Below are 47,111 nucleotides of genomic sequence, written 5' to 3' on the forward strand. Positions count from 1 at the left end.
GCACTAGAATCGTGTCCGTCACAACACAGTAGAGTGGCGCATCGGCCACTTTGAATGCCGCGCGGTTCCGTTCGGGACACGTTGCCGCAGGGGTGAGTCATTTCATTGCCCAAACGCGGCGAATACACAGCCGAACGCCCGCGATAGTCTCAGGGTTCACGCAAGCTTTATCAACGACTAGGCTGCGTTTAACGCGCTGTAACGAACTACCTTCCCATGATGGGGCGGACGGGCTATACGGCCTGTCTCGTGCAGGGGCTGCTCCGGCGCGATCCTTGCTACCAGTGGCTTTGGCGCCGTCCGGCGTCGCTGTTTCCCGGGGACCGATGGCTCAGTTCGACCCACGTCGCCAGCCGATGCGTATTGCGCCCCACGCCCTGACGGCGGTGGCCGCAATCTCGGTGGCGCTGCTTGCCGGTCGCGTATACCAACCCGCGAAAGCGGAAGAGGCTGCGCCCCTCACCCAGAATGAGATTTCGGTCCTCGCCGACCAGGCGTTTGCGGCCGCCGGCATGCCTGCCGGTCTGACCACGCCCGAGGCCATCCCCGTCCAGATCCGCCGCGGTGAAACCTTCGAACAGGCTGTGCGCCGCACAGGCATTGCGCCGGAAGAAGCGTCAGCCGTCGCCGCCACGCTGTCGAACGCCATGGATGTGAACGCCATGCGCGCGGGCCAGCGTTTCGAAACCGCCATTTCCCAGCCGCGCGGCGGCCGAGGCGAGGCCCGTTTGATCGGCCTGACCATGCGCACGGGTCCGGCGACCCAGCTGACCGTGTCGCGCAGCTTCGACGGCGCCCTGCGCCTACGGGCGCTGGAGGAGAAGGTCACCCACGAGACGGTGGTTCTGACGGGCAAGGTCGAAGGCTCGCTGTCGCGCACGGCCCGCCGCGAAGGGGCTCCCGCCGATGTGGCGCGGGCCGCCGGTCGTCTGTTCTCGCACCGGTTCGACATGGACCGCGACATCCGCTCCAATGACGAATTCACCTATGTCTTCGGTCGCACCATTACCGAGAACGGCCGCACTATCGGCACAGACGGCCTGCTGTACGCTGAACTGAAGGGCGTGGCCTTCTATCGCTTCCAGCCTGACGACGCCCGAGAGGCCCAGTATTTCGACGCCACCGGCAAGAACACGCGTTCGGCCTTCATGCGCACGCCGCTTGAGCGAGGCTTCCGCGTTTCGTCGTCGTTCGGGTTCCGCCGGCACCCGATCGCGGGCTATCGCAAGATGCACCAGGGCATCGATTTTGCGGCCGGCAGCGGTACGCCGGTCGTTGCCCCCGCCGACGGTGTCGTCGTCGAGGCGCGCCGCTGGGGCGGTTACGGCAACTGGCTGCGCATTCGTCATTCCAACGGTCTGGAGACCGGCTACGGCCACCTCTCGCGCTATGCCTCGGGCATGCGCGCCGGACAGCGCGTGCGCCAGGGCCAGGTCGTGGCCTATGTCGGCTCCACCGGCGCCTCGACCGGCCCGCACCTGCACTATGAAATCTGGCGGCGCGGCCAGCGGATCAATCCCGCCGGCGTGCGCACCACCGAAGGCACGATCCTCGCCGGCGCCGATCTGGCGGCTTTCAGGGCTGAGAAGGCCCGCATTGACCGCATCCGGGCCGCCGGTGGCGAACGCCGCCCGGTTGTCCAGCGCGCCGCCGTCGAGGGCCTGCGCCCCGCCCAGGGCTAAAGCGCGGCTTCAGCTTCCCGCATTCGCCGTGGCCATCAGGGCGTCGTCAATCTCGCGCGCGCGTATCGCCGCCGGGCGCTGAAACAGCCGGCCCGCATAGGCCTTGAAGGCGTCACGCTCGGGCAGGCTCTTGAACTGCACCCCCCAGCCGATCTGACTGCCCAGATAGACGTCCAGCGCGCTGAACCGATCGCCCAGCAGCCACGGCCCCGCGCCTGAAACGACGCCCTCAAGCGCATCGACCACCTGTTCGAAACTGCCGTAACCCGCCATTGCCGCCTTGTCGGCCGGGGCCAGCAGGCCCAGAGACCTGGCCGTCACCGCCGCCTCAAGCGGTCCCGCCCCGAAAAACATCCAGCGCAGGTAGGGTCCGCGCGCCGGGTCGTTGAGCGCCGGGGCCAGGCCGGCCTCGGGAAAGGCGTCGGCCAGATAAGCGCAGACCGCCGCACATTCGGTCACCGTCACGCCGCGATGGGTGACGGTGGGCACCTTGCCCATCGGATTGATCGCCAGATATTCGGGGGCCTTCATCGTCGTGCCGTAATCCAGAACCACCGTGCGGTACGGTTGGCCGATCTCCTCCAGCATCCAGCGCGCGATACGGCCGCGCGACATGGGGTTGGTGTAGAAGACGATCTCGTCGGACTGGCTCACTGCGCTCTCCCTCGCGTTCCGGCGCGGACGTTAACCCGAAGACGACATGGAACAAAGGCGAAACATTATACGGGGACTGATCGGCGGAGCCGTGCTGTGGAGCGCGGGGTCCGGCGTCCGGGCCCAGACCGCCTTCAGCTCGCGGCGGATCACAGTCACGACACGCGGACGCGGGGCCGATGTGCTGCTGATCCCTGGACTCGCTTCGACCGCCGAGGTGTGGCGCGGCGTGGCGGACCGGCTGGCCGGAAAGCGGCGGCTGCATCTGGTCTCGGTGCGAGGCTTCGGCGATCTGGCCGCAGGGGCGAACGCCAGCGGCGCGGTCATGGCGGCGGTCGCGGCCGAAGTGCGCCGCTACATCACCGAACAGAGGCTGGAGAGGCCGGCGATCATCGGCCATTCCATGGGCGGCCAGGTCGGCCTGCGTGTCGCGGCGGACGCCGGGGTTCGCATCGGTCGGGTCATGGTGGTGGATTCCTCGCCCTTCTTCGCTGCCCTGATCAGCCCCCGGGCCACGGTCGGCGACGTCGAACCGATCGCCCAGCTGGCCTATCAGGCAATTCAGTTCCTCGGTGACGAGGCGCTGCGTTCGCGGGGCCGACAGATGGGACTGGAGCTGGGCGGGGCGACGGACGCCGTGTTCGGCTCGCTGGGCTGGCAGGGCGGCGACCGCCGCGTTCTGGCCCAGTCGCTGTACGAGGTGATGACGGTGGACCTGCGCCGCCGCCTGCCCGACATCACCGCGCCGGTGACCGTGGTCTACGGCTGGAGCGCCGACCAGGCTTCACCGCGCAGCCGCACCGATCGGCTTTTCCGCGGCGCCTATGCCCGGCTACGCACTCCCGCCGCCTTCGTGCCGATCGAGGGGGCCGAGCATATGGTGATGATCGACCAGCCGACGCGGTTCATGGCGGCGGTGGACCGGTTCCTGGGCTGAGCCTCAGTCCGCGTCGGGCTGGGCGTCAGGATGGGCCGCCATAAAGGCGGGATGGGTCGCCGCGGCCGCATCAATGGCCAGAAGGCGGGGGAAGGCCTCGAGTGGAACATTGAACCGGCGAGCCGAATAGATCTGCGGGATCAGATAACAATCGGCGAGCGTCGGCGCCGCCCCGAAACACCAACCTGACCCGTGGCGCTTCACCAGTGCCTCCAGCGCCTCGAAGCCGGGAACGATCCAGCGCGCGGCCCAGGCGTCGACGGCGGCCTGATCGGCGCTGAAGGTCTCGCGCAGGGCCTTGCCGACCCGCAGATTGTTCAGCGGATGGATGTCGCAACCAATCAGCGCCGCCATGGCGCGGACCTGGGCGCGGGCGACGGGATCGGCAGGCAGCAGCGGCGGGGCCGGATGGACCTCCTCCAGCCATTCCAGGATTGCCGGGCTCTGGGTCAGGACAGCCCCGTCCACCTCCAGTGCGGGCACCATGCCTTGCGGGTTCAGCGCGACGAAGGCGGCGGACCTCTGGGCGCCAGTGCGCAGGTCGACACCCTGCTGGTCATAGTCCAGCCCCTTGAGGGCGAGGGCGATGCGTGTGCGCCAGGCGGCGCCCGAGCGCCAGTAGCCGTGCAGGATCATCGCGGAAGCACCGTGAAGCTCAGGGTTTGGAGCCCGTCGATAGTCGCCTCGATCCGATCACCGGGCTGGAGTGGGCCGACGCCTTCGGGCGTGCCGGTGAAGATCAGATCGCCGGGGCGGACGTCCCACAGTTCTCGCGCCTTGGCGAGGATCTCGCCCGGGTTCCAGACCATTTCGTGGAGCCGGCCGGACTGGCGCGTCTCGCCGTTGACCGACAGCGCGATGGCCGCCGCCGGGTCCGGCAAAGCGCCGAGAGTCAGGGCGCCGCAGGGGGCGGATTGGTCGAACCCCTTGGCCGCGTCCCACGGCCGGCCCTTGTCTTTTGCGGCAGCCTGGAGATCGCGGCGGGTCAGGTCGCAACCTACCGCCCAGCCGGCGATGGCCCCCTCCACCCCGACCGCACAGACCAGTTCAACCTCGTAATGCAGGTTGGCGGTGGCCAAGGGAAACCGGGGATCAGCGCCGTCCGCAACCAGCGCATCGGCCGGTTTGGTGAAGAAAAAGGGCTCCGCGCGACTCTGGCCCATCTCCCGCGCATGGGCCGCATAGTTCTGGCCGACACAGAGAATTCGGCGAACAGGGAACCGCTCGCTTCGACCGTGGATCGGCAGCGAAGGCGTCGGCGCGGGATTGAACAGCCAGTCAGTCATCCGCCCTGTCTATGCCCGGATGCGGCGCTCCGCCACCTCGAGGTCATGCTGCGATGCGGGAACCGTCACCACACAGTGGCGTTCCGGCTCAGGGTTCTCTATCTAACCGTCAAGCTTGCAAAGCGGAGCGCGCACAATGGCCACGACCAAGGCAGCACGGACAGCCGTGAAGAACGACATCAATACGCTGAAGGACGATCTCAAGGTGCTCGGCGCCGAAGAGAAGGCCCGGCTGCGTGAAAAGGCGACGGCGGCGGAAGCCCGCCTGCGCGCCAAGGCGGCGGAGGCCGAGACCCGGTTGCGCGAAGAAACCGACGTCCTGCGCGAGCGGGCCCGGGGCTACTATGACACCGCCCGCGTCCGGGGTCGGGAGTATTACGACGACGCCAGCGAACGCTTCGACGAAGCGCAACGCTATCTGGTGGAGCGAGTGCAAGAGCGTCCGATGCAATCCACCGGCATCGCCCTCGGTGTTGGCGTCGTCCTGGGCCTTCTGCTCGCCGGCCGGCGGCGCTGATGTTCGGCGGAGGCATGGCCAGAGATCTGGTCAAGAAGGCCGTCGCGGCCTCGGTTGCGGCGGGCGCCGCCTTGGTCGCCATACTGGCGCTCGGGGCGACGATCTTCTATGCTCTGCAACTGGTCGTCGTTCCGCTGGCCGCCGCGGCGATCACCTTCCTGCTCTTCGCTGTAGCCGCCCTCGCTGTGGCCCTGATCTTCGTCGCCCGCAGCGAGGCTAAAGAAGAGGAAGATGAAGAGGAGTCCTCGGGCATGGGCCAGCGCGCCTATATGCTGTTCCGGCAGCGACCCATCCTCGGCACCGTCGCAGCCTTGGCGGGCGGCTGGATATTCCTGCGGAACCCGGCGCTCGCCACCATGGTGGCGGCGGCATTTACCGAAAAATCCCACGGCAACCGCCGGCGCCGCTGAGGCGGAACAGCGACGCGTTCGAAAGCACGCCAATCAGGGAAGGCCGTAGTCGATCAGACCACGGCCTTTTCCATTTGACCGGCCTCGTTCGGATCCGGCGCAGTGGCGGTCCGGCGGGTGTCCTGACGGCGCGGCAGTTTCCAGGTCTGGTCGGGCTCGAAACGGTCGCCGGTCCAGGCCATGGCTGTGACGGTGATGTGGTGAGCGTCCCAGTCGATCTGGTTGAAACTGGGCGGTGCGCCCCGTTCACGGTGGGACAGCGTCCCGCAGCCCACCGCGTACGAGCAATGGTCGCCCAAGCTGATCGGCAGGGCGAACGGGACATGGACGTGGCCGGTGGTGATCAGATCAACCCCGGCCTCGGCGAAGATCAGGGCGGCCGCGTCGCCGCGCTTCACCTCTCCGGTCATGGGAGTGCCGATCATCTCGACCAGAGGATGGTGGCAGGCGAGAACGCGCAGTGCCCCGACCGGCGCCTGACGCAGCGCCTCAGCCGCCTTGCGCGTTTGCTCAAGATCGATGACGCCCTTGGACCAATTGGTCCGCGCCTGCCAACCGCGCGCGGTGACGACGCCGCGCACCATCAGGTCAGGGCTCAGGAACTGGTGGTCGTGGGCCGGGTGGCCGGTGGCGTGTTCGAACGCCTTCCACGGGCTGAACACCCGTGCAAACAGGCTCCAGTACGGGACATCATGATTGCCGACGATGACGAAGCGCGGGTCAGGCATACTAGCGATCCAGCGGCCGGCCGCCTCAAATTCGTCAGGCAGGCCCTGCTGGGTGATGTCGCCGGTGATCAGGATCAGGTTGTGCGCCGTGGCATGGGCGTAGTCGATGGCGGCGGCGCAGGCATGCGTGTGCTCACAGCCGAAATGGATGTCCGAAAACTGCAGGATGCGTCCCACTAGACGCTTTCCCCGGGGGTCGGGGGATTGGGAGCCAAGGCCCGGAAGGCCGTTCGGATGAAGCGGACCTTGGCCTCGTGGCGCAGCAGGGCCGGCTCGCCGTCAATCACGGCCGGAATGCGCGACCGGGCGCGGACCGTCGCCTTCTGGATCGCCTTCGTGGTAACAGCCGGATCCTGGCGCCAATCGGTGAAGACCGCGTGAGCGGCCAGCCGAAACGCCTCGAGCGCGTCGGCAGGGTTCATTGCCGCGGCCTCGAGCCCGGTATGCTCGTCCATGGCCTTGGAGATCAGCGGACTGATCAGGACGAGCGCCTCGGCCCGGCGATCAGCGCGGCCATCGAGGGAAAAACGCAACCGTCCGGAGAAGGCGCGCTTGAGCGCTCGGCGGCCATAGGCCCAGGCCAGACCGAACTTGCCCTCGCGAACTGCCTCTCGGGCCGGAGCCCAAAGAGCCGGAGACCCCAGGATGGCGGCGCAGAAGAAGGCCTGACGGAACTCGCCGTCGGTGACCTCGCCCCCCGCAACACGCTGCGGCGCACCCTCCTCCAACGCCAGTTTGAGGGCGATCTTCCAGTCAGCGGTGCCGTAGAGCGCCTTGGGCAGCATGTTCATCGTTCCGCCCGGCAAGGGCGCGATCAGCGGCCCATCGGGCCCGGCGCGCGAGGCGATGGTGCCGGCGGTTCCATCCCCGGCCAATACGAACAGCGCGTCAGGGCAAGCGTCGAGCGCCTCCTGGACCTGGACGTCGAACTGGCCGCCGTCGAGCGCCACGATAGTGGTTTCGCAGGCGTATTCGGCCAGGATGGCGGCCGCCTCGTCCGCCGCATTCGCGCCGACGCCGCCGGACAGCGGATTAACGAGCATGATGACCCGCCCCAGCGCGACGTGCGGGGTCAAGACATGGGGTTCGGCGATCAGGGTCTCGGCCGGCGGCGCGATATCACTCGCCGGTGTTGCGGTATCAGTCATGCCGCCCGAACGTCCCGACCGGAACGATGTTCCGATCGGGAGCGCCCAAGCGTGACTATTGTCTCTTCATCTCGTCGGAAGCGGCGGCTGCCCCGGCCTGCGCGGCGTCACCGGCCTTTTCAGCGGCGGCTCCGGCGGCGGCGGCCGCCTCGTCCGCGACCTTGGGGGCCTCACCCTTTACCGTGGAGACGCCCTTGGTGATCCAGCCGTCCATTATGGCTCCACCTTCGGCAAGCGACTGCTCCTTGATGCCCAGTACGGCCGTCAAAACGCCGAACAGCGCCAGCAGGGTGACAATGATCCCCACCAGCGGATTGCCCGAGCGCCGTTTGGAGCGGGCCCATACCGGACTGTGCTCGCCCTCGTCCGCCATGCGAACCGGTTCAGAAAAACGCATACGAAACCCCCGTCTCAACCCAGAAAATCGAGGCCGCACCCTCCGCGCGACGCCGATCGAAGCCTAATACAGGCTTAACCTCTATCATAGCGCGGGAACCGCCACGCTTATCCAGCGTTCTCACCCGTGGGGCGAACCCGAGGGATGAAGGAAATATCCATGAACAAGGCAATCATCGCGATCGCCGGCGCCGGTCTTCTGGTCAGCGCCTGCGCGACAGACCAATACGGCAACCCCAACCAAACGGTCCGCCAGGGCGCTATCGGCGCCGGACTGGGAGCCGTCGCCGGCGCCATCATCGGCAACAACACCGGCAGCGGCAACGCCGGACGCGGCGCGGCCATCGGCGCCGTCGTCGGCGGCGCGGCTGGCGCAATCCGCGGATCCCAGGAGGACCGGGCCAACCAGCAGCGCTACCGCGACAGCCAGAACCGGTATTACTACTGCTACGACGGCCGTCAGACCGAGTGCTACTGGGAAAATGGCCAGCGTCGCCAGTAGGGCGCTGGTTGACTGAGCGTTCAGGGCGGTTCGTCGCGAGGCGGGCCGCCCTTTTCATGAGGGGTTGAACATGAAGCGGTTGATGGGGTTTGCAGGGCTCGCCGTCGCGGTTGGGCTGTCCGGGTGCGGGGTGACGCGGTTCATGGATCGAACCGCGGTGGTCACGGAGCCGTCCGCCTGCACAGCGAAGCGGTTCGAGGTCTATTTCGCGGACAGCGAGGCGCGGCTGACCGAGGCGGCGCGGCAGGCCATCGGCATGGCCGCGGCCCAGTTGCAAGGCTGCAACATCCGCAAGGTCCAGGTGCTGGGCCTGGCCGACGCACGCGGCGGGGCGACGGCGAACCAGAGCCTGTCCGAACGCCGGGCGGTGGCGGTGGCCGAGGCCCTGACCGCAGCCGGCTGGCCCGCGCCGGTCTTTGAGGTGGAGGCGGCGGGCGAGGCCGGCGCCGCGGACGCCACCGGTGTGCGCGAGCCGATGCGGCGGCGCACCGAGGTGTTGATCGACGCCATCCCGCGCTGAACCTCTGCGGGCGCGACACCGGGCCGCTCCACGCGGGCGGTGACGGAGGGTGGTCCGGACGGCTAGGGTCGCCGCGACCATCTCCGGAGGCCGTGTGAACCTTTTCGTTCGAGTGTTGATCTGGCTGGCCCCGGTTCTGTCGGCGCTGTGCCTGTGGCCCGCCCAGGCCGCGGGCCAGACGAGCCCCGCAGGACCACAGCGCACCGAGCGGATCGAGGCGGAGCTGGTTCCGATGTCAGCGTGGGCCACGCCGGGGTCGACGGCCGTGGTGGCCGTCAAACAAACCATCCAGCCGGACTGGCACACATATTGGCGCAATCCGGGCGATTCGGGCGGAGCCACGACACTGACCTGGACCCTGCCGCAGGGCGTCCGGGCCGGCGACATCGTCTGGCCGGTTCCCGAGCGGCAGCGGATCGCAGGCCTGATGAACTACGGTTATTCCGGCGTCGTCTATCTGCCGGTGCCGGTCGAAATCCCGGCCTCGGCGCGGTCGGGGACCACCCTGACACTCGCGGTCAAGGCGTTGTTCCTCGTGTGCAGCGCCGAGATGTGCGTGCCGGACGAGCTGACCCTGCGACTGGACCTGCCGGTCCGAGAGGGCGCGGCCCCACTGGACCCCCGCCACGGCGCCGCCATTACGGCGGTGCTGGAAAGCGCGCCACGGCCCGCCGGACTTGAGGCGCGGATGGCGCTCGATAACGGCGTGCTGGTTCTCAGCGCCGCCGGCGGACCGCTGGCCGGGCGTGATCCGGGAGCGAGCTATTTCTTCCCCTTCGAAGGCGGAATCATCGACCACCCCGCCGCCCAGACCGGCGTCTGGGGACCGCAGGGGCTGACGCTGCGACTTCTGCCCGGCGGCGAGACGCGGGCGGCGGGCCTGTCTGGTCCCATCGAGGGCGTGCTGGTCACCGCCCACGGCGCCTGGGAAATCAAGGCTGAGCAGGGCGCCGCACCGGCCGGGACCAGCGGATCGGGCGAACTGGCCGCCGCGGCGGACGGCGCCAGCGCGGAACCGGCCGTCGGAGCCGGAGCTGGAACGAGTCTGGCCGTCTTCGCCCAGGCCGTGCTGTTTGCCGTCCTCGGCGGGCTGATCCTCAACCTGATGCCCTGCGTCTTCCCGATCCTGGCGATGAAGGCGGCGTCGCTGGCCGCATCGGCCCATGACGTCCGTCACGCCCGGCGCGATGGTCTGGCCTTTCTGGCGGGCGTAATGACCACGTTCGTGCTGCTGGCCGGAGTCCTGTTGGTGCTGCGCGCGGCGGGCGAGGCGGTGGGTTGGGGCTTCCAGCTCCAGTCGCCGCCGGTGATGGCCGGTCTGGCCCTGCTGATGCTGGCCGTAGCGCTGAACCTGTCGGGCGTCTTCCATGTCGGGGCCGGGCTGCAGGGCGTCGGGTCGGGACCGTTGGCGCGCCTGCCCGGCGGTCTCGGAGCCTTCTTCACCGGGTCGTTGGCGGTGATCGTGGCGGCGCCCTGCACCGCGCCCTTCATGGCCTTCGCCTTGGGGGCGGCGCTGGTCATGCCGTGGCCGATGGCTCTGGTGGTGTTCCTGGGGCTGGGGCTCGGGCTCGCCCTGCCCTTCGTCGCAGTCAGCCTGACGCCCGGTCTGCTGGCGAGATTGCCCCGGCCCGGACCGTGGATGGAGCGTCTGAAGGGACTGCTGGCCTTTCCCATGTATGCGACGGCCCTGTGGCTGGCCTGGGTGTTCGGCCGCCAGACCAGTCCGGAGGCGCTGGGCCTGCTGTTCATCGCGGGCCTGCTGCTGGCGCTCGGCGTCTGGCTGGTCGGCTGCGGCCAGGCCGAGCGCGGCTTCGGGCGGCGGGGTGTGTTTCATCTGACCGCTGGCGTGGCCGCCCTGCTGCTGGCAGGCGCGGCCCTGATTCTGGCGGCGCGGCTTCCGGTCCCCGCAGCCGGCCCGGCGGCGTCCGTGCAGGGCGCGGGGCCAGTGAGTGCGCCGTGGTCTCCGGCGGCTGTCAAGGCGGCGCTGGCCGAGGGACGGCCGGTGCTGGTCAATTTCACCGCCGACTGGTGCGTGACCTGCAAGATCAATGAGCGGACGTCGCTGACCTCGGCGGGTGTGAAGGCTGCCATGGAGCGGACCCACGCTGTCTATCTGGTCGGGGACTGGACCCGGCGCGACGACGCCATAACCGCCGAGTTGCAGCGTCACGGGCGGTCGGGCGTTCCGCTGTACCTGCTGTATTCGCCCGGCTCAGCGGAGCCGCGCATCCTGCCCCAGCTTCTGACCGAGGGAGTGGTAGTCGAGGCGTTGATGAAACCCTCTCCCGTCGGGAGAGGGCTTGAGCGCCCAGGAGCGTAGCGATTGGTTGCGCGAAAGGGCGTGGGTCGGGTTGCGGCAGTCGGCGTAAGCCGTGTCGCTGTCCGGAGCGGCGGCTTGCGCCGAAGGACAGAGCCGACCCACATCCGGCGCTGCGCGCCACCCCTCGGCTGATCGCATGCGATCAGCCTTGAGCGCCTCGCCGGAGGATGACGATGGCAAAAGAGGGCGAACCTTGGCATGAGCGCGCCATGACCGAGATCGCCGTCCTGACACCCGATGCCGCCGACCCCTCCTATGCCGGCCAATGGCCCGGTGTGCTGGAACGGCTGGGCGAGGCCTTGGCGACCGGCGGGCTGACGGCGGTTCCGACGCCGTGGACGGACCACATCGCAAGCGCCGACGGCCTGACAAGGTTTCCGCTGGTGCTGCCGCTGATCGCCTGGGGCTATCACCGCGACCATGACCGCTGGATGCAGGCCTGTGCGACCTGGGGGGCCGCGGGCGTGCGGATGCTGAACCCGCCGTCGGTGCTGGGCTGGAATTCGGACAAGAGCTACCTCGGGCGGCTGGCTGATCAGGGCGTGGCCATCCCCGACACCCTCTGGATCGACGCCCCGACGCAAGGCGACGCGGACGCCGCCTTTGACCGGTTCGGCGTCGAGCAGATCGTAGTCAAGCCGCGCGTCTCGGGCGGGGCTTACAAGACGCTGCGGCTGGCGCGGGGCGAGCGGATGGACGGGGCGCCCGAGGGGCCGGCGATGATCCAGCCCTATCTGCCGACCATAGAGACCGAGGGCGAGACCTCGTTGCTGTTTTTCGGCGGCAAGCTGAGCCACGTCGTCGGGAAGCGGCCTGTCCCGGGCGAGTTCCGGGTCCAGGTCCAGTACGGCGGCGGCTATGTCGCCCTGCCCGAGCCCCCGGCGGGGGCGCTGGCGCTCGCCGAGAAGACGCTGGCGGCGATCGACGAGGACCTGCTCTACGCCCGCATCGACATGGCGCGCGACGCCGCGGGGAACTGGCTGTTGATGGAGGCCGAACTGATCGAGCCGGACTTCTATCTGGCCTCGGCGCCGGAGGGCGGGAAACGGTTCGCGGCGGCGGTCAGGGCGCGGCTCTGATCCCTCTCCCGAGGGGAGAGGGGTTGAGCGCACGAGAGCGCAGCGATCGTCCTTGCGCGAAAGGGTGAGGGCGTCCGGCACCAGGGACGTCAGGCTCCGTAACCCCTCATCCTCCCGCTCGGCTGCGCCGAGCGGGCCCCTCCTTCTCCCGATGGGAGAAGGAAACCTACGTCGCCTCCCCCAACGCTGCCAGCCCCGCCCGGCTCGGGCACAGGTCGCTGATCACGCAGGCGCTGCATTTCGGTTTCCGAGCGGTGCAGGTGTAGCGGCCGTGCAGGATCAGCCAGTGGTGGGCCTTGGGCAACCATTGCCCGGGCACGACGCGGAACAGCTGGGCCTCGACCTTGTCGGGGGTGGCGGCATTGGCCAGACCCAGCCGGTGCGAGACGCGGAAGACGTGGGTGTCGACGGCGATGGCGGCCTCGATGCCCAGTTCGTTCAGCACCACGCTGGCGGTCTTGCGGCCGACGCCGGGCAGGGCCTGCAAGTCGGCGCGGTTCAAAGGCACCTCGCCACCGTGCTGTTCCAGCACGATGCGGCTGAGGGCGATGACGTTCCTCGCCTTGCCGCGATACAGGCCGATCGAGGCGATGTACGGGACCAGCCCCGCCTCCCCCAACGCCAGCATCTTCTCCGGGGTGTCGGCGACGGCGAACAGCTTGTCCGTGGCCTTGTTGACCGCAACGTCGGTGGCCTGGGCCGAAAGGGCGACGGCGACCACCAGCGTATAGGGGCTGGAGAAGTTCAGCTCGGTCTTCGGCTCGGGCATGGTCCGGGCCAGCCGCTCGAAGATCGCCTCGACCCGGTCCTCGTCCGGCGGCCAGCCGAGCACGGGGACCATCGCCCCGGTCATGACGGCGGGGCGTTTCGGCGGGGGTTTGGGACGGGCCCGGGGCGGCTTCATGGCGATCGGTTAGCAGACCCCCGCGCCCGGCGGGAGAGGCGCTAGTCCGTCCAGCGGTCGGGAATGAACAGGGCCCCCGCGCCGATCACCATGCCGGCCAGCCCGACCGCCAGCGGCAGGTCGAACAGGATGGCGCAGCTCAGGATCAGCAGACTGGCGGGTTGGGCGAAACGGGCGGCGAGGCGCTTCATCGAGGATCTCCGGTCAGCTTGGCCGTATTCGATGCCCCGGCGCCGCTGCGGTCAAGCACGTTCGGAAACAGGATGTGTAGAGCGCTCACCCTCAGGGCGGTTGATTTCTGGACAGAACTGTCCATTTATGCGGCCGTCCTCCCCGACATGCCGCCCGAGTTCGTCATGACCCTGTCTCCCGCCAACAAGAAGCGCCTCCCCCTGATCGTCGCCGCCGTCACGGCTTTGGCCCTGATCATCGGCGGCTTCGTCTGGTGGCAGGGCAAGCAGCGCTGGGAGGCCACCGACAACGCCTTCGTCGCCGCCGACACCACGGGAGTCAGCCCCCAGATCGACGGCTATGTCGTCGAGGTGTTGGTGGCCGACAACCAGCGGGTGGCGCCGGGCCAGATCCTGATCCGGCTGGACGACGCCGACGCCCGCGCCGCCCTGGCCCAGGCCGAGGCCAATCTCGCCGCCGTGATCGCCGCCGTCGGCAATGTCGATGCCCGCGCCGCCCAGGAACAGGCCATGATCGCCTCGCGCGCCGCCGGCGTCGCCCAGGCCCATGCCCAGGCCGAACTGGCCGCCCAGCAGGTCGACCGCTATGGCAAACTGGCCGAACAGGGCTGGGTGTCGCAGCAGCGGATCCAGACCGAACAGGCCGGGGCCCGCACCGCCCAGGCCTCGGTCGCCGAGGCGGAAGCCGCCCTGGTCGCCGAGCAGCGCACCGCCGGGGTGCTGGGCTCGAGCCGCAGCCAGAGCCTGGCCGCCGTCGACCTCGCCCGCGCCCAGGTCGAACAGGCCCGTATCGCGCTGGACCGCACGGTCATCCGCGCACCCGTCGGCGGCGTGGTCGGGGCCCGCGGCGTCCGCGTGGGACAATATGTGCGGCCGGGCGGGCAGATTCTGTCGATCGTGCCGCTGGGCGACGCCTATGTGGTCGCCAACTTCAAGGAGACCCAGCTGGACCGTCTGCGTCTCGGCCAGACAGTGGAGATCAGCGCGGACGCCTTCCCCGGCGAGCGGCTGGTCGGCCATATCGACAGCTTCGCCCCCGCCACGGGCTCGGAATTCGCCCTGATCCCGGTCGAGAATGCGACCGGCAATTTCACCCGCATCACCCAGCGCGTGCCCGTGCGCATCCGCGTCGATGCGGCGGGCGCCGCCGCCCTGCGACCCGGCCTGTCGGTCGAGGTCAAGGTCGATCTGAAGAGCCGCGGCGGGCTGAATTTCGCCGAGGCCGCCATCGGTCCGGTGGTCGCCGCCGTCGCGCCAAGGGGCGCCGCGAGGCGGTGAAGCCGGTGGTTTCCGCCCCCGCCCCGGCGCCCGCCGTCAACTGGACCTTTCTGCTGCTCGGCTTCGCCGGGATGGTGATCGGCCAGTTCATGGCCATCCTCGACATCCAGATCGTGGCCTCGTCCCTGCCCCAGATCCAGGCCGGGGTCGGCGCCTCGGCCGACGAGATCAGCTGGATCCAGACCGCCTATCTGATTCCCGAGGTCGTGATGATCCCTTTGTCAGGCTATCTGTCGCGGTTGTGGGGGACGCAGAAGGTCTTCCTCGTCTCCTGCGCCGGCTTCCTGGTCATGAGCGTGGCCACCGGCATGTCGTCGTCGATCGAGGCGATGATCTTCTTCCGGGCGCTGCAGGGTTTCGTCGGCGGGGCCATGATCCCGACCGTCTTCGCCGTCGCCTTCACCGCCTTCCCCCCGGACAAGCGGGTCACGGCCAGTATCGTCATGGGCCTGATCGTCACCCTGGCCCCGACCGTCGGCCCGACCCTGGGCGGACATCTGACGGAATGGCTCAGCTGGCGCTGGCTGTTCTTCATCAACGTCATCCCCGGTATGCTGGTTCTGTTCCTGGTCGGCCGCTATGCCAATTTCGACAAGGGCGACCCGTCGCTGGCGAGGGGGTTCGACTGGTTGGGTCTCGGCCTGATGGCGACCTTCCTGATGAGCCTGCAATTCGTGCTCGAGGAGGGATCCAAGAACGACTGGTTCGCCGACGACATGATCCTGCTGCTGGCGGTCGTCGCCGGCATCACCGGTCCGACCTTCATCTGGCGCTCGCTGACCTATCGCAATCCGATCGTCGAGCTGCGCGCCTTTACCAACCGCAACTTCCTCGTCGGGGTTGTGATGACCTTCACCGTCGGGGCGGCCCTGTTCGGCGGCACCTTCCTGCTGCCGCTGTTCCTCGGCCGGGTGCGTCACTATTCGGCCTCCGAGGTCGGGACGACCATGGTAGTCTCGGGCCTGGCCATGTTCCTGACCGCCCCCTTCGCCGGGCGGCTGGTGCGCAAGGTCGACCTGCGGCTGCTGATGTTCGGCGGCTTCATGCTGTGCGCCTGGGGCATGTGGGATGCGCGGCAGGTGACCGAGGACTGGGGCTTCTGGGAGTTCGCCAGCGTGCAGGCGGTGCGCGGCTGCGGCGTCATGCTGGCCATGATCGCGGCCCAGCAGGTGACCATGTCGACCCTGCCGCCCGAGATGGTCAAGAACGCCTCGGGCCTGGTCAATCTGAGCCGCAACGTCGGCGGCGCCTTCGGCCTGGCCATCCTCAACACCTCCCTGACCCGGAACACCGCCCTGCACATGAGCGAGCTGACCCAGCACATTCCGGTAACCGACGCCCGCCTGCTGGCCATGCTGGCCGGGATGCAGGAGCGGTTCGCGGGCTCGATCGACCCGGCCGGCGCGGCGATGAAGGCGGTCTACGGGATGCTGCACCAACAGGCGACAACCCTGGCCTTCGGGGACGCCTTCGCCATGCTGGCCATCGCCTGCGCCTTCGCCGCCTGCGTCACCCTGCTGTCGCGCCCCGTGAAGACCCCGCCCGGCGCCTCGCCGGTGGAGGCGCACTGATGTCGCGCGCGGCCGGACAGGTCGATGAGACCAAGACCGAGGCCATTCTCGACGCGGCGCTCGCGCTGTTCGGGGAAAAGGGCGCCCTGGCCTCGATGGAGGCCATCGCGCGCCGCGCCGGGGTGTCGCGTCAGACCCTCTACAACCGCTTTCCCAGCAAGCTGGAGATCGGCCGCGCCCTCGCGTCCCGCCGCTCCGACGCCATCAGCGCGCCGCTGCGCGCCGGCGGCGATCCCGAAACCGTGCTGACCGCCCTCGCCGCCGGCCTGCTGGACAAGCTCTGCCGTGTCGAAGCGGGGGCGGCGTTGCGCGGCGTGGCCCTGATGTCGCCCGAGATGCCGGACCTGGCCGACGCCATCTACCAGGCCGGGCCGGCGGAAGGCCTGCGCCGCCTCGCCGCCTGGCTGGCTGAACAGGACCGGCTGGGCCTGTTATCGATTCCCGACCCGATGGCGGCGGCCGAGATGTTTTCGGGCATGGTGCTGGGCCACGGCCATCTGCGCGGTGTGCTGGGCGTGGCCCAGCCCTCGTTCGACCTCGACCAGCGCGCCGCCGAGGCCGCCCGTCGTTTCCTGCGGGCGTTCGCCCGATAGACCCCGGCGCCCCGGTGACGGTTGGCCTCGCGCGCCAATCGGCCTAGACCCCCCGCAATTCGCTGCGGAGTCCCACAATGCTGATCCATCTGTCGTCCTGGCCCGAGATCGACGCCCGGCTGAAAACCACGAAGACCGTGGTCGTGCCGATCGGCTCCAACGAACAGCACGGCCCGACCGGCCTGCTGGGCACCGACTGGATGTGCCCCGAGATCATCGCCCATGCCGCCGAGAAGCAGGACGGGAGCCTGATCGTGGCGCCGACCTTCAACATCGGCATGGCCCAGCATCATCTCGCCTTTGCCGGCACCATCTCGCTGCGGCCCTCGACCTTCATGGCCGCCATCATCGACTGGGTGTCGTCGCTGAGCCGGCACGGGTTCGAGCGGATCTATTTCCTCAACGGCCACGGCGGCAATGTCGCCACCATCGAGGCGACCTTCGCCGAGATGTATGCGGAGTGGAGCTTCGTCGAGGAGTCTCCGCCGTTCGTGCTCAAGCTGAAGAACTGGTGGGACCTGCCGGGGGTCAACAGTCTGTGCAGCCGCATCTTCCCGACCGGCCACGGCATGCACGCCACCCCGTCCGAGATCGCGGTGACCCAGGCGGCCTGGCCGGACCACATCAAGACGGCGCCCTACAGCCCCCGGATCGCCCCGAACGGCCCGATCCGCGACGCTCTGGACTATCGCGCGCGCTTCCCGGACGGGCGGATCGGCTCGGACCCGGCCCAGGCCAGCCCCGAGCATGGCCGGACCATCATCAATGCGGCGGTTCCCGCCCTGTTGAAGGATGTCGCCGACTTCGCCAACGAAGTCTTGCCCGCGACGTGATTGGAGCCCAAGGCATCGGCCATGACCCAGTTCGACAAAGCCATCAAGACCGGCCGCCGCCTGACCCGCGACGGCGCGAGGGCGGCCAGTACGGCCCTGTCGGGGGGCGAGATGATGCAGGCGGCGGGCGACGTCATCAACGCCCGGCTGGAGATCATGGCCGCGGGCATGGTCGATCCGCGCAAGGCTGACCTGCAGGAAATCTCGCTGATGAGCTCGGAGAAGGTGGAGGCGCTGTCGGCTTCGGCCTCGGCCATGGCGAAGACGTTCGGCGACATCGGTGGTCGGGTCGGCTCCGGCGTCATGACCGAGGCGGGTCTGGCGTCCAGGGCCGCGACATCGATCGCCACCGCCGCGACCCCCGCCGCCGCGATGCAGGCGCAGTACAGTTACGCCGTCGGCTGGTGGAGCCGCGCGACGGCGCAGATGCTGACCCTGAACAGCGCCATGCTGAAGGGCCAGGCCGACGCCATGCGCCCGATCCACAAGACCGCCGTCGCCAATGCGAAGCGGCTGAAAAAGTAGTTCTCCCTCCCCGAAGTGGGGAGGGATGTCGGCGCGAAGCGGCGACAGGGTGGGGTGCGTCTGGACAATTCCCACCCGGTCGCTGCGCTTTCTCCCTCCCCACTTCGGGGGAGGGAGAAAGCGAAACCTTATCTGAACGGCGGCTCGTCGAAGGCCCTCAGCTTGCGGGAGTGCAGGCGCGAGCCCTCGGCGCGCAGCAGGTCGATGGCGTGGATGCCGATCTGCAGGTGTTCCGAGATCGATCCTTCATAGAAGCGGTTGGCCTGCCCCGGCAATTTGATCTCGCCATGCAGCGGCTTGTCAGAGACGCACAGCAGGGTCCCGTAGGGCACGCGGAAGCGATAGCCCTGGGCCGCAATCGTCGCGGATTCCATGTCAATGGCCACGGCCCGGCTCTGGTTGAACCTCAGCGCCGATTTGGAATAGCGCAGCTCCCAATTGCGGTCGTCCGTGGTCACCACCGTGCCGGTGCGCAGGCGCCGTTTGACCTCCTCGCCCGGCGCGCCGGAAACGATCTTGGCGGCGTCATAGAGGGCGCGCTGGACCTCGGCGATGCTGGGGATAGGAATGTCCGGCGGCAGGACCGCATCGAGCACATGGTCGTCGCGCAGATAGGCGTGGGCCAGGACATAGTCGCCGATCGTCTGGCTGGGCCGCAGACCGCCGCAATGGCCGATCATCATCCAGACGTGAGGCCGGGTGACGGCGAGGTGGTCGCAGATGGTCTTGGCGTTGGACGGCCCGACACCGATATTGACGAGGGTGATGCCGTTGGAGCCCGGCGCCGTCAGGTGATAGGCCGGCATCTGGTGCTTCTTCCAGGCCGCGTCCATGACCGCCGTCTCCGGGCTGGGCGTGTCACGGGTGATGACGATGCCGCCGGCGCAGACCAGCTTGTCATAGATGCTGTTCGGATCCTGCAGCTGGGCGCAGGCCCAGCGCACGAATTCGTCGACGTAGCGATTGTAATTCGTGAACAAAATATAGGACTGCACATCCTCCACCGGCGTGCCGGTATAGTGCCGCAGCCGGGCCAGCGAGAAATCGGTGCGCAGGCCGTCGAACTGGGCCAGCGGAAAGGCCTTTGTCAGGTCGAACATGCCGTCGGAGATTTCGTCGCCGATATGGGCCAGGTCCGTGGTCGGGAAATGGCGGGCGACCGCGGCGGTCTGGCTGCGGTCGAGCGCCACGTCCGACCCGTCCATCACATAGGGGAAAGGAATCTCCTGCTCAGACGGGCCGACATCGAAGGTGGCGCCGTAGTCGGCTTCCAGCAGGCCCAGCTGTTCCGTCAGATAGGGGCGGAACAGGTCGGGGCGGGTGATGGTGGTCGAATAGACGCCGGGCCGCGACAGGCGGGCGTAGGCGCGAGTGGCGAGGTTCAGGGGCCGTTCGCCGAACCAGCTGACCCTGAGTTCCGGATAGGAGAACAGGCCCTTGGCCCGCGCTACGGGATCGGCGCGTTCGCCGGTCCGCAGGAATGTCCCCACCGCGGTGCGCAGGTTGGAGACGGATTGGCTGTAGAGGTCTTCGAGGCGGTCCAATGCCGCCTGGGTTGTCATTGTTTCTGTCATGACCTCGTCTAGCGGAAGATCGTGACCTTGGCGAGACGGCCACGCTTCAGGTTCAGGACGCCAGCCGCTCCGCCGACCGGAGAACCAGACGGTCGTCCTCGATTGCGAAGAACAGGCGCGCTTCTCCGCCGGTCGGGCAGCATTCGCCGTCCGCGTCGCGCCACAAGGAGGTCAGGGCGGTGATGGTTTCGTCGCCATAGGTGAAGCTGACGCCTTTCCGGACGCCCAGTCCGGGCGGTAGGTGGCGCGTCAGCGTGTCTCGCCAACTCTCATTATCGAGCTTTACCAGCGGGGAGGCGCCGTCCGGCGTCAATCGGTAGAGAGCGTCAGCATTGAAGTTCCCTGTGCCCCGCATGCGCCCGGCTATGGCCAGATGGGCTGTCTGGTCGACCCGGACCAGGCTCGGGGCCTCGTAGAAATAGCCGTCTGCGCCTGAGGCGACGCTTCTCAAATCCCCGGCGCCGTCCTTGATGATGAAGACATAGGCCGCGCCTGAAAGGTCGCTCGACGTCTCCCCCGACTGAATCTGCCAATAGAGGACGCGGCCGGCGACATTGAAGTAACCGCCTTCCGTGGTGGTGCAGCCCTTTACCCCGATATTTACGCAGGCTTCGGCCAGCCTTGCGACAGCGTGGGTCGCGGGCGCCTCCGGAGCCGGGCCGGACTGCGGCGCGCAGCCAGCCCCCAGGACCGCGAGGGCCACGGGCACGAACAACGATCGGGCTGTCAGCATAGCGGGATCCGGCCTCCGCATGGGGGGTTGCGCCAACAGGCCGCCTGTCCAGCACCCTTCTGCCATCAGCCCAGTTCGCGGTGGAGGAAGGCGCTCGCATCGTCCAGCACCGGCGCCTTCTTCCGGAACAGGGGCGAGAAGGTCGAGATCAGGTCGGCGTGGTTCAGACCGGGGTAGAGTTTGAATTCGCAGCGGCCGCCGACCGCCCGCATCCGCGCGCACAGGATGGTGGTGTCCTCGGCATGGACGATGACGTCGGCGGTCCCGTGCCCCAGCCAGAGGGGTGGGGCGTCGGCGCGGGCGAAGGTCACCGGCTGGGTCAGGGTCGGGTCCGGCGCCCGCCCGAAGGCGTTGATCGAGGCCGGGACGTCATAGGGCAGGAAGTCATAGGGGCCGGCCAGACCCACGGCCGCCTTGATCAGGCCGGGCGCGCCGACAGCGGCCATATAGCGCCGGTCCAACGTAATCATCAGGGCCAGGTGGGCTCCCGCCGACTGGCCGATCACCCCCAGCCGCGCCGGGTCGCCGCCATACTCAGCGGCGATCTCGCCGACCTTGGCCGTGGCCAGGGCCGCGTCCTCGATGAAGGCCGGGAAATGCACCTGGGGGACCAGCCGGTAGTCCGGCAGGGCGACGACGAAGCCGCGCGCCGCCAAGGCCTGCGCCGCCCAGGCGTAATGGGTCTTGTCGCCGCTATCCCAGCCCCCGCCGTAGAACAGGACCAGCACCGGCCATGGCTGCTCCCGCTGCGCAGTGGGGACGAAGACGTCGAACGTCTGGCGCGGATCCTCGCCATAGGGGATGTCGCGGGCGGCACGGCGCACCCCGCCGTCACGCGGCCCGAAGGTATTGAGCAGGCCCAGGGGCGAACAGGCTGCGGCGAGCAGTCCGAGCGCGGGGGCGAAAAGGCCTCTTCGGGTCATGCGGTCCTGGAGTGCGAATACGGCGACAGACCCAAGATACGCACGGAACCCGCGTTCGGCTCAACCTATCGTGCTGACGAGATCAAGGCGCCGCAGTTGGCGTCTTTGGCCAGACCCGGATCTACGAAAGGCAGCAGGGCCGCCAGCGGATTGATCAGGGCGCCCAGCGCCGCGCCGATGCCGATCTGCCCCGCGATCGCGCCGGCCTCTACGCCGACTTTCGGGGCGGTCAGGGACCCGACGACAGTGATCGGCGACCAGAGACGGATCAGGCGAGGCTGTTTGGTCTCGCCATCAATCCGCAGGTTCATGGTCTCGGCGCCGAGGTCAATGGTCCCGGTCCCCTTGGCCAGCACCGGGGTCGTGTCGATCACAAAGGTTCGAACCGTTGCAGTCCCACGACGCACCGTGAAGTCGGCGACGGCGCAGCGGATTTCCGAGGAGCCTGTATCGCCCGACAGCAGCTTGCCCAGGCCGGCGGTGACATTGATGCCGAGCAGTTCAGCGAAGGCTGAACGCATCCGCCCCTGCGGCACCACAAGGCTGATCGTGCCGCTGGAATTGGCGGCGAAATCATGCACCGAGGCGCCCGGTCCTTCGAGCTTCGCGCGGCCGAGAGCGGCTCCGGTCACCGTCGGGGCTCCGTCGCGGGCGGGCACGATGGATTCCAGCGGATAGCCCCTGAGCCGGAAGTCCGCCGTGGTGTAGGGCGTGGCCCGGTTGGCGTTGATCCGCGCGGTCCCGTTCAGCGAGCCGCGGTTGAAGTCGAAGGACACCGGGTCGAGCTTGAGGATGCCGTCCTTCAGGTCGGCGCCGAGATGGACCTGACGGATGTCGAGCTCGTTGCGCTTCACCCTCGCCGCCCGGTAGCGCAGCGTGCCGTCCATGACCCGCAGCCGTTCGACATTCAGCGGGGCGGTCGGCAGCAGTTTCGCGCCGGCCCCCGAACTCGCCACCGTGTCCCCGCTCGCCGTGACGGTGGGCCTGGCGCCGAGGACGGTGGCCAGGTCATCGATATCGAGCAGACGCGAGCGCAGATCCGCCTCGACCCGACGGCGGTCGCCGACCTTGTCGACCTTCAGATCGCCGGACAGGTCCGATGTGCCGACCCGACCCGAGAAATCGTTGAAGGTGAACAGGGTGTCATCCCGCTTCAGCGTGCCCCTCAGCCGATAGGGGGGAGTGTTGGGGGTGGTGATCCCGGTCAGAAGATACAGGTCAGCCAGATCGCGGCCCTGCAGGCTGAGCGTCGCGGTGAACTGGCCGAGGTCGAAGGGCCGGGTGATCGAGCCGTCAGCGATCAGGGTCGAGCCGACACCCGACAGTTCGGCCTTGAAGGCGTAGGGCCGGTCGCGCCGAATGTTGATGAAGGGCCCGCCGCGGACTTCCAGCCGCAAGGGGGTTCCATTCATCGTGCCTTGGCCCTCGAGGTGGAAACCGGCGCCCCCGTCCGAGCCTTCCCGCGCGCTGATGGTGGCTTCCAGATTGATGTCGCGCTTCTGGTTGGACAACGACAGCCGCCCGTCGCGGATGATCAACCGGTTGATCGGCGGCAGCTTCAGGGCGTCGTCAGTCTCGGGTTTGTCCGGATCCAGCAACCAACTCTTGCGACCGTCCGCCAGTGAAATGAGCACCACCTCCGGCCGGGTGATCTGCACGATCGGCATCTCGAGCCGGCCCGCAAGCAACGGGCCAAGCCGGACGGAGACCTGGGCGTCCGCGATCTTCAACGTGTCACGCTCCAGCGCCCAGTCCGGACCGCCGATGCGTAGTCCCCGCACCTGCGCCGAGGGCGTCCAACTGAACAGATTCACGTCGAGGTCGCCGTTGAGCTCGATCTCGCGGTCATATTTCGCCGAGGCCCAGTTCCCGATCGGGCCGCGCAGCCAGTTCCACTGGAACAGGGCGAGGAAGAGCACGAACAGCGCCAGAAGCAGGAACGTCCCCCCGGCGGCGATCGCCTCGGGCCGCCCCGGACGGCGCAAGCCGCCATAGACCGGATCGTTGGCGACGACCCAGTCCCGCCGCTCGCGCGCCCAGGCGCCCCGCCCCCGCGCCCAGGCTCCGGCCGGAACCAGGGCCCGGTCGCGCACGACCAGCCAGTTCGGATTGTCTTTCAGAGGGTTGGGCAAGCCGGGACTCCGTCGAACCCCTGACAACGCGCGAAAGTGACCGTCGGCGCCATCGGCCACAACGGGAAGGGCGCGCCCGTGCAGGACGCGCCCCCTGTCGTTCGCCTTTCGGCCGGCGCTACTCGGCCGGGTTCAGATATTTGTCCAGCCAGCCGAACACTTCGGTGTGCCACTGGCGGCTGTTGGCGGGTTTGAGCACCCAGTGGTTCTCATTGGGGAAGACCACCAGACGGCTGTCGATGCCGCGCCGCTGCAGGGCGGTGAAGGTCGACAGGCCCTGGGCCGTCGGGATGCGGTAGTCAAGCTCGCCCTGGACGACCAGCATCGGATCGCGCCAGTTCTGCACATGGTTGGCCGGGTTGAAGGCCTGGTAGCCGCGCGGGTTGTCCCAGGGCGTGCCGCCGTACTCCCACTCGGTGAACCACAACTCCTCGGTGGCGTAGCCCATGCCGAAGGTGTCGAAGACGCCGTCGTGATTGACCAGGCATTTGAACTCGCCGGGCCAGTTGCCGGCGATCCAGTTGATCATATAGCCGCCGTAGGAGGCGCCGAGGGCGCAAGCATTGTCGCCGTCGAGGAAGGGATAGCGTTCCTGGGCGAAGGCCCAGCCCTTCTGCAGGTCTTCCAGCGGCCGGTCGCCCCAGTGCTGGCTGATCGAGTCGGTGAAGGCCTGACCGTAGCCGGTCGAGCCATGGAAATCGATCATCACCACCGCATAGCCGGCGCCGGCATAGGTCGAGGGGTTCCAGCGGTAGGACCAGCTGTTGCCGAACGACCCCTGGGGTCCGCCGTGGATCAGGAAGGCGACCGGATACTGCCGGCCCTCAACATAGCCGGCGGGCTTGATGACATATCCGTGCACCGTCTCGCCGTTCCAGCCGGGGAAGCTGAACTGCTCCGGCTCGCCGAAGGTCTCGGCGTCCAGCGACGGATTCACATCGGTGATCCGGCGCGGCATCTCGCGGCCGCGGAAGGTCTTCACGAACAGCTCACTGGGCCGGGTCAGGGTGTCCTGGGCGAAGACGAAGCCCGAGGGCGTCTGCTGGAAGGCCGAGACGTGACCTTGGCCGGTGATCGGCACGACCGAGCCGCTGGTCACGTCGATGACGAACAGCCGGGTCTGACCGACGTCGCCGGCGATGGTGTAGAGCGTCCGTCCGTCGCGCGACCATTGCAGGGTGTCGGCGGACCGGTCCCAGTTGGCCGCGATCTGGCGGGTCTGGCCGGTCGTCATGTCGCGCAGGAAGATGGCGTATTTATCGGCCTCGAAGCCCGGTCGGGCCATGGCGCGCCAGGCCATCGTGCGGCCGTCGGGCGAGAAGACCGGGCCGGTGTCCCAGGCGTCATTGTCGTCGGTCAGGTTTTCGAAGGTCCCATCGCCGCTCAGGCCGTTGGTGCGCCAGAGGTCGAAATTGGTGCTCCATGGCTCGGACTGGCCGGCCAGCCGGGCCGAGAAGACAATCGACTGACCGTCGGGTGCGAAGGTGTATTCGCTCTCGTCGCCGAAGGGCTTGGAGGGGGTATCGCCGTCGAAGCCGCGGGTGACCCATACCGCCTCGCCCGAACCGTCGGTGTTGACCACGAACAGATGGTTCTGGGTCCCGTCATTCCAGGTGTCCCAGTGACGTACGAACATCCGGTCATAGACTTGGCCCGTCGCAGGATCGTCGGCGACCGCCTTGGCCCGGTCGACCGAACAGGCCAGGTCGGCGCAGTCAGGGAAGACCGCCAGCGACACGGCGACCTTGTCCGCCTGCGGGCTCAGCCGGTAGGCGTTGACGTCGACGGGCAGGTTCGTGACCTGGACCGGCCCTGTGCCGTCGGCCTCGGCGCGCCAGACCTGGCTTGTGCCGGAGCGGCCCGAGAGGAAATACAGCTTGCCGTCCGCGCCCCAGCGGGCGGTGTTCGCGCCGCCCTCGTTGATGGCCAGCCGCTGCGGCTCGCCCGGTGCGTTCAGGTCCATCATGAACAGGGCGCTCGAGCGGCGGTTGGCGTCGACGTCGGTGGCGGTCACCGAATAGACGACCCGGCGTCCGTCCGGGGAGACCTGGGGATCGCCGAGCCGGTTCAGGGCGATCATGTCCTGCCAGCTGAAGGTGTTCAGATCCTGGGCGGCCACTGCGGGAGCTTCGGCTGCCGCCACCGGCGGCGTCTCGGCCAGGGCGGGGACGGCGGCGAGCAGGGCGAGGGCGGCGCAGGCCCCGGTGAGCAGGGAACGGTGACGCATGGACGGATTCCTATCAACGAAGACGCGGATCAGGCCGCTGGCGTAGCACCACGGGAAGGTCGGCGGAAGGCGTTCAGGGTTGCGCGGCCGGACCCGTATGGGCGGCGGTCCAGTCCAGAATCTCCTGCTGCCAGTCGACCCAGTTACGCGGCTTGAGCACCCAGTGGTTCTCATCCGGCACATGGACGAAGCGGCTCTCTATGCCGCGCCGCTGCAGGGCCGAGAAGGTCCCCAGCCCCTGTTCGACCGGGACCCGGAAGTCGCGTGAGCCGTGCAGGACCAGCATGGGCCTGGTCCATTCGCCGACCCAGGTGTTGGGGCTGAACTCGCGGTACAGGTCCGCGCGCTCCCACGAGGGACCGCCGAACTCGGCGATGAAGGTGGCGATGTCCATGGCGTTCATCAGCTGGCCGACGTCGAACACCCCGGCGTGGTTGACCAGGCAGCGCCATGGCCCGTTCCATTTGCCGGCGATCAGATTGACCATATAGCCACCGTAGGAGGCGCCCAGCGCGCAGGCCCGCTCGCCGTCGATGAAGGCGTTGGACGACAGCGCGACCTCCCAGCCCTTCTGCAGATCCTCCAGCGGGCGGTCGCCCCAGTGGTTGTTGATGGAGTCGGTGAACGCCTGCCCATAGCCGGGCGAGCCGTGGAAATTGATCATCACCACCGCATAGCCGGCGCCGGTGTAGATCTGCGGATTCCAGCGATAGCTCCAGCCGTCGGTCCAGGGCGATTTCGGGCCGCCGTGGATCAGATATACGGCCGGATAGCGCCGACCCTCGACATAGCCGGCCGGCTTGAACACCCAGCCCTGCACCGCCTCGCCGTTCCAGCCGGCGAAAGTGAACATCTCGCCTTCGGGCAGGCTGGTTCCGGCCAGGGCGGCGGCGTTGTGGTCGGTCAGGGCGCGCGGCGCCCCGCTCGAGGCATCGACGATCTGCGCCGGGCCGCCGAAGCCTTCGTGCGACAGGACCAGCCGGCCCCCGATCTCGTCGAAGGCCGCGACCGTGCCCTCGTTCGTGACGGCGCGGACGGCGCCGGTGCGGGCGTCGATCTCGAACAGCTTCTGCTGGCCGTTCTCGGCGGCGACGGCGTACAGCACCCGCCCATCCGAGCGCCAGCGCAGGGCGCCGGGGCCGCGGTCCCAGTCGGGGGTCAGGACCCGCGCGTCCGAGCCGTCGACATTGCCGACCATGATCACCGCCTGATCACCGAAGACGTTCTCACGCCGCCCCGCCAGCCAGGCCAGACGCCGTCCGTCGGGCGAGAAGGCGGGGTTCGTATCCGGGGCCGGATTGGCGTCGGTCAGATTGACCGGCGGCCCGCCCTCGATCGAAGCGCTGTAGAGGTCGAGGTCGTTGGTGAAGGCCTCGGTGCGGCCCTGCAGCTGGGTCTGGAAGACGATACGTCGGCCGTCGGGCGAGATGACGAACTCGCCGTCGTCGCCCTGGGGTCGCGAAGGCGTATCGCCGTCCACCCCGACCATCAGGTCGCGCGCCTCGCCCGCCGCCAGTCCCGAGGCGTTCAGCGGCACGGCGAACAGATGGCTGCGGCGGCCGTCGTTCCAGCTGTCCCAGGGGCGCAGCGGCAGGCGGTCATAGGTGCGCACCGTCGAGACCGAGGCGGCCTGCGCCCTGATCCGGTCGCGGGTGCAGGCGAGGTCGGCGCAGTCGACGAATACCGCCAGGGCCACGACCAGCGAGCGGCCGTCGGGTGTCAGACGGAAGGCGGTGACATCGACCGGCAGGGTCGTCACCTGCACCGCCGCCATCCCGTCGCGGTCCATGCGCCAGACCTGGCTGGAGCCGCCGCGCGGCGAGAGGAAATAGATCGACTGGCCGTCAGGGGCCCAGCGCGCGGTGGCTACGCCGCCGTCCGAGGCCGCGAGCCGCCGGGACGTCCCGTCCGGCTCGATCACCCAGGCGGCGCTGACGCCGCGGTTGCCGGACCATTCGGTGGCGCGGACAGTGTAGAGCACCCGGCGACCGTCGGGCGACAGGCGCGGGTCGGCGACCCGCTCCATCATGGCCAGCTGGTCAGGGCTGAGACCGCCCGCGGCGGTCGGGGCGACGACGGGTCCCGCCTCGGCGGGCGGCGTCTGGGCCCAGGCCGCGCCGCCGGTCGCCATCGCCAGCGCCGTCGCGCCGACCAGAACCCCCATCCGCATCTTCATCGGCCGTCCCCCTTGTTGCATGCCCAGACTTAACACGGCGGGCGGCGCCGCCAAGCCGCTTGCCGTGCGCGGCGCAAGCGGCGACAACCGGCGTTGAATGACCGAGACCGTCGCCCTCACGCCGACCCGCGGCGATCAGCACATCTGCGACGTGCTGATCGCCGAGCGCGCGCCGCGTCTGACCCGGTCGCTGTTCTGGCCGGTGATACGGCCGTTCCTCTACAAGCTGCTCAACTATCGCGCCGCCGTGCGCATGGCCGACGCGGTCAGGTCGCTCTCGGGTTCCGGCGCGCTCGACTATATGAGCGACCTGATGGACCTGCGCGTCGCGGTGATGAATCCTGATCGGATCCCCGCCAGCGGCCGCTGCATCATCGTAGCAAACCACCCGACGGGGATCGCCGACGGCATCGCCGTGTTCGACGCCATCCGCGCGCGACGGGCCGACGCCGTCTTCTTCGCCAACGCCGACGCCCTGCGCGTTTCGCCCCGGCTCGGCGAGGCCGTCATCCCGGTCGAGTGGGTGGTGGAGAAGCGCACGCGTGAAAAGACCCGCGCCACCCTGCTGGCGGCGAAGGAGGCGTTCGAGGCCGAGCGTTGCGTGGTCATGTTCCCGGCCGGCCGACTGGCGCGGGTCGCGCGCGACGGCTCGGTCACCGATCCGGAATGGGCCGCGACGGCGGCCTCGCTGGCGCGCAAATACAATGCGCCGGTGGTTCCGGTCCATGTCGCCGGGCCAAAGTCGACCCTGTTCCACCTGTTCGACCGGGTGTCGCCTGAGCTGCGCGACATCACCCTGTTCCACGAGCTGCTGAACAAGAAGCGAAAGGCCTTCCAGCTCAAGGTCGGCAAGCCGGTCCCGCCCTCGCGGCTCGATATCGATTCGGTCAAGGCGACCTACGGGCTGAAGGCCTTCACCGAACGGGTTCTGCCCAGCCAGCCGGACGCCGACTTCGCATGAGCCGGACGTGGACGCTGCCGCAAGCCGAAGCCACGACGCGTCTGGGCGCCGCCATCGCGCCGCGGCTGGCGCCGGGCGAGGCGGTGCTGCTGTACGGCCCGTTGGGGATGGGCAAGTCGACCCTGGCGCGCGGCCTGATCCGGGCCCTCCTGAAAATTTCGACCCGGCCCGACGAGGATGTGCCCTCGCCGACCTTCACCCTGGTGCAGTTCTATGAGAGCGCGCCGCCCGTGGCCCATTTCGACCTCTACCGCCTGACCCGCCCCGAAGAGGCGGCGGAGATCGGGCTGGACGAGGCGCTGGACGAGGGCTGCGCCGTGATTGAATGGCCCGAGCGGCTGGGTGACGATCCGTCGAACTGGCTGGGGCCGGATCGGCTGACCGTGATGCTGACCGAACAGGGCGAAGGCCGGCTGGCGACCGTTTCCGGCGCAGGGGCGTGGGAGACCAAGCTGAAGGATCTGCATGTCTGACCGTGAGCTTCAACGCCTCGACTTCCTGAAGACGGCCGGCCTCGCCGACGCCGTCCGCACGCCTTTGGCCGGAGACGCCTCAACACGACGCTACGAGCGGCTGACCACGACCGACGGCCAGTCGCTGATGCTTATGGATCAGGTCGCCGCCGCCGAGAGCCCGCCGGCTGATCCCTCCTGGTCGCCCGAGCGCCGCAGGACCGAGGGCTGGAATGCGACCGCCCGTCTTTCCGCCGGTCGAATCGAGGCCTTCGCCGCCGTCGCCGACCACATGCGTAGCGTCGGACTTTCCGCACCCGGGATTCCGGCGCTGAACGCCGCAGCGGGTCTGGCGGTGCTTGAAGACTTCGGCGACGCCCTGTTCGCCCGCGTGATCGAAGACGGTCAGGACGAAACGACGCTGTACCTCGCCGCCATCGAGGCCCTGGTGCGGTTGCAGGAGGCGCCGGCGCCCGAAATTCTCAGCGGACCAGCCGGCGACTGGCCGCTGCAGGTCTATGACCGCACCGCCTTGAAGGGCGGCGCCGACCTGTTCATCGAATGGATTCCGCGGCTGAAACCTGAGCTGCGCTTTTCCGAAATGGCGCTGGCCAAATGGGACGACGCCTGGGCCGGGCTGGTCGAGCATGCCGAACGCCAAGCGACCGTCATGGCTCACCGCGACTTTCACGCGGAGAATCTGATCTGGCTGCCTGATCGCGACGGCCCCGCCCGCGTCGGCATGATCGACTTCCAGGACGCGGTCCTCGCCCATCCGAGCTGGGACCTCCACTCCCTGCTTCAGGACGCGCGTCGTGATGTTTCACCCGCACTGGAGGCACTGGCGCTCAACCACTATTTCGCGCTCCGGCCCAGCTTGGACCGGGAAACCTTCATGCGCGACTACGCCGCTCTGGCGACGCTCAACGAGGCCCGAATTCTCGGCATCTTCGCCCGTCTGATCGTTCGCGACGGAAAGGACCGGTATGCCGCCTTCATGCCCCGGATGTGGAACCACCTGACAGCCAATCTCCCCGAAGCGGATCAGCGCCTTTGGGAATGGTTTGACGAATATGTGCCGATGGAGGCCCGGTCGTGACGGCCCCGACCACCGCCATGGTGCTCGCCGCCGGCCTCGGCACCCGGATGCGGCCGCTGACCGACGACCGGCCCAAGGCGCTGGTCGAGGTCGCCGGACAGGCCCTGATCGACCATGTGCTGAACCGATTGGGCGAGTCGGGCGTCACGCGCGCCGTCGTCAATGTCCACTGGTTCGCCGAGCGGCTGGAATCGCATCTCTCGACGCGTGGACGAGGACCGGAAATCGTCATCTCCGACGAGCGCGCCGAACTGCTGGAAACGGGCGGCGGCCTGAAGAAGGCGGCGCCGCTGCTGGGCGCCGGCCCCGTCTTCGTGGCCAATATCGACAGCGTCTGGACCGACAATGGCGCGCCCGGCGACAGCGCCCTGAATCAACTCGCGCGCCTGTGGAATCCGTCAATCATGGATGCGGCGCTTCTTCTCGCGAGACGCGAAGGCGCGATCGGCTTCGAGGGCGGCGGCGATTTCTTCCTCGCCGATGACATGCCCGGACAAGGGGGGCGCCTGACCTTCCGCGGCGACGCAGCCGAAGCGCCGTTCGCCTATATGGGCGTCCACATCTGCCGGCCCGGCTATGTCGCCGACGGTCCCGAAGGCCCCTTCTCCCTGAGCGGATTCTGGCGTCGGTCGGCGGCGGCGGGACGGCTGTACGGTTGCGTGTTGGACGGTGACTGGATGCACGTCGGCGATCCTCAGGCCCGCGACGCGGCCGAGGCGAAACTGGCGGGCGGATGACCGCCCGGTTCGATCCATTCACAGCATCAGGTCCACGCTGGTACGCAATCGAAGCACGGCGGCCCTTTCTCGACGATCTCGCGACCGGAGTGCTGGACTGGCTGGGCGAGCATCCGCCCGAGGCCCTGTCCGACGCCGTCATCCTGCTGCCCAACCGCCGCGCGGCGCGGGCCTTCACCGCCGCCCTGACCAAACAGGCCGGCGGGCGGCCGATCCTGCTGCCCCAGGTTCGACCGCTGGGCGATCTGGAGGAGGATGAGCCGCCGTTCGCGCCGGGTGAACTGGGACTCGACCTGCCGCCGGCCATCGCGCCCCTGACCCGCCGGTTCGAGATGGCGCGGATGATTGTCGAGGATTTCAGCCCCGGCCTGTCGCCGTTGCGGGCGCTGGAGATGGCCGACGCCCTGGGGGGCTTCCTCGATTCCTGCCAGCTGGAAGAGGTCGAGGACATCGCCCGCGTCGCCACCCTGGTGGAGGGCGATCTGGCCGAACACTGGCAGGACTCCGCGAAATTCCTCGGTCTCGCGGTCGAAGCCTGGCCCAAGCGGCTCAAGGCCATGGGACTGGTCGATCCGGCCTGGCGGAGGGCGCGGCTGTTGCGCCTGCTGGCCGACGCCTGGACCGAACGGCCACCGACCCAGGCGGTTATCGCCGCCGGCTCGACCGGCAGCGCCCCCGCCGCCGCCGATGTGCTGGCCGCCGTGGCCGGGGCCCCGCGCGGCTGCGTCGTCCTGCCCGGCCTTGATTTCGATCTCGCTCCCTCGGTCTGGGACCAGCTGGGGGACAATGAACAGCATCCGCAGAACGCCCTGTGGCGACTGCTCGACCGGCACTCGGTCCCGCGCGACGCTGTCCGTCCGTGGTTCCGCCCGACGCAGGATCCGGCGATCGAAGCGCGCGGACGCGCTCGGCAGAGGTTGTTGAACGAAGCCCTGCGTCCGGCCGACTCCACCGACGACTGGCGCACCCTGATCCGGGACCTGCGCGCCACGGCGTTCCGGAGCCAGTCCGCCGATCCGATCGCCGAGGGCCTTGAGGGCCTGTCCGTGGTGACGGTCCGCGCCGAGGAAGACGCCGCCGGCGCCTTGGCTCTGATGATGCGCGAGGCGCTTGAGGCGCCGGGCAAGACCTGCGCCCTCGTCACGCCCGATCTGGCTCTGGGCCGACGCGTCGCCGCCCGGCTGGAGCGCTGGGGGATCAGCGCCGATGTCTCCTCCGGTCAGCCGCTCTTGCGCATGCCCGCCGGCCGGCTGGTCGACCTGTGCGCCCGCTTCATCGCCGAGCCGCTGGACCCGCACACCCTGCTGGGCCTGCTGAAACAGCCGCTTGCCTGTCTCGACCTCGGCGAGACCGGATACGAGGTCGCCGTAAGGGCGCTGGAACAGCACGTCTTGCGCGGCCCGCGCCTGCGGGACTGGACCCGCGCCCGCGCCGTCCTGACCCGGGCCGGTCAACCGCGAGACGACGGCAAGGCTCCGTCAGGGTCGGCCCTCGCTCGGCTGGCGACCGCCGGCGTCCTGCTGGACCGGCTGGAAACCCTGTCCGCCGAGGTTCGCGCGCCTTTCACCCCTGACGTCGCCCTAGACGAGGCCGCCCGGGTCCTGACCCGGCTGATCGAGGCCTTCGCGGGTCAGGACGGGTGGGCCGGGCCTGACGGCGAGGCCGCCGCCGCCCTGCTGTCCGCCCTGATCGAGGGCGGGGGCTCCATGGGGGCGGTCTCGCCCGCGAACCTCGCCCAACTGGTCCACGACCTGCTGAATGAGCAGACGGTGCGCACCGGCGGCGCCAACCAGCCCCGGCTGCGCATCCTCGGCGCGATTGAGGCCCGGCTGGTGCGCGCCGACCGCATGATCCTGGCGGGGCTGGAGGAGGGCGTTTGGCCCAATGCGGCGCCGACCGATCCCTTCCTGTCGCGGCCGATGCGTGCGACCCTGGGCCTGCCGCCGCCCGAACGCAGACTCGGTCAGACGGCGCAGGATTTCGTTCAGGCAGCCTGTTCCGACGAAGTGATTCTGGTCCATTCGGAACGCCGGGGCGGCCAGCCGGTGGTCAAGTCGCGCTGGCTCTGGCGGCTGGAGATGCTGACGCGCGGCGCCGACGCGCCGGAGACGCCCGTGACGCTGTACCGTCCGTCGCCGCTGCTGGAGACCGCCCGAATGCTGGATGTCCCGGTAGCGGGACCACCGCGCTATCAGCGTCGCCCCGCCCCGACGCCGCCGGTCCGACGGCGCCCGCGGGAAATGCCGGTCACCGGCGTCGAACGCTGGGTGCGCGACCCCTATGCGGTCTATGCCCAGCGCATCCTGGGACTGCGCAAGCTGGAACGACCCGGCGCCTCGGCCGAGGCCATGGCGCGCGGCGACGCCGTGCACAAGGCGATTGAACGGGTGGTTCTGACCTGGCCCGAGGCTCTGCCAGAGGATTGCGCCGACCAGATCGAAGGCTTCCTGCGCGAGGCGCTGGACGCCGCCGGTTTCGAGGATCACGCCATGGCCCGCGAGGCGCCGCTGGCGAGAAACTGCGCCCGATGGCTGGCGAATTGGGAAGGCGAGCGGCGGGCGCGCGGCGCGACCCTGCTGATCGAACAATCCGGGCGAATGACCTTCGACGCGCCGTTCGCGCCATTCACTGTGACCGCCCGCGCCGACCGCATCGAACTGGATGCACAGGGCGCCGCCGTCATCGACTTCAAGACCGGGTCGACGCCCAGCGCCAAACAGGTGGCGCAGGGCTTCGCGCCCCAGCTGACGCTGACCGCCGCCATCCTGGCCGACGGCGGCTTCGCGGGCGCGCCGCCGACGCCGGCGTCGGAACTGCTCTACGTCAAGGTCACCGGGCGCAAGGCGCGGGAAAAGGTGGAAGTGGGGGGCGAGGCGATCGATGTCGGCAAGATCACTCGCAACCAGCCCCTGACCGCCGCTGAACTGGCCGACCGGGAGCTGGCGCGCCTGATCGACGGCGTCGCCGCCTTCGACGACGAGGCCAGACCCTATGTCTCCTGGGCGGCCCCGCAGTTCATGGGTAATTTCGGGGGCAACTACGACCACCTCGCCCGGGTCTGGGAATGGCACGTCGTCGGCGGCGAGGATGAAGCCCCCGAATGACACAAGTCCCGTCGATCTTGGCGCCCCTCGACCAGGCCCGCGCCCACCAGATCACCGCCGCTGATCCGCGGCTGTCGGTGTTCGTCACCGCCAACGCCGGCTCGGGCAAGACCACCACCCTCGTGAACCGTGTGGCGCGCCTGCTGCTGGGCAAGGTGCGGCCGGGCGAGATCCTGTGCGTCACCTACACCAAGGCCGCCGCCGCCGAGATGCAGGCCCGGCTGTTTAAAAAGCTCGGCGAATGGGCGGTGATGGATGACGACAAACTGCGCACCGACTTGGCCAAGCTGGACGGTCGTGATTCGGGCGGACTGACGGCCGCCGACCTGTCGGACGCGCGCCGCCTGTTCGCACGCGCGCTGGAGACGCCGGGCGGGCTGAAGATCCAGACCATCCACGCCTTCTGCGAAAAGCTGCTGCGGCGCTTCCCGCTCGAAGCCGGCGTGTCTCCCGCCTTCGAGGTGCTGGAGAATGAGGCGGCGGTCGCCCTGTCGAAACAGGCGCGCGAGGATCTCGCCCTCGCCGCCCTCGCCGATCCTGACGGACGGCTGGGCGCCGCCTACGCCCATTTCGCGGTGGAGCTGGACTGGAAATCCTTCCACGCCCTGCTGGCCATGATCGAGTCGGAGCGTGGCAAGCTGGTTCGCTACGTCGAACGCTGGACAGCCCGGCTCACGCCGGGACCCCACGCCCTGGCCGGCGTCGCGGAAGACGAGACCCCCGACAGTCTCGAAACGGACTTCCTGAACTGGCTCGATCCCGCCGACTGGACCGCCGCCGCCGACGGCTTCGCCGCCGGCTCGGCCAATGATCAGAAGATCGCGACCCAGATGCGGGCGGCGGTCCCGCCGCGCGCGACGATGGCGGCGATGAAGCCCGTCTTCATCGATTCCAAAGGCGAGGCTCGGACAAAATTCGGAACCCGCAATGCACCGCCCGGCGCCGCCGCCTACCTCGAGACCGTCTCGCTGAAATACTGCGCCGTGCTGGACCGGATGCGCGCCGCCAGGGTCGCCGACGACACGGTCAAGGCCTTGACCCTGGCCCACGCCCACGCCGCCCTCTACGAGGCGGCCAAGGAGACGCAGGGCGCGCTGGACTTCTCCGATCTGGTGGTCCGCACCGTCGACCTGCTGACCACCCGCTCCACCTCGGCCTGGGTGTTGTTCAAGCTGGACGGGGGCATCGAGCATGTCCTCGTCGACGAGGCCCAGGACACGGCGCCGGACCAGTGGACCATCTTCAAGGCCCTGACCGAGGAGTTCTTCTCGGGCGCCGGGGCGCCGCGCCGGATCGAGGACCTCCCCCGCATCCCGCGCACCGTCTTCGCCGTCGGCGACGAGAAACAGTCGATCTATTCCTTCCAGGGGGCGCGGCCGGAGCGGCTGCGGCAGGAGGCCCAGACTTATGCGGCCCTCGCCCACGGCGCCGGCGGCCGGTTCGAGGAGGTTCCGCTCGACACCTCTTTCCGCTCCACCGAGGAGGTTCTGGCCTTCGTCGATGCGGCCTTTGAGGGCCCCGAGCGCACCCGCGCCCTGGTCGGGGCGCGCGGCGACATCCCCGCGCACCAGCCGACGCGCGTCGATCAGCACGGCGCCGTCGATCTGTGGCCCCTGTTTCATGACCCCGCTGCGCCCGACCGCGAGGCCTGGAATGCGCCGGTCGACAAGGAAGACTCGCGCAGCGGCCGCAAGCAACTGGCCCAGGCGCTGGCGCGCGACATCCGCCGGCAGGTCGAGGCCGGCACAGCGGTGCACGATCCCCGTCGGCCGGAGGGCGGGCCGACGATGCGACCGGCCCGCTGGGGCGACTTCCTGATCCTGGTGCGCCGTCGCGACGCCCTGTTCGAGGAGATCATCCGCGCCCTCAAGGCCGAGGCCGTGCCCGTCGCCGGGGCGGACCGGCTGAAGTTGAGCAGCCACATCGTCTTCGACGACCTGATCGCCGTCGCCCGTTTCGCCCTCTATCCGCATGACGACCTCAGCCTGGCCGAGATGCTGCGCAGCCCGTTCTGCGATGTGAGCGATTTCGGCGACGGCCACAGCCTGTATCCGCTGGCCGACGCAGAAGTCCGTGAGGGCCGGTCGCTGTGGCGCGAGCTTTGCCGCCGCGCCGACGAACAGCCCCAATGGCGCCACGCCCGTAACTTCGCCCAGGCGGCGCTGGACGCCCGTGATCGCGATCCGTTCGCCTTCTTCTCAGGCCTGCTGAACCGGATTGACGAGACCGGCGTCTCGGGCCGCGCCCGCATCCTCGCCCGGCTGGGCCGCGAGGCCGAGGAGGCGATCGATGAGACCCTGGCCCAGGTGCTTGCCGCCGAAGGCCGGGGCGGGGTCGATCTGGAGACCTGCGTCGCCCGGCTGGAGGCCGCCGACGTCGAGGTCAAACGCGAGATGGAGGGGGCGCGCAACGAGGTCAGGGTCATGACCGTGCACGGGGCCAAGGGGCTGGAGGCCCCGATCGTCGTTCTGCCGGACACCACCTCGCGGGCCAAGCCGCAGGGGCCGACCTTGATGCCCGTCGCCGGAACCGACGACGAGGAGGCCGAGGGCTGGCTGATGTGCCCCGGCTCGGCCAGGGACGACTGCCCGGCCTCAAAGGCGGCCCGGGAGGCGCGCGCGGCGCGGACCGACGCTGAATCCCTGCGCCTGCTCTATGTCGCCCTGACCCGGGCCCGCGACCGGCTGGTGGTCATGGGCCGCGCCGTCAGACGACCCGAGGAGGGGTTCGAGGCGCAGAGCTGGTGGAGCGTCATCGCCGGGACCTTCGAGCGGCTGGCCGAGGACGATCCGCTGAATGTGCGCGACATCGGCGACGGCGTGCTGCGGTTCGGCGTCGATCCCGCGACACTCGGGGCCGCCGCTGCGACGGCTCCGTCGCCCGCCCCGGTCCCGGCCTGGGCCCGGACCCCGCCCACACCTGACGCCTCCGCCCGCTTCGCCGCCCCCTCGCGCATGGACGAGATCCTGCGCATACCGGCCCCCTCGCCGCTGGCGACCACCGCCGGGCCGGGCGCCCCGCTGGGACGGTTCCGGCGCGGAGACCTGATCCACCGGTTGCTGGAACGGTTGCCCGATATTCCCGCCTCCGAACGCCCTGACGCGGCGGTCCGGACGTTGTTCCGTGAACGGGACCTCGACGAGAACCAGCAGGCCGAAATGATCGCCGCCGCCTTCGCTGTGCTGGACGACACGCGTTTCGCGCCGGTGTTCGGGGTCGGCTCGCGGCCCGAAGTGGCCCTGACCGGGTCGATCGGGACCACGCCGGTCTCAGGGCGGATGGACCGGCTGGTCGTCACGCCTGACCGGGTGCTGGTTATCGACTACAAGACCAACCGCCCCGCCCCCGCCCGCATCGAGGACGCTGACCCGGCCTATGTGCTGCAGCTGGCGATCTATGCCGCGATCCTGCGAGACCTCTATCCCGACCGCGCCGTCGAGGCGGCTTTGGTCTGGACCGACGGCCCCCGGTTGATGGCGGTTCCGCAGGCGATGATGGACGCCGCCCTGTCGGTCTGAGCAGATCGTGCGTTGATTTGATCGGCCCCGCGCCCCACATCGGCTGTCGAAGCGCCGGAATCACCTCATGATGGCCGGCCGATCTGGAGAGTTCCCCATGGCCACCGTCAAGGTCACCGACGACAGTTTCGACGCCGACGTGCTCAAGGCGTCCGTCCCCGTTCTGGTCGATTTCTGGGCTGAATGGTGCGGCCCCTGCAAGCAGATCGGGCCCGCACTTGAACAGATCGCCGATGAACTGGCCGGGCAGGTCGTCATCGCCAAGGTCAATATTGACGACAGCCCGATGATCCCCTCGAAACTGGGCGTGAAGGGCATTCCCACCCTGATGCTGTTCAAGGACGGACAGATGGCCTCGATGAAGGTCGGCGCCATGCCCAAGGGCAAGATCGTCGAATGGCTGGCCGAGGCCGGCATCGGTCCGGCCGCGGCCTGAGGTCGCCGCCCGGCCTGATCGGCATCAGTCCGGCCAGGTCCCTCGGCTTGCGCCGAGCACCTCGCCCGCCAGATACAGCGACCCGCAAATGGTGACCCGGCCGGCGCCGAGCCGCAGGGCGCGCGTCAGCGCCTCCTGAACCGAGGTGCAGGGCGTGGCGCCGAGGCCGTGACCCCGCGCCACCGCCGCCAGAGCTTCCGGCTCGGCCGCCGCCCCGTCGAAGGGGACGGTGAAGACCGCTGCGCCTGACTGACTTAGCGACGCGAAGAAGCCGCCGGCGTCCTTGTTGGCCAGCATGCCGACGATCAGGGCCAGCGGGCGCGGCGCCTTCGCCTGACGTTCCGCCAGCGTCGCCGCCAGCGCCGCCCCCGCATGCGGATTGTGCCCGCCGTCCAGCCAGAGTTCAGCGTCCGCCGCTCCGGCGGTTTCGCCATAGGGTCCGGCCGTCAGCCGCTGCATCCGCGCCGGCCAGCGCACCGAGCGCAGTCCTTCGGCGATGGCTGTCTCCGGCAGATCCAGCTCGAGAGCGACGGCGACCGCCAGGCCGGCGTTGTCGACCTGGTGCGGGCCGGTCAGGGCCGGAGCCGGCAGGTCGAGGAACCGCTCCTGGTCCTGGAAAGACAGGCCGCCGCGCTCGGCCCAGGCGTCGAAATCGACTCCCATGACCGTCAGCGGCGCGTGGACGGCGCGGGCCGCCGCCTCGATGGCCGCCATGGCCGCCTCGGGCTGCCGCGCGATCAGGCCCCGCGCGCCGGCTTTCAGAATTCCCGCCTTCTCTACCGCCACGCCGTACAGGCTGTCGCCGAGGAATTCGGCGTGATCGAGATCGACCGGGGCGATGACGCTGAGCAGCGGCCGCTCGATGACGTTGGTGGCGTCCAGCACCCCGCCGAGCCCGACCTCGATGATGGCCAGATCGGCGGGCGTCTCGCTCATGGCCACGAAGGCGGCGGCGGTGGCGCTCTCGAACACCGTCGCCTCGCTGCCCACAGCCTCGATCCGGTCGAGGATGGCGTTCAGCGGCGCGTCCCCGATCAGTTTGCCGGCCAGCCGGATCCGCTCGTTGAACCGCACCAGATGCGGCGACGTATAGGCGTGGACCGTCAGGCCCGCCGCCTCGGCGATGGCGCGGATGAAGGCGACGGTCGAGCCCTTGCCGTTGGTGCCCGCGACATGAACCACGGGCGGGAGCCGGTTTTGCGGATCGCCCAGACCGGCGCACAGGACGCGCATCCGCTCCAGCGACAGATCGATACGCTGGGGATGCCGTTGTCTCAGTCTCTCCGAGATCAGGTCCAAGGCGATCAGGCCGCCCGACGCTTCCCGCCCATCAGCATCGACAGGACCTTGCCCAGCACGACCGGCAGTTCGGCGCGGGCGACGACACGATCGACCATGCCCTTTTCCTGCAGGTATTCGGCACGCTGGAAGCCGGGGGGTAGTTTCTCGCGGATGGTCGCCTCGATCACGCGTGGCCCCGCGAAGCCGATCAGGGCCCCCGGTTCGGCCAGATGCACGTCGCCGAGCATGGCGTAGCTGGCGGTGACCCCGCCGGTGGTCGGGTCCGTCAGCACAACGACAAAGGGCAGCACCGCCGCCTTGAGCTCCTGGATGGCCAGGGTGGTTCGGGCCATCTGCATCAGGCTGAGGGCGCCCTCCTGCATCCGCGCCCCGCCGGCGGCGGTGAAACAGACCAGGGGGACGCCGCGTTCGATGGCCGCCCGGGCCGCCGCAATGAACGCCTCGCCCGCCGCCATGCCCAGCGACCCACCCATGAAGGTGAAGTCCTGAACGATGACCACCGCCGGCGTGCCGTCCAGTTCGCCGAAGCCGATGGCCATGGTGTCCTTGCGGCCCGCCGCCTTGCGCGCCGCGGCCAGCCGCTCCTTGTAGGGCTTGCCGTCCGAGAATTTCAGCGGGTCCTCGGGCACGCCGGGCGTGTCGATGGACTCATAGTCGCCGTCGTCGAAAGTGGCGCGCAGCCGGGTCGGGGCGTCGATCCGCATATGCCGGCCCGAGGGCGTGACCCACAGGCTGGCCTCCAGATCCGGGCGGTACAGCATCTCGCCGGAATCGGGGTCCTTGACCCACAGATTGTCGGGCGTGTCGCGCCGGCTGACGATCTTGCGGACGCCGGGCGCGAAGCGCGACAGCCAGCCGCCGCGTTTTTCCTGGGGCTTGTCCTGGGATTTGGGAGGAGTCTTGTCAGCCATGAGCGCGCTTTAGACCGTTTCCGCGACCCGCGCACCCCGGACGGCGTCCGCGAGGGCCTTCACCCTGGCCAGAACGCGCGGAACGGCGAGCTCGTTCGCCGCCAGCGCCGCCGCCACCTCGTCCACCAACACCGAGCCGGCCACGACGGCGTCCGCGACGCGCGCGATCTCGGCCGCCCGTTCCGGCGTCTTGACCCCGAACCCGACCGCGACCGGCAGGCCCGAGGCCTTGCGCACCCGCGCCACCGCCGGAGCCACCGACAGGGCCTGCGCCTCCTTGACCCCGGTCACGCCGGCGACCGAGACATAGTAGACAAATCCCGAGGTCCGCTCGGCGATGATCTTCAGCCGGGCGTCGTCCGAGGTCGGGGTCGCGAGCCGGATCAGCGACACCTGCGCTGCGTCCAGCGCATCCGACAGCGGTCCCGCCTCTTCCGGCGGACAGTCGACCACGATCAGCCCGTCCACGCCCGCGTCCGCCGCGTCGCGGGCGAAGGCGTCATAGCCATAGCTCTCGATCGGATTGAGATAGCCCATCAGGATCACGGGCGTGTCGGCGTCGCCGGCGCGGAAATCCGCGGCCAGCGCCAGGGTCCCCTTCAGCGTCAGCCCCGCCTTCAGACCGCGCAGGGCGGCGCGCTGGATCGGCGGTCCCTCGGCCATGGGATCGGAAAAGGGAAAGCCCAGCTCGATCAGGTCGGCCCCGGCGGCGGGCAGGCCGCGCAGGATCTCCAGCGCCTCCTCCCGTGTCGGGTCCCCGGCCATGACATAGGCCACAAACCCGGCCCGGCCCTCGGCCTTCAGCGCCGCGAAACGGGCGTCGATTCGAGCGGTGGTCATTGCGCCGGTGCGGGCGTCGGAGCCCCTGCAGGCTGTGCCGCGCAGATGTCGCCGGGGATGGCGGCGAAGGCCAGCCAGGCCGGCTCGGCCGGACCGGGAACGCGCGCCGGGTCGGCGAAGGCCATCATCTCGAACCCGTCGCAACCGCCGCCCTCCCGGCGCCTCACATAGACGACCCGGTTCTCTTCACCGCCGGCGGGAAGCCATTGCTGGCGGGCGAAGGCCGCACTGTAGACGTCCACCAGGCCGGCGATAGCTGCCTGAGTGGTCACCACGCACATGGCCTGTTGCGCCAGGCCGACCCGGCCGCCGCAGGTCGGATCGCTGACCGCCGTCGGCATCTCCGGTATTTCGACCTGCAGGGGCGCCGGAGCGGCCTGCTGCGCCATCGCCGGCATGGCCAGAAGGGCCGCCGCCGCGGCCATCATTGCGATCTTCATCGTCTACAACTCCACGCCCAGATGCTTCGCCACCGCGAAGATGTCCTTGTCGCCCCGCCCGCACATATTCAGCACCACATCGCCCCCCTTGCCCACTTCCTTCGCGATCTCGCCGACCCGGGCGAGCGCGTGGCTGGGCTCCAGCGCGGGGATGATCCCCTCAAGCTTCGAGCACAGCTGGAAGGCCTCAAGGGCCTCGGCGTCGGTCGCGGCGCGGTATTCGGCGCGGCCGATGTCCTTCAGCCAGGCGTGTTCGGGGCCGATGCCGGGATAGTCGAGCCCGGCGGAGATCGAATGGCCCTCGAGAATCTGACCGTCATCGTCCTGCAGCAGATAGGTGCGATTGCCGTGCAGCACGCCGGGGCGGCCGCCCTGTAGGGAGGCCGCGTGGTCCGGGCCGTCGAGCCCCCGGCCGGCCGCCTCCACCCCGATCAGGCGCACGCCGGCGTCCTCGATAAAGGGGTGGAACAGGCCGATGGCGTTGGAGCCGCCGCCGATGGCCGCGACCACCGCATCGGGCAGCTTGCCGCGCCGCGCCAGCATCGAGGCCCGCGTCTCGCGCCCGATCACGGACTGGAAGTCGCGCACCATGGCCGGATAGGGGTGCGGCCCCGCCGCCGTGCCGATCAGATAATAGGTGTCCTCGACATTGGTGACCCAGTCGCGCATCGCCTCATTCATGGCGTCCTTGAGCGTCGCCCGGCCCGCGGTCACCGGCACGACCTCGGCCCCCAGCAGCTTCATGCGGAACACATTGGGCGACTGCCGCTCGACGTCGGTGGCGCCCATGTAGACGACGCATTGCAGGCCGAAGCGGGCGCAGACCGTCGCCGTCGCCACGCCGTGCTGGCCGGCCCCGGTCTCGGCGATGATGCGCGTCTTGCCCATCCGCATGGCCAGCAGGATCTGGCCCATGCAGTTGTTGATCTTGTGCGCGCCCGTATGGTTCAGCTCGTCGCGCTTGAACCAGACGTCGGCCGCGCCGTAGTGGGCGGTCAGCCGTTCGGCCAGATACAGCGGGCTGGGCCGGCCAACATAGTCGGTCAGAAAGCCGTCCAGCTCGGCCTGGAACGTCGGGTCCGCCTTGGCCGCCTCGTACGCGTCGTTCAGCTGATGGATCAGCGGCATCAGCGTTTCGGCCACGAACCGCCCGCCATAGGGGCCGAAACGGCCCTCGGCGTCGGGCATGGCGTACTGGTTGGGAATGATGGCGTTCACGATCAAAGCCTTGACGCGGGGGAGCGGCGGAATTCAGGCCGATCGGACGGCGTCGAGAAACGACGTGATCAGCGCGGCGTCCTTAACACCCGGCGCGGTTTCGACGCCAGAGGACACATCCACGAGCGGCGCGCCCGCAATCCGGATCGCCTCGCCCACATTGTCTGCGGTCAGGCCGCCGGCCACGAACCACGGATGTCGGTAAGCCCTGTCGGCCAGCAGCGCCCAGTCAAACCGCGCGCCGACCCCGCCGGGGAGGAGAGACCCCTCGGGCGGCTTGGCGTCGAACATCAGATGGTCGGCGAACGGCTGCCAGGCCTCCGCCTCGGCGAGATCCTCATGCGTGCGGATCGGCAGCGCCTTGATGATCCCCGCCCCGGTCAGCATCCGTACCTGCTCGGCCCGCGCCGGCGTTTCCGAACCATGCAGCTGGATCAGGTCCGGCTTGAGAATCAGGGCGATTTCAGTCAGCAGGGCGTCGTCTGCATCGACCGTCACCGCCACGATCTTCGCCTTGCCCCGGGCGCGGTCGAACAGGGTCGCTGCACGCAGCGGTTCGATGTGGCGCGGGCTTTTGGGGAACACCACCGCCCCGACGAAGGCCGCGCGGCCCGCGAGGGCGGCGTTCAGCGTGTCCGGCGTGGTCAGGCCGCAGATTTTGGCGTGGGCGCTCATGCAGCGAATATGGCGTCGATCGCTGTCTGATCCAGCAACCGCCATTCTCCCGGCGCCAGATCGTCCGGCAAGGCCAGCCCGCCGACCCGCTCACGGTGCAGTTCCTCGACGTGGTTGCCCACCGCCGCGAACATCCGCCGCACCATGTGATAGCGGCCCTCGGTCACCGTCAGCCGGGCCTCGGTCGGCGACAGCCCTTCCAGCACGGCGGGCGACAACGGCTTGTCCTCGCCCTCAAGCACCAGGCCGCCGGCGGCGAAGACGTCGCCCTCCGTCCCGTCCAGCGGTCGCGCCAGCGTCGCGCGATAGACCTTGGCCACATGGCGTTTGGGCGAAATCACCCGGTGCAGCAGGTCGCCGTCGTCGGTCAGCAGCAGCAGCCCCGTCGTCGCCTTGTCCAGCCGGCCAATGGTCGAGATGGCCGGATCGCGCCGCCGCCAGCGCGGCGGCAGGACGTCATAGACCAGGGCCCCGTCCTCCTTGCGCGAACAGGTCATGCCCAGCGGCTTGTGCAACATCATCACCAGACCCGGCGGCGGATCCAGCGGCTGGCCGTCGATCTCCATCCGCACAGGCAGGTCCGGCGTCACCGCGATCCGCCTGGACACATCGGTCAGGTCGGCCCCGTCCAGCACGATCCCGCCGGCCTTACCCAGCCGCGCCATCTCGGTGCGCGAGCCATAGCCCATCGAGCCGAGCAGCTTGTCCACGCGGCTTGTTGGCGGGCTACCGCGCTTCGCGCTACTTGAGCCCGAGGGCGACTTCACTTCACCGCCTCGAACACCTTGTAGCCGCCGGCGTCGGCGGCCATCCGCACCCGTTTGAAGGCGGCGTTCAGCTCAGCCTCATAGGGCAGGTGGCGGTTGGCGACGAGCCACAGCACCCCGCCCTTGCCCAGCATCCCCGCCGCCTGACGGATGAAGGCCTGCCCCAGCCGCTTGTCCTCGGCCCCGCCGTCGTGGAAGGGCGGATTGGTGACGACGAAGTCGAGATCGCCCGTCGCCTCGACCGTCCGCGCATCGGCCCATTCGAAGGCTGCGCGCGGGTCCGTGACGTTCTTTCGCGCGGCCGCGATCGCCCGCCTGTCCAGATCGATCAGCCGCAACGAGGTCACCACAGGCGACGCCAAAACCACGGTCGCAAGAGCGCCGTAGCCGCAACCGAGATCGGCCCCCGCCCCCTTCAGCGACGGCATGGCCTGGGCCAGCAGCAGGGAGCCGGCGTCGATCCGGTCCCAGGCGAAGACGCCGGGCTGCGACCAGGCGTCCAGCCCCTCGACCAGCCGGGGCGCGCCCGCGGCGATGGCCTCGTCCATGCCGGTCAGGGCTTGCGGCCGGATGACGACGCAGCGCCGGTGGTGCGCCTTGGCGCTCTCCCCGACTTCAACGCCGAAGCCTTCCAGCTCCTTCTTCAGCCGCGATCCGCCCTTGTCCTTGGCCGCCATCACGTCCAGCCGGCCGCCCGGCTTCAGCGCCCTCAGCGCCAGGGCCAGGGCATACCGCCGCTCCAGCACGCCCGGCGGAGCGTAGACCATGATGTCGTCAGCCGAACCTTCAGCCACATCCTCAAGCGGAGTCGAGCCGGGGATCAGGGGCGAAAGCTGGATCGCCGCGCCGGGCGGGTCGAACACCGCCGGCGGGCGTCCGTAGAGAAGAGATGTCATGGCGGCGCCTATAGCCGGATTGAGCGCCGGCGCGAAGCGCACGCTGACGGACCCGTCTCGATGAGGGCGCGGCCTCAGGGTCGCGGACAGGGGCGGTGAGCGGACCTCTGACATCTGTTGGCTGGACGAGCGCGCCGACGGGGCGTACGCGCTACGGTTAAGCCAAGGACTGGCGTCCCCAGCCTCACGGAGTATCGGTGGAATGGTCGCATTGCCGGACGATAATCACCTGCGACGTGTGCAACTCATACGAAAGGCCATCCTCGCAGCCTGCATCCTGGCGGCCTGTGCACTGGCGGCGGTAAGCCACACCCTCGGCGGTGAGAGCATGGTGCACGAAGGGCTCGAAGCCTTTGGGCTGGCGCTGATCGGCATCTGCATCGTGGGGCGCGCCTGGTGCTCGTTGTATATCGGCGGCCGAAAAAAGGCAGAGATCGTTGAACGCGGCCCGTATTCCATCAGCCGTAACCCGCTCTACGTTTTCAGCTTCATCGGGGCTTTCGGCATGGGGGCGCAAACCGGCTCGATCACCATGGCGCTGCTTTTCACGGTTATCGCCTTCGTCGTTTTCTACGCAACCATCCGGCGGGAGGAAGACTGGCTGGCGACCATGTTCGGTGCACAATACGCAGCCTATCTGCAGCGGACTCCACGCTTCGGGCCGGATTTCCGAAAATGGCAGGATCAGGAGACGCTGGTCGTGCGTCCCACGTTTTTCCTGACAACGCTGCGCGACGGCCTCGCCTTCCTGCTTGTGATCCCGCTGTTCGAGGCGCTGGAACACGCTCAGGATGCCGGCTGGGTACCCGTGATGTTTACTCTCCCCTGACGGCGCAATCTCGCCGTGTTGGGGGTGGATTTTAAGCGCCTTCGAGCCAGGACAGGTGAAATATGACGGAAGCCCAAGGCCTCAACGCCAGATCGCTGGAAGTTCTCTCCAAGGTCCCCGCAGTGACCTTGGGGTTCTGGGTGGTCAAAATCCTCGCAACGACATTGGGGGAGACGGGGGGCGACACCGTCAGCATGACGATGAAGCTCGGCTACCTGACCGGGACCGCCATCTTCGTTGCGATTTTGGCCCTGTTGGTGATCCTGCAGGTCAGGGCGAAGCGGTTCCACCCACTCCTCTACTGGGCAACGATCATCGCGTCGACGACGGCGGGAACGACCTTGGCTGACTATGCGACCCGATCACTGGGCATCGGCTATACAGGCGGTTCAGCTCTTCTCTTCGCGGGGGTGGTGGCCTCCCTGGCCGCATGGAAGCTGACGCTCGGTTCAGTGTCGTCCGACCACATTTCCGAACCTCGGGTAGAGCTGTTCTATTGGCTCACCATCACCCTGTCTCAAACCCTCGGAACTGCTTTGGGAGACTGGACCGCAGATACGGGCGGGCTGGGCTATCTGGGAGCAGCGGTGGTGTTCGGTGGTCTGCTGGCCGTTGTCGCCGGACTGGCCCTTTGGACACGCGTCAATCGCGTCCTGTTGTTCTGGGCCGCCTTCATCCTGACCCGTCCGCTGGGCGCGGTTGTGGGCGATTTTCTGGACAAGCCGGTCGACCACGGAGGGCTGGCTTTCAGCCGCCCAGTGGCCTCGGCAGTTTTGACCGTGGCCATCCTGGCCCTCATCTTCCTGCTTCCGCAGAAATCAGGTAAGCATCCGCAGGAGAAGGCTCCGCTGTAGCTTGTAGCGGTCTCCTTGATTATCCCGGATCAGGTAAGGTCTACTTCTGGTCGGGAGCCGCCGGTCTCCAGAGGCCGTTCGCGAACGCGGTCGGCTAGGTCCAATCGACATTCAGGGATTCCCGGATCGCCGGATGCGTGATTCATAGGTCTCCGCTTTGGCGGAGGTCTGAGATGGGTGTGAAGCGATACGAACTGGACGAGGCGCAGTGGGCTCGTATCGAGCCGCTATTG

The 47,111-nt window shown here is 68.9% G+C and carries 44 protein-coding genes; 22 read left to right on the plus strand and 22 right to left on the minus strand.

The genetic code is table 11. The features are described from left to right. Nucleotides 1-326: 326 nt before the first annotated feature. Nucleotides 327-1,682 carry a M23 family metallopeptidase gene (locus Q8K49_RS03625; RefSeq protein WP_305304129.1) on the plus strand — a complete coding sequence of 452 codons (1,356 nt, stop codon included), beginning with the start codon at nt 327-329 and terminating at the stop codon, nt 1,680-1,682. Between the two features lie 9 nt (nt 1,683-1,691). Here the strand turns inward: Q8K49_RS03625 and Q8K49_RS03630 are convergent, their stop codons facing one another. Then, nucleotides 1,692-2,336, minus strand: coding sequence for a glutathione S-transferase family protein (locus Q8K49_RS03630; RefSeq protein WP_305304131.1), 645 nt, complete (start codon nt 2,334-2,336; stop codon nt 1,692-1,694). 46 nt (nt 2,337-2,382) lie between these two features. On the opposite strand from Q8K49_RS03630, the gene Q8K49_RS03635 reads away from it, so the two are divergent. Further along, nucleotides 2,383-3,273, plus strand: coding sequence for an alpha/beta fold hydrolase (locus Q8K49_RS03635; RefSeq protein ID WP_305304133.1), 891 nt, complete (start codon nt 2,383-2,385; stop codon nt 3,271-3,273). Nucleotides 3,274-3,276: 3 nt separating this feature from the next. Here the strand turns inward: Q8K49_RS03635 and maiA are convergent, their stop codons facing one another. Then, a complete protein-coding gene (gene maiA, locus Q8K49_RS03640) occupies nt 3,277-3,909 on the minus strand; it encodes a maleylacetoacetate isomerase (RefSeq protein WP_305304134.1) in 633 nt (210 codons plus the stop codon). Next, nucleotides 3,906-4,559, minus strand: coding sequence for a fumarylacetoacetate hydrolase family protein (locus Q8K49_RS03645; RefSeq protein ID WP_305304136.1), 654 nt, complete (start codon nt 4,557-4,559; stop codon nt 3,906-3,908). Before Q8K49_RS03645 ends, maiA begins: the two co-directional genes overlap by 4 nt. A 136-nt stretch (nt 4,560-4,695) precedes the next feature. Here Q8K49_RS03645 and Q8K49_RS03650 point away from each other — a divergent pair, with 136 nt between their 5' ends. Continuing rightward, on the plus strand, nt 4,696-5,076 hold the full coding sequence (locus Q8K49_RS03650) for a DUF883 domain-containing protein (RefSeq protein ID WP_305304138.1): 381 nt from the start codon (nt 4,696-4,698) through the stop codon (nt 5,074-5,076). A gap of 14 nt (nt 5,077-5,090) precedes the next feature. Then, a complete protein-coding gene (locus tag Q8K49_RS03655; protein ID WP_305304140.1) occupies nt 5,091-5,486 on the plus strand; it encodes a hypothetical protein in 396 nt (131 codons plus the stop codon). Between the two features lie 53 nt (nt 5,487-5,539). Here Q8K49_RS03655 and Q8K49_RS03660 read toward each other — a convergent pair whose 3' ends face one another. The 3 genes from Q8K49_RS03660 to Q8K49_RS03670 are packed head-to-tail and all read right to left on the minus strand — an operon-like array spanning nt 5,540 to nt 7,759. Next, the gene (locus Q8K49_RS03660) at nt 5,540-6,391 is read right to left on the minus strand and encodes a metallophosphoesterase (protein WP_305304141.1); all 852 of its coding nucleotides are present in this window, start codon (nt 6,389-6,391) and stop codon (nt 5,540-5,542) included. After that, entirely contained in the window at nt 6,391-7,362 is a 972-nt protein-coding gene (locus Q8K49_RS03665; RefSeq protein ID WP_305304143.1) for a diacylglycerol kinase family protein, read from the minus strand. The genes Q8K49_RS03660 and Q8K49_RS03665 overlap by 1 nt, the downstream gene beginning before the upstream one ends. A gap of 55 nt (nt 7,363-7,417) precedes the next feature. Beyond that, nucleotides 7,418-7,759 carry a hypothetical protein gene (locus Q8K49_RS03670; RefSeq protein WP_305304145.1) on the minus strand — a complete coding sequence of 114 codons (342 nt, stop codon included), beginning with the start codon at nt 7,757-7,759 and terminating at the stop codon, nt 7,418-7,420. Nucleotides 7,760-7,918: 159 nt separating this feature from the next. Between Q8K49_RS03670 and Q8K49_RS03675 the strand changes: the two genes are divergently transcribed. The 4 genes from Q8K49_RS03675 to Q8K49_RS03690 all read left to right on the plus strand — a co-directional run bounded on the left by Q8K49_RS03675 (nt 7,919) and on the right by Q8K49_RS03690 (nt 12,179). After that, a complete protein-coding gene (locus Q8K49_RS03675; protein ID WP_305304147.1) occupies nt 7,919-8,260 on the plus strand; it encodes a YMGG-like glycine zipper-containing protein in 342 nt (113 codons plus the stop codon). A gap of 142 nt (nt 8,261-8,402) precedes the next feature. Continuing rightward, a complete protein-coding gene (locus tag Q8K49_RS03680) occupies nt 8,403-8,780 on the plus strand; it encodes an OmpA family protein (protein WP_305304149.1) in 378 nt (125 codons plus the stop codon). A gap of 94 nt (nt 8,781-8,874) precedes the next feature. After that, nucleotides 8,875-11,100: a protein-disulfide reductase DsbD gene (locus Q8K49_RS03685; RefSeq protein ID WP_305304151.1), complete on the plus strand. Its 2,226-nt coding sequence runs from the start codon at nt 8,875-8,877 to the stop codon at nt 11,098-11,100. Nucleotides 11,101-11,309: 209 nt separating this feature from the next. Further along, nucleotides 11,310-12,179, plus strand: a complete 870-nt coding sequence (locus Q8K49_RS03690) for a RimK family alpha-L-glutamate ligase (RefSeq protein WP_305304152.1) — start codon at nt 11,310-11,312, stop codon at nt 12,177-12,179. A 166-nt stretch (nt 12,180-12,345) separates the two neighbouring features. On the opposite strand, the gene nth is transcribed toward Q8K49_RS03690, so the two are convergent. Further along, complete coding sequence (nth, locus tag Q8K49_RS03695) at nt 12,346-13,083, minus strand: endonuclease III (RefSeq protein ID WP_305304153.1); 738 nt, start codon at nt 13,081-13,083, stop codon at nt 12,346-12,348. A gap of 41 nt (nt 13,084-13,124) precedes the next feature. Next, a complete protein-coding gene (locus Q8K49_RS03700; RefSeq protein ID WP_305304154.1) occupies nt 13,125-13,274 on the minus strand; it encodes a hypothetical protein in 150 nt (49 codons plus the stop codon). Between the two features lie 165 nt (nt 13,275-13,439). Here Q8K49_RS03700 and Q8K49_RS03705 point away from each other — a divergent pair, with 165 nt between their 5' ends. The 5 genes from Q8K49_RS03705 to Q8K49_RS03725 all read left to right on the plus strand — a co-directional run bounded on the left by Q8K49_RS03705 (nt 13,440) and on the right by Q8K49_RS03725 (nt 18,074). Next, nucleotides 13,440-14,552 carry an HlyD family secretion protein gene (locus Q8K49_RS03705; protein WP_305304201.1) on the plus strand — a complete coding sequence of 371 codons (1,113 nt, stop codon included), beginning with the start codon at nt 13,440-13,442 and terminating at the stop codon, nt 14,550-14,552. Between the two features lie 5 nt (nt 14,553-14,557). Then, nucleotides 14,558-16,123, plus strand: a complete 1,566-nt coding sequence (locus Q8K49_RS03710; protein ID WP_370867721.1) for a DHA2 family efflux MFS transporter permease subunit — start codon at nt 14,558-14,560, stop codon at nt 16,121-16,123. Beyond that, nucleotides 16,123-16,716, plus strand: coding sequence for a TetR/AcrR family transcriptional regulator (locus tag Q8K49_RS03715; protein WP_305304156.1), 594 nt, complete (start codon nt 16,123-16,125; stop codon nt 16,714-16,716). Before Q8K49_RS03710 ends, Q8K49_RS03715 begins: the two co-directional genes overlap by 1 nt. Before the next feature lie 77 nt (nt 16,717-16,793). Next, nucleotides 16,794-17,549, plus strand: coding sequence for a creatininase family protein (locus Q8K49_RS03720; RefSeq protein ID WP_305304157.1), 756 nt, complete (start codon nt 16,794-16,796; stop codon nt 17,547-17,549). A 21-nt stretch (nt 17,550-17,570) separates the two neighbouring features. Further along, nucleotides 17,571-18,074, plus strand: a complete 504-nt coding sequence (locus Q8K49_RS03725) for a phasin family protein (RefSeq protein ID WP_305304159.1) — start codon at nt 17,571-17,573, stop codon at nt 18,072-18,074. 128 nt (nt 18,075-18,202) lie between these two features. Here the strand turns inward: Q8K49_RS03725 and Q8K49_RS03730 are convergent, their stop codons facing one another. The 6 genes from Q8K49_RS03730 to Q8K49_RS03755 form a co-directional block, all read right to left on the minus strand. Next, nucleotides 18,203-19,636, minus strand: a complete 1,434-nt coding sequence (locus tag Q8K49_RS03730; RefSeq protein WP_305304161.1) for an AMP nucleosidase — start codon at nt 19,634-19,636, stop codon at nt 18,203-18,205. Between the two features lie 64 nt (nt 19,637-19,700). Next, nucleotides 19,701-20,381 carry a hypothetical protein gene (locus tag Q8K49_RS03735; protein ID WP_305304162.1) on the minus strand — a complete coding sequence of 227 codons (681 nt, stop codon included), beginning with the start codon at nt 20,379-20,381 and terminating at the stop codon, nt 19,701-19,703. 65 nt (nt 20,382-20,446) lie between these two features. Further along, a complete protein-coding gene (locus tag Q8K49_RS03740; RefSeq protein WP_305304164.1) occupies nt 20,447-21,304 on the minus strand; it encodes an alpha/beta hydrolase in 858 nt (285 codons plus the stop codon). A gap of 65 nt (nt 21,305-21,369) precedes the next feature. Then, a complete protein-coding gene (locus Q8K49_RS03745) occupies nt 21,370-23,436 on the minus strand; it encodes an AsmA family protein (protein WP_305304166.1) in 2,067 nt (688 codons plus the stop codon). Nucleotides 23,437-23,554: 118 nt separating this feature from the next. Further along, a complete protein-coding gene (locus tag Q8K49_RS03750) occupies nt 23,555-25,663 on the minus strand; it encodes a S9 family peptidase (RefSeq protein ID WP_305304168.1) in 2,109 nt (702 codons plus the stop codon). A gap of 73 nt (nt 25,664-25,736) precedes the next feature. Then, complete coding sequence (locus Q8K49_RS03755; protein WP_305304170.1) at nt 25,737-27,860, minus strand: S9 family peptidase; 2,124 nt, start codon at nt 27,858-27,860, stop codon at nt 25,737-25,739. Between the two features lie 76 nt (nt 27,861-27,936). On the opposite strand from Q8K49_RS03755, the gene Q8K49_RS03760 reads away from it, so the two are divergent. From Q8K49_RS03760 to trxA, 7 genes are all read left to right on the plus strand, one after another. After that, nucleotides 27,937-28,800 (plus strand): GNAT family N-acetyltransferase, encoded by an 864-nt coding sequence (locus tag Q8K49_RS03760; protein ID WP_305304172.1) that lies wholly within the window; start codon nt 27,937-27,939, stop codon nt 28,798-28,800. Then, nucleotides 28,797-29,273: a tRNA (adenosine(37)-N6)-threonylcarbamoyltransferase complex ATPase subunit type 1 TsaE gene (gene tsaE / locus Q8K49_RS03765; protein WP_305304173.1), complete on the plus strand. Its 477-nt coding sequence runs from the start codon at nt 28,797-28,799 to the stop codon at nt 29,271-29,273. Before Q8K49_RS03760 ends, tsaE begins: the two co-directional genes overlap by 4 nt. Further along, nucleotides 29,266-30,351: an N-acetylmuramate/N-acetylglucosamine kinase AmgK gene (gene amgK, locus Q8K49_RS03770; protein WP_305304175.1), complete on the plus strand. Its 1,086-nt coding sequence runs from the start codon at nt 29,266-29,268 to the stop codon at nt 30,349-30,351. The genes tsaE and amgK overlap by 8 nt, the downstream gene beginning before the upstream one ends. A gap of 17 nt (nt 30,352-30,368) precedes the next feature. Beyond that, nucleotides 30,369-31,088, plus strand: coding sequence for an N-acetylmuramate alpha-1-phosphate uridylyltransferase MurU (gene murU, locus Q8K49_RS03775; RefSeq protein WP_305304202.1), 720 nt, complete (start codon nt 30,369-30,371; stop codon nt 31,086-31,088). Then, a complete protein-coding gene (addB, locus tag Q8K49_RS03780) occupies nt 31,085-34,192 on the plus strand; it encodes a double-strand break repair protein AddB (RefSeq protein ID WP_305304176.1) in 3,108 nt (1,035 codons plus the stop codon). Before murU ends, addB begins: the two co-directional genes overlap by 4 nt. Further along, nucleotides 34,189-37,710, plus strand: a complete 3,522-nt coding sequence (gene addA / locus Q8K49_RS03785) for a double-strand break repair helicase AddA (RefSeq protein ID WP_305304177.1) — start codon at nt 34,189-34,191, stop codon at nt 37,708-37,710. The genes addB and addA overlap by 4 nt, the downstream gene beginning before the upstream one ends. A 97-nt stretch (nt 37,711-37,807) precedes the next feature. Beyond that, entirely contained in the window at nt 37,808-38,146 is a 339-nt protein-coding gene (trxA, locus tag Q8K49_RS03790; protein WP_305304178.1) for a thioredoxin, read from the plus strand. Between the two features lie 24 nt (nt 38,147-38,170). Here the strand turns inward: trxA and Q8K49_RS03795 are convergent, their stop codons facing one another. The 8 genes from Q8K49_RS03795 to Q8K49_RS03830 form a co-directional block, all read right to left on the minus strand. Further along, on the minus strand, nt 38,171-39,445 hold the full coding sequence (locus tag Q8K49_RS03795) for a folylpolyglutamate synthase/dihydrofolate synthase family protein (protein WP_305304180.1): 1,275 nt from the start codon (nt 39,443-39,445) through the stop codon (nt 38,171-38,173). A gap of 5 nt (nt 39,446-39,450) precedes the next feature. Next, a complete protein-coding gene (locus tag Q8K49_RS03800; protein WP_305304182.1) occupies nt 39,451-40,359 on the minus strand; it encodes an acetyl-CoA carboxylase carboxyltransferase subunit beta in 909 nt (302 codons plus the stop codon). Nucleotides 40,360-40,368: 9 nt separating this feature from the next. Next, nucleotides 40,369-41,199 carry a tryptophan synthase subunit alpha gene (gene trpA / locus Q8K49_RS03805; RefSeq protein ID WP_305304183.1) on the minus strand — a complete coding sequence of 277 codons (831 nt, stop codon included), beginning with the start codon at nt 41,197-41,199 and terminating at the stop codon, nt 40,369-40,371. Beyond that, a complete protein-coding gene (locus Q8K49_RS03810) occupies nt 41,196-41,639 on the minus strand; it encodes a hypothetical protein (protein ID WP_305304185.1) in 444 nt (147 codons plus the stop codon). The genes trpA and Q8K49_RS03810 overlap by 4 nt, the downstream gene beginning before the upstream one ends. A 3-nt stretch (nt 41,640-41,642) precedes the next feature. Beyond that, nucleotides 41,643-42,827 carry a tryptophan synthase subunit beta gene (gene trpB, locus Q8K49_RS03815; protein ID WP_370867724.1) on the minus strand — a complete coding sequence of 395 codons (1,185 nt, stop codon included), beginning with the start codon at nt 42,825-42,827 and terminating at the stop codon, nt 41,643-41,645. 63 nt (nt 42,828-42,890) lie between these two features. Then, nucleotides 42,891-43,532, minus strand: coding sequence for a phosphoribosylanthranilate isomerase (locus Q8K49_RS03820; protein WP_305304189.1), 642 nt, complete (start codon nt 43,530-43,532; stop codon nt 42,891-42,893). After that, on the minus strand, nt 43,529-44,221 hold the full coding sequence (locus Q8K49_RS03825; protein WP_305304204.1) for a pseudouridine synthase: 693 nt from the start codon (nt 44,219-44,221) through the stop codon (nt 43,529-43,531). The genes Q8K49_RS03820 and Q8K49_RS03825 overlap by 4 nt, the downstream gene beginning before the upstream one ends. Before the next feature lie 74 nt (nt 44,222-44,295). Beyond that, a complete protein-coding gene (locus Q8K49_RS03830) occupies nt 44,296-45,195 on the minus strand; it encodes a class I SAM-dependent methyltransferase (protein ID WP_305304191.1) in 900 nt (299 codons plus the stop codon). Nucleotides 45,196-45,397: 202 nt separating this feature from the next. Between Q8K49_RS03830 and Q8K49_RS03835 the strand changes: the two genes are divergently transcribed. Both Q8K49_RS03835 and Q8K49_RS03840 read left to right on the plus strand, forming a co-directional pair. Further along, entirely contained in the window at nt 45,398-46,024 is a 627-nt protein-coding gene (locus Q8K49_RS03835) for an isoprenylcysteine carboxylmethyltransferase family protein (RefSeq protein WP_305304193.1), read from the plus strand. Nucleotides 46,025-46,086: 62 nt separating this feature from the next. Continuing rightward, nucleotides 46,087-46,878, plus strand: a complete 792-nt coding sequence (locus tag Q8K49_RS03840) for a hypothetical protein (RefSeq protein ID WP_305304194.1) — start codon at nt 46,087-46,089, stop codon at nt 46,876-46,878. Nucleotides 46,879-47,111: the final 233 nt, after the last annotated feature.

It is taken from the genome of Brevundimonas sp. (assembly GCF_030682035.1).
GTDB lineage: Bacteria > Pseudomonadota > Alphaproteobacteria > Caulobacterales > Caulobacteraceae > Brevundimonas.

Excerpts from the sequence above, each read along its gene's own strand:
- Q8K49_RS03650 (WP_305304138.1), top strand. The coding sequence starts at position 4,696 with ATGGCCACGACCAAGGCAGCACGGACAGCCGTGAAGAACGACATCAAT.
- Q8K49_RS03820 (WP_305304189.1), bottom strand. The coding sequence starts at position 43,532 with ATGAGCGCCCACGCCAAAATCTGCGGCCTGACCACGCCGGACACGCTG.
- Q8K49_RS03720 (WP_305304157.1), top strand. The coding sequence starts at position 16,794 with ATGCTGATCCATCTGTCGTCCTGGCCCGAGATCGACGCCCGGCTGAAA.
- Q8K49_RS03665 (WP_305304143.1), bottom strand. The coding sequence starts at position 7,362 with ATGACTGATACCGCAACACCGGCGAGTGATATCGCGCCGCCGGCCGAG.
- Q8K49_RS03735 (WP_305304162.1), bottom strand. The coding sequence starts at position 20,381 with ATGCTGACAGCCCGATCGTTGTTCGTGCCCGTGGCCCTCGCGGTCCTG.
- tsaE (WP_305304173.1), top strand. The coding sequence starts at position 28,797 with ATGAGCCGGACGTGGACGCTGCCGCAAGCCGAAGCCACGACGCGTCTG.
- Q8K49_RS03725 (WP_305304159.1), top strand. The coding sequence starts at position 17,571 with ATGACCCAGTTCGACAAAGCCATCAAGACCGGCCGCCGCCTGACCCGC.
- maiA (WP_305304134.1), bottom strand. The coding sequence starts at position 3,909 with ATGATCCTGCACGGCTACTGGCGCTCGGGCGCCGCCTGGCGCACACGC.
- Q8K49_RS03625 (WP_305304129.1), top strand. The coding sequence starts at position 327 with ATGGCTCAGTTCGACCCACGTCGCCAGCCGATGCGTATTGCGCCCCAC.
- amgK (WP_305304175.1), top strand. The coding sequence starts at position 29,266 with ATGTCTGACCGTGAGCTTCAACGCCTCGACTTCCTGAAGACGGCCGGC.
- Q8K49_RS03810 (WP_305304185.1), bottom strand. The coding sequence starts at position 41,639 with ATGAAGATCGCAATGATGGCCGCGGCGGCGGCCCTTCTGGCCATGCCG.
- Q8K49_RS03680 (WP_305304149.1), top strand. The coding sequence starts at position 8,403 with ATGGATCGAACCGCGGTGGTCACGGAGCCGTCCGCCTGCACAGCGAAG.
- Q8K49_RS03825 (WP_305304204.1), bottom strand. The coding sequence starts at position 44,221 with ATGGGCTATGGCTCGCGCACCGAGATGGCGCGGCTGGGTAAGGCCGGC.
- Q8K49_RS03655 (WP_305304140.1), top strand. The coding sequence starts at position 5,091 with ATGGCCAGAGATCTGGTCAAGAAGGCCGTCGCGGCCTCGGTTGCGGCG.
- Q8K49_RS03700 (WP_305304154.1), bottom strand. The coding sequence starts at position 13,274 with ATGAAGCGCCTCGCCGCCCGTTTCGCCCAACCCGCCAGTCTGCTGATC.
- Q8K49_RS03840 (WP_305304194.1), top strand. The coding sequence starts at position 46,087 with ATGACGGAAGCCCAAGGCCTCAACGCCAGATCGCTGGAAGTTCTCTCC.
- Q8K49_RS03730 (WP_305304161.1), bottom strand. The coding sequence starts at position 19,636 with ATGACAACCCAGGCGGCATTGGACCGCCTCGAAGACCTCTACAGCCAA.
- addA (WP_305304177.1), top strand. The coding sequence starts at position 34,189 with ATGACACAAGTCCCGTCGATCTTGGCGCCCCTCGACCAGGCCCGCGCC.
- Q8K49_RS03760 (WP_305304172.1), top strand. The coding sequence starts at position 27,937 with ATGACCGAGACCGTCGCCCTCACGCCGACCCGCGGCGATCAGCACATC.
- Q8K49_RS03800 (WP_305304182.1), bottom strand. The coding sequence starts at position 40,359 with ATGGCTGACAAGACTCCTCCCAAATCCCAGGACAAGCCCCAGGAAAAA.
- Q8K49_RS03750 (WP_305304168.1), bottom strand. The coding sequence starts at position 25,663 with ATGCGTCACCGTTCCCTGCTCACCGGGGCCTGCGCCGCCCTCGCCCTG.
- Q8K49_RS03740 (WP_305304164.1), bottom strand. The coding sequence starts at position 21,304 with ATGACCCGAAGAGGCCTTTTCGCCCCCGCGCTCGGACTGCTCGCCGCA.
- nth (WP_305304153.1), bottom strand. The coding sequence starts at position 13,083 with ATGAAGCCGCCCCGGGCCCGTCCCAAACCCCCGCCGAAACGCCCCGCC.
- addB (WP_305304176.1), top strand. The coding sequence starts at position 31,085 with ATGACCGCCCGGTTCGATCCATTCACAGCATCAGGTCCACGCTGGTAC.
- Q8K49_RS03830 (WP_305304191.1), bottom strand. The coding sequence starts at position 45,195 with ATGACATCTCTTCTCTACGGACGCCCGCCGGCGGTGTTCGACCCGCCC.
- trpB (WP_370867724.1), bottom strand. The coding sequence starts at position 42,827 with ATGCCCGACGCCGAGGGCCGTTTCGGCCCCTATGGCGGGCGGTTCGTG.
- Q8K49_RS03635 (WP_305304133.1), top strand. The coding sequence starts at position 2,383 with ATGGAACAAAGGCGAAACATTATACGGGGACTGATCGGCGGAGCCGTG.
- trxA (WP_305304178.1), top strand. The coding sequence starts at position 37,808 with ATGGCCACCGTCAAGGTCACCGACGACAGTTTCGACGCCGACGTGCTC.
- Q8K49_RS03755 (WP_305304170.1), bottom strand. The coding sequence starts at position 27,860 with ATGCAACAAGGGGGACGGCCGATGAAGATGCGGATGGGGGTTCTGGTC.
- murU (WP_305304202.1), top strand. The coding sequence starts at position 30,369 with ATGGTGCTCGCCGCCGGCCTCGGCACCCGGATGCGGCCGCTGACCGAC.
- Q8K49_RS03705 (WP_305304201.1), top strand. The coding sequence starts at position 13,440 with ATGACCCTGTCTCCCGCCAACAAGAAGCGCCTCCCCCTGATCGTCGCC.
- Q8K49_RS03690 (WP_305304152.1), top strand. The coding sequence starts at position 11,310 with ATGACCGAGATCGCCGTCCTGACACCCGATGCCGCCGACCCCTCCTAT.
- Q8K49_RS03835 (WP_305304193.1), top strand. The coding sequence starts at position 45,398 with ATGGTCGCATTGCCGGACGATAATCACCTGCGACGTGTGCAACTCATA.
- Q8K49_RS03670 (WP_305304145.1), bottom strand. The coding sequence starts at position 7,759 with ATGCGTTTTTCTGAACCGGTTCGCATGGCGGACGAGGGCGAGCACAGT.
- Q8K49_RS03675 (WP_305304147.1), top strand. The coding sequence starts at position 7,919 with ATGAACAAGGCAATCATCGCGATCGCCGGCGCCGGTCTTCTGGTCAGC.
- Q8K49_RS03645 (WP_305304136.1), bottom strand. The coding sequence starts at position 4,559 with ATGACTGACTGGCTGTTCAATCCCGCGCCGACGCCTTCGCTGCCGATC.
- trpA (WP_305304183.1), bottom strand. The coding sequence starts at position 41,199 with ATGACCACCGCTCGAATCGACGCCCGTTTCGCGGCGCTGAAGGCCGAG.
- Q8K49_RS03715 (WP_305304156.1), top strand. The coding sequence starts at position 16,123 with ATGTCGCGCGCGGCCGGACAGGTCGATGAGACCAAGACCGAGGCCATT.